At 62.7% G+C, this 54,976-nt stretch carries 56 protein-coding genes (2 of these 56 only partly in view); 30 read left to right on the forward strand and 26 right to left on the reverse strand.

Annotated features, from left to right (window positions below; translation table 11 throughout):
* Together J3A98_RS01515 and J3A98_RS01520 are read right to left on the reverse strand one after the other, a co-directional pair.
* Positions 1-342, reverse strand: the 5' portion of a protein-coding gene (locus J3A98_RS01515) for a hypothetical protein (protein ID WP_209963507.1). The gene continues 276 nt to the left of window position 1, outside the view; 342 of the gene's 618 nt are visible here — the first part of the coding sequence; its start codon is at positions 340-342; its stop codon lies off the left edge, out of view.
* Positions 343-401: 59 nt separating this feature from the next.
* Positions 402-830, reverse strand: a complete 429-nt coding sequence (locus tag J3A98_RS01520; protein WP_209963510.1) for a PAS domain-containing protein — start codon at positions 828-830, stop codon at positions 402-404.
* Between the two features lie 115 nt (positions 831-945).
* Between J3A98_RS01520 and J3A98_RS01525 the strand changes: the two genes are divergently transcribed.
* Positions 946-1,401, forward strand: a complete 456-nt coding sequence (locus J3A98_RS01525) for a flavodoxin (RefSeq protein ID WP_003251656.1) — start codon at positions 946-948, stop codon at positions 1,399-1,401.
* Positions 1,402-1,422: 21 nt separating this feature from the next.
* Here the strand turns inward: J3A98_RS01525 and J3A98_RS01530 are convergent, their stop codons facing one another.
* Entirely contained in the window at positions 1,423-2,304 is an 882-nt protein-coding gene (locus J3A98_RS01530; protein WP_209963514.1) for a LysR family transcriptional regulator, read from the reverse strand.
* 97 nt (positions 2,305-2,401) lie between these two features.
* On the opposite strand from J3A98_RS01530, the gene J3A98_RS01535 reads away from it, so the two are divergent.
* The 4 genes from J3A98_RS01535 to J3A98_RS01550 all read left to right on the forward strand — a co-directional run bounded on the left by J3A98_RS01535 (position 2,402) and on the right by J3A98_RS01550 (position 8,161).
* Complete coding sequence (locus J3A98_RS01535; RefSeq protein ID WP_176682534.1) at positions 2,402-2,788, forward strand: CidA/LrgA family protein; 387 nt, start codon at positions 2,402-2,404, stop codon at positions 2,786-2,788.
* Complete coding sequence (locus J3A98_RS01540; RefSeq protein ID WP_176682535.1) at positions 2,778-3,464, forward strand: LrgB family protein; 687 nt, start codon at positions 2,778-2,780, stop codon at positions 3,462-3,464. The genes J3A98_RS01535 and J3A98_RS01540 overlap by 11 nt, the downstream gene beginning before the upstream one ends.
* Positions 3,465-3,640: 176 nt before the next feature.
* Positions 3,641-4,546 (forward strand): alpha/beta hydrolase, encoded by a 906-nt coding sequence (locus J3A98_RS01545; protein WP_176682536.1) that lies wholly within the window; start codon positions 3,641-3,643, stop codon positions 4,544-4,546.
* A 390-nt stretch (positions 4,547-4,936) separates the two neighbouring features.
* Positions 4,937-8,161, forward strand: coding sequence for a DUF6543 domain-containing protein (locus J3A98_RS01550; protein ID WP_209963517.1), 3,225 nt, complete (start codon positions 4,937-4,939; stop codon positions 8,159-8,161).
* On the opposite strand, the gene J3A98_RS01555 is transcribed toward J3A98_RS01550, so the two are convergent.
* Entirely contained in the window at positions 8,092-8,925 is an 834-nt protein-coding gene (locus J3A98_RS01555; protein WP_209963520.1) for an IclR family transcriptional regulator, read from the reverse strand. The genes J3A98_RS01550 and J3A98_RS01555 overlap by 70 nt on opposite strands.
* 112 nt (positions 8,926-9,037) lie before the next feature.
* Here J3A98_RS01555 and hmgA point away from each other — a divergent pair, with 112 nt between their 5' ends.
* From hmgA to maiA, 3 genes are read left to right on the forward strand one after another with little or no spacing between them, the layout of a single operon-like run.
* Positions 9,038-10,339: a homogentisate 1,2-dioxygenase gene (gene hmgA / locus J3A98_RS01560; RefSeq protein ID WP_019436969.1), complete on the forward strand. Its 1,302-nt coding sequence runs from the start codon at positions 9,038-9,040 to the stop codon at positions 10,337-10,339.
* A gap of 3 nt (positions 10,340-10,342) precedes the next feature.
* Positions 10,343-11,635 (forward strand): fumarylacetoacetase, encoded by a 1,293-nt coding sequence (gene fahA, locus J3A98_RS01565; protein ID WP_209963523.1) that lies wholly within the window; start codon positions 10,343-10,345, stop codon positions 11,633-11,635.
* Positions 11,636-11,647: 12 nt separating this feature from the next.
* Positions 11,648-12,280, forward strand: coding sequence for a maleylacetoacetate isomerase (maiA, locus tag J3A98_RS01570; protein ID WP_209963526.1), 633 nt, complete (start codon positions 11,648-11,650; stop codon positions 12,278-12,280).
* Here the strand turns inward: maiA and J3A98_RS01575 are convergent.
* Positions 12,274-13,080, reverse strand: coding sequence for a tetratricopeptide repeat protein (locus J3A98_RS01575; protein WP_209963528.1), 807 nt, complete (start codon positions 13,078-13,080; stop codon positions 12,274-12,276). The two genes, maiA and J3A98_RS01575, sit on opposite strands and share 7 nt — an antisense overlap.
* Before the next feature lie 124 nt (positions 13,081-13,204).
* Here J3A98_RS01575 and J3A98_RS01580 point away from each other — a divergent pair, with 124 nt between their 5' ends.
* The gene (locus tag J3A98_RS01580; RefSeq protein WP_209963531.1) at positions 13,205-14,224 is read left to right on the forward strand and encodes a Glu/Leu/Phe/Val dehydrogenase dimerization domain-containing protein; all 1,020 of its coding nucleotides are present in this window, start codon (positions 13,205-13,207) and stop codon (positions 14,222-14,224) included.
* A gap of 57 nt (positions 14,225-14,281) precedes the next feature.
* Here the strand turns inward: J3A98_RS01580 and J3A98_RS01585 are convergent, their stop codons facing one another.
* From J3A98_RS01585 to J3A98_RS01595, 3 genes are all read right to left on the reverse strand, one after another.
* Positions 14,282-14,545, reverse strand: a complete 264-nt coding sequence (locus tag J3A98_RS01585) for a YebG family protein (RefSeq protein WP_176682544.1) — start codon at positions 14,543-14,545, stop codon at positions 14,282-14,284.
* Between the two features lie 467 nt (positions 14,546-15,012).
* A complete protein-coding gene (locus J3A98_RS01590; RefSeq protein ID WP_176682545.1) occupies positions 15,013-15,276 on the reverse strand; it encodes a DUF3077 domain-containing protein in 264 nt (87 codons plus the stop codon).
* Positions 15,277-15,438: 162 nt separating this feature from the next.
* Complete coding sequence (locus J3A98_RS01595) at positions 15,439-15,681, reverse strand: hypothetical protein (protein WP_020191460.1); 243 nt, start codon at positions 15,679-15,681, stop codon at positions 15,439-15,441.
* Positions 15,682-16,138: 457 nt separating this feature from the next.
* Here J3A98_RS01595 and J3A98_RS01600 point away from each other — a divergent pair, with 457 nt between their 5' ends.
* Positions 16,139-16,609 (forward strand): phosphate-starvation-inducible PsiE family protein, encoded by a 471-nt coding sequence (locus J3A98_RS01600; protein WP_003251685.1) that lies wholly within the window; start codon positions 16,139-16,141, stop codon positions 16,607-16,609.
* A 3-nt stretch (positions 16,610-16,612) separates the two neighbouring features.
* Here J3A98_RS01600 and J3A98_RS01605 read toward each other — a convergent pair whose 3' ends face one another.
* Complete coding sequence (locus tag J3A98_RS01605; protein ID WP_209963534.1) at positions 16,613-16,903, reverse strand: DUF3509 domain-containing protein; 291 nt, start codon at positions 16,901-16,903, stop codon at positions 16,613-16,615.
* A 143-nt stretch (positions 16,904-17,046) separates the two neighbouring features.
* On the opposite strand from J3A98_RS01605, the gene J3A98_RS01610 reads away from it, so the two are divergent.
* Positions 17,047-19,002 carry a TadG family pilus assembly protein gene (locus tag J3A98_RS01610; protein WP_339444061.1) on the forward strand — a complete coding sequence of 652 codons (1,956 nt, stop codon included), beginning with the start codon at positions 17,047-17,049 and terminating at the stop codon, positions 19,000-19,002.
* Here J3A98_RS01610 and J3A98_RS01615 read toward each other — a convergent pair.
* Together J3A98_RS01615 and J3A98_RS01620 are read right to left on the reverse strand one after the other, a co-directional pair.
* Positions 18,987-21,632, reverse strand: a complete 2,646-nt coding sequence (locus J3A98_RS01615; RefSeq protein WP_209963536.1) for a PAS domain-containing sensor histidine kinase — start codon at positions 21,630-21,632, stop codon at positions 18,987-18,989. The two genes, J3A98_RS01610 and J3A98_RS01615, sit on opposite strands and share 16 nt — an antisense overlap.
* Positions 21,629-22,072 carry a TadE/TadG family type IV pilus assembly protein gene (locus J3A98_RS01620; RefSeq protein WP_209963538.1) on the reverse strand — a complete coding sequence of 148 codons (444 nt, stop codon included), beginning with the start codon at positions 22,070-22,072 and terminating at the stop codon, positions 21,629-21,631. Before J3A98_RS01620 ends, J3A98_RS01615 begins: the two co-directional genes overlap by 4 nt.
* 75 nt (positions 22,073-22,147) lie before the next feature.
* On the opposite strand from J3A98_RS01620, the gene J3A98_RS01625 reads away from it, so the two are divergent.
* The gene (locus J3A98_RS01625) at positions 22,148-22,570 is read left to right on the forward strand and encodes a prepilin peptidase (protein ID WP_209963542.1); all 423 of its coding nucleotides are present in this window, start codon (positions 22,148-22,150) and stop codon (positions 22,568-22,570) included.
* A gap of 70 nt (positions 22,571-22,640) precedes the next feature.
* Here J3A98_RS01625 and J3A98_RS01630 read toward each other — a convergent pair whose 3' ends face one another.
* The 8 genes from J3A98_RS01630 to cpaB are packed head-to-tail and all read right to left on the reverse strand — an operon-like array spanning position 22,641 to position 30,050.
* On the reverse strand, positions 22,641-22,904 hold the full coding sequence (locus J3A98_RS01630; RefSeq protein ID WP_176682551.1) for a DUF3613 domain-containing protein: 264 nt from the start codon (positions 22,902-22,904) through the stop codon (positions 22,641-22,643).
* A gap of 15 nt (positions 22,905-22,919) precedes the next feature.
* Positions 22,920-23,621, reverse strand: coding sequence for a tetratricopeptide repeat protein (locus J3A98_RS01635; RefSeq protein ID WP_209963544.1), 702 nt, complete (start codon positions 23,619-23,621; stop codon positions 22,920-22,922).
* Between the two features lie 10 nt (positions 23,622-23,631).
* A complete protein-coding gene (locus J3A98_RS01640) occupies positions 23,632-24,519 on the reverse strand; it encodes a type II secretion system F family protein (protein WP_209963546.1) in 888 nt (295 codons plus the stop codon).
* A 2-nt stretch (positions 24,520-24,521) separates the two neighbouring features.
* A complete protein-coding gene (locus J3A98_RS01645; RefSeq protein ID WP_209963548.1) occupies positions 24,522-25,403 on the reverse strand; it encodes a type II secretion system F family protein in 882 nt (293 codons plus the stop codon).
* Entirely contained in the window at positions 25,400-26,656 is a 1,257-nt protein-coding gene (locus tag J3A98_RS01650) for a CpaF family protein (protein WP_176682555.1), read from the reverse strand. Before J3A98_RS01650 ends, J3A98_RS01645 begins: the two co-directional genes overlap by 4 nt.
* Positions 26,653-27,843, reverse strand: a complete 1,191-nt coding sequence (locus J3A98_RS01655) for a pilus assembly protein (protein WP_209963551.1) — start codon at positions 27,841-27,843, stop codon at positions 26,653-26,655. Before J3A98_RS01655 ends, J3A98_RS01650 begins: the two co-directional genes overlap by 4 nt.
* Positions 27,840-29,078, reverse strand: coding sequence for a type II and III secretion system protein family protein (locus J3A98_RS01660; protein WP_209963553.1), 1,239 nt, complete (start codon positions 29,076-29,078; stop codon positions 27,840-27,842). Before J3A98_RS01660 ends, J3A98_RS01655 begins: the two co-directional genes overlap by 4 nt.
* An 18-nt stretch (positions 29,079-29,096) precedes the next feature.
* On the reverse strand, positions 29,097-30,050 hold the full coding sequence (gene cpaB, locus J3A98_RS01665; protein WP_176682558.1) for a Flp pilus assembly protein CpaB: 954 nt from the start codon (positions 30,048-30,050) through the stop codon (positions 29,097-29,099).
* A 293-nt stretch (positions 30,051-30,343) separates the two neighbouring features.
* Here cpaB and J3A98_RS01670 point away from each other — a divergent pair, with 293 nt between their 5' ends.
* Together J3A98_RS01670 and J3A98_RS01675 are read left to right on the forward strand one after the other, a co-directional pair.
* Positions 30,344-30,514: a Flp family type IVb pilin gene (locus J3A98_RS01670; RefSeq protein ID WP_176682559.1), complete on the forward strand. Its 171-nt coding sequence runs from the start codon at positions 30,344-30,346 to the stop codon at positions 30,512-30,514.
* 22 nt (positions 30,515-30,536) lie between these two features.
* Positions 30,537-30,950: a response regulator gene (locus tag J3A98_RS01675; RefSeq protein ID WP_176682560.1), complete on the forward strand. Its 414-nt coding sequence runs from the start codon at positions 30,537-30,539 to the stop codon at positions 30,948-30,950.
* Positions 30,951-31,005: 55 nt separating this feature from the next.
* Here the strand turns inward: J3A98_RS01675 and J3A98_RS01680 are convergent, their stop codons facing one another.
* The gene (locus tag J3A98_RS01680; protein WP_176682561.1) at positions 31,006-31,353 is read right to left on the reverse strand and encodes an HPF/RaiA family ribosome-associated protein; all 348 of its coding nucleotides are present in this window, start codon (positions 31,351-31,353) and stop codon (positions 31,006-31,008) included.
* Positions 31,354-31,609: 256 nt separating this feature from the next.
* Between J3A98_RS01680 and J3A98_RS01685 the strand changes: the two genes are divergently transcribed.
* The 6 genes from J3A98_RS01685 to J3A98_RS01710 all read left to right on the forward strand — a co-directional run bounded on the left by J3A98_RS01685 (position 31,610) and on the right by J3A98_RS01710 (position 37,957).
* Entirely contained in the window at positions 31,610-31,915 is a 306-nt protein-coding gene (locus tag J3A98_RS01685) for a DUF3649 domain-containing protein (RefSeq protein ID WP_176682562.1), read from the forward strand.
* Positions 31,912-33,489, forward strand: coding sequence for a PepSY-associated TM helix domain-containing protein (locus J3A98_RS01690; protein ID WP_209963556.1), 1,578 nt, complete (start codon positions 31,912-31,914; stop codon positions 33,487-33,489). Before J3A98_RS01685 ends, J3A98_RS01690 begins: the two co-directional genes overlap by 4 nt.
* Complete coding sequence (locus tag J3A98_RS01695; protein WP_209963559.1) at positions 33,489-33,815, forward strand: DUF3325 domain-containing protein; 327 nt, start codon at positions 33,489-33,491, stop codon at positions 33,813-33,815. Before J3A98_RS01690 ends, J3A98_RS01695 begins: the two co-directional genes overlap by 1 nt.
* Before the next feature lie 5 nt (positions 33,816-33,820).
* The gene (locus J3A98_RS01700; protein ID WP_108191314.1) at positions 33,821-34,396 is read left to right on the forward strand and encodes a sigma-70 family RNA polymerase sigma factor; all 576 of its coding nucleotides are present in this window, start codon (positions 33,821-33,823) and stop codon (positions 34,394-34,396) included.
* A complete protein-coding gene (locus tag J3A98_RS01705; protein WP_176682566.1) occupies positions 34,393-35,373 on the forward strand; it encodes a FecR domain-containing protein in 981 nt (326 codons plus the stop codon). The genes J3A98_RS01700 and J3A98_RS01705 overlap by 4 nt, the downstream gene beginning before the upstream one ends.
* 193 nt (positions 35,374-35,566) lie before the next feature.
* Positions 35,567-37,957: a TonB-dependent receptor gene (locus J3A98_RS01710; RefSeq protein ID WP_209963562.1), complete on the forward strand. Its 2,391-nt coding sequence runs from the start codon at positions 35,567-35,569 to the stop codon at positions 37,955-37,957.
* A 30-nt stretch (positions 37,958-37,987) separates the two neighbouring features.
* Here the strand turns inward: J3A98_RS01710 and J3A98_RS01715 are convergent, their stop codons facing one another.
* Complete coding sequence (locus J3A98_RS01715) at positions 37,988-38,863, reverse strand: AraC family transcriptional regulator (RefSeq protein WP_209963565.1); 876 nt, start codon at positions 38,861-38,863, stop codon at positions 37,988-37,990.
* 185 nt (positions 38,864-39,048) lie between these two features.
* Between J3A98_RS01715 and J3A98_RS01720 the strand changes: the two genes are divergently transcribed.
* Together J3A98_RS01720 and J3A98_RS01725 are read left to right on the forward strand one after the other, a co-directional pair.
* On the forward strand, positions 39,049-39,951 hold the full coding sequence (locus tag J3A98_RS01720) for an EamA family transporter (RefSeq protein WP_176682569.1): 903 nt from the start codon (positions 39,049-39,051) through the stop codon (positions 39,949-39,951).
* A 337-nt stretch (positions 39,952-40,288) separates the two neighbouring features.
* Positions 40,289-41,347: an IS110-like element ISPpu11 family transposase gene (locus tag J3A98_RS01725; RefSeq protein ID WP_098316384.1), complete on the forward strand. Its 1,059-nt coding sequence runs from the start codon at positions 40,289-40,291 to the stop codon at positions 41,345-41,347.
* Between the two features lie 349 nt (positions 41,348-41,696).
* Here J3A98_RS01725 and J3A98_RS01730 read toward each other — a convergent pair whose 3' ends face one another.
* Together J3A98_RS01730 and J3A98_RS01735 are read right to left on the reverse strand one after the other, a co-directional pair.
* Positions 41,697-42,671, reverse strand: coding sequence for a D-glycerate dehydrogenase (locus J3A98_RS01730; protein ID WP_209963568.1), 975 nt, complete (start codon positions 42,669-42,671; stop codon positions 41,697-41,699).
* A gap of 173 nt (positions 42,672-42,844) precedes the next feature.
* Complete coding sequence (locus J3A98_RS01735; protein WP_209963571.1) at positions 42,845-43,792, reverse strand: LysR family transcriptional regulator; 948 nt, start codon at positions 43,790-43,792, stop codon at positions 42,845-42,847.
* A gap of 191 nt (positions 43,793-43,983) precedes the next feature.
* Here J3A98_RS01735 and J3A98_RS01740 point away from each other — a divergent pair, with 191 nt between their 5' ends.
* From J3A98_RS01740 to J3A98_RS01755, 4 genes are read left to right on the forward strand one after another with little or no spacing between them, the layout of a single operon-like run.
* Positions 43,984-45,513: an efflux transporter outer membrane subunit gene (locus tag J3A98_RS01740; protein ID WP_209963574.1), complete on the forward strand. Its 1,530-nt coding sequence runs from the start codon at positions 43,984-43,986 to the stop codon at positions 45,511-45,513.
* Positions 45,510-47,687, forward strand: coding sequence for an FUSC family protein (locus J3A98_RS01745; RefSeq protein ID WP_209963578.1), 2,178 nt, complete (start codon positions 45,510-45,512; stop codon positions 47,685-47,687). The genes J3A98_RS01740 and J3A98_RS01745 overlap by 4 nt, the downstream gene beginning before the upstream one ends.
* Entirely contained in the window at positions 47,677-47,877 is a 201-nt protein-coding gene (locus J3A98_RS01750; RefSeq protein WP_009685040.1) for a DUF1656 domain-containing protein, read from the forward strand. Before J3A98_RS01745 ends, J3A98_RS01750 begins: the two co-directional genes overlap by 11 nt.
* 10 nt (positions 47,878-47,887) lie before the next feature.
* Complete coding sequence (locus J3A98_RS01755; RefSeq protein WP_209963581.1) at positions 47,888-48,748, forward strand: HlyD family secretion protein; 861 nt, start codon at positions 47,888-47,890, stop codon at positions 48,746-48,748.
* A gap of 72 nt (positions 48,749-48,820) precedes the next feature.
* Here J3A98_RS01755 and J3A98_RS01760 read toward each other — a convergent pair whose 3' ends face one another.
* The 3 genes from J3A98_RS01760 to J3A98_RS01770 all read right to left on the reverse strand — a co-directional run bounded on the left by J3A98_RS01760 (position 48,821) and on the right by J3A98_RS01770 (position 50,150).
* Positions 48,821-49,288, reverse strand: a complete 468-nt coding sequence (locus J3A98_RS01760; protein WP_176682574.1) for a type II toxin-antitoxin system YhaV family toxin — start codon at positions 49,286-49,288, stop codon at positions 48,821-48,823.
* Positions 49,285-49,611 (reverse strand): type II toxin-antitoxin system PrlF family antitoxin, encoded by a 327-nt coding sequence (locus J3A98_RS01765; protein WP_014859917.1) that lies wholly within the window; start codon positions 49,609-49,611, stop codon positions 49,285-49,287. Before J3A98_RS01765 ends, J3A98_RS01760 begins: the two co-directional genes overlap by 4 nt.
* A 92-nt stretch (positions 49,612-49,703) precedes the next feature.
* Positions 49,704-50,150, reverse strand: coding sequence for a universal stress protein (locus J3A98_RS01770; RefSeq protein ID WP_209963584.1), 447 nt, complete (start codon positions 50,148-50,150; stop codon positions 49,704-49,706).
* Positions 50,151-50,422: 272 nt separating this feature from the next.
* Between J3A98_RS01770 and J3A98_RS01775 the strand changes: the two genes are divergently transcribed.
* The 4 genes from J3A98_RS01775 to J3A98_RS01790 form a co-directional block, all read left to right on the forward strand.
* On the forward strand, positions 50,423-51,328 hold the full coding sequence (locus J3A98_RS01775) for a LysR family transcriptional regulator (protein ID WP_016497993.1): 906 nt from the start codon (positions 50,423-50,425) through the stop codon (positions 51,326-51,328).
* 116 nt (positions 51,329-51,444) lie between these two features.
* On the forward strand, positions 51,445-52,986 hold the full coding sequence (locus tag J3A98_RS01780; RefSeq protein ID WP_176682576.1) for an MFS transporter: 1,542 nt from the start codon (positions 51,445-51,447) through the stop codon (positions 52,984-52,986).
* A gap of 28 nt (positions 52,987-53,014) precedes the next feature.
* Positions 53,015-54,076, forward strand: coding sequence for an HlyD family secretion protein (locus tag J3A98_RS01785; RefSeq protein WP_176682577.1), 1,062 nt, complete (start codon positions 53,015-53,017; stop codon positions 54,074-54,076).
* A protein-coding gene (locus J3A98_RS01790; RefSeq protein WP_209963588.1) for an efflux transporter outer membrane subunit crosses the window boundary here: on the forward strand, positions 54,073-54,976 show its 5' portion. Its footprint extends 551 nt past the window's final position; only the first 904 of its 1,455 coding nucleotides appear in the window; it begins with the start codon at positions 54,073-54,075; the stop codon falls past the right edge of the window. The genes J3A98_RS01785 and J3A98_RS01790 overlap by 4 nt, the downstream gene beginning before the upstream one ends.

Here is a 54,976-nt window from a genome sequence, read left to right on the forward strand (position 1 = left end):
TTCGTCATGGGCATCGAGCAGTGCGCTCGGCTGGTCCATCGACAGGCGCCATGGGCGCAGCATGGGGCCGTCTTCGTAGATTTCCGGTGAACCCAGTTGCAGGTGCAGGGCGTGGAACTCGTCCTCTACCAGCTGCAGCGGGAAACTGATTTGCTGGTTGTTGAACTGGGCCTGCAAGGTCACCTGCTCGTTAGCCACCAACCGGGTGAGCAAGCTTTGTATGCGGCGGTCGCCATTGACCAGCAGGCTCGACATGGTGTCAGCCAGGTTCAGTTGCGGCGAATGCTGCATGTTCTGTATGAAATCCAGCTCGTCCTGGGTCAGGAGCGCGTCTGCTTGCATGATCGAACTCGGTGGTGGCGATTTCTTCAACGGAATTGACCGTGCGTGGCGGACTTGGTTCAGGCGCGTTCGTCGGGTTTCAGATGAGCGCGCAGTTCTGCCAGCTCCCGTTCCAGTTCGACCTGGCGGCTGACGTCTTTCTGGATGCCGATGAAGTAAGTGCGCTGGTCGAAGCCGCTCTTCACCGGCGTGATCGACAGCTCGTTCCAGAAGGCGCTGCCATCCTTGCGATAGTTACGCAGCACTTCGCGGCATGGGCGGCCCTCGGCCATGGCCTTGCGGATGCGTGCGCGGCCAAGCTGGTCACGGTCGTCAGCCTGCAGGAACCGGCAATCCTGATAGAGAATCTCGTCACGGTTGTAGCCAGTGAGGCATTCGAAAGCGGCGTTCACGTAGATCAGGATGGTGTCGTCGCCTTCCTTTTCGGCAACCACGATGCCGTCATTGGACGCATCGACCATCGATTGCAGCAATTGCGCGTTGATCATGTCCGGGCCATAGGTGAAGGAAAACGGAAGATGGCGACTTTGGTAAGGGCGGCCTTTTGCCAGCGTTGAATGCTAGTATCCTACGTTTTCACTCAGTTTCGGAATCCTCTACTCGATGAAAGTCGCCATTATTTCCGGCTCGGTCTATGGCACCGCCGAAGAAGTCGCCCGTCACGCTGAATCGCTGCTCAAGGCGGCAGGTTTCGAGGCTTGGCATGCTGCGCGTGCCACCCTTCAGGATCTTCAGGGTTTTGCCCCTGACGCCTTGCTGGCCGTGACCTCGACCACCGGTATGGGTGAGCTGCCGGACAACCTCATGCCGCTGTACAGCACCCTTCGTGACACGCTGCCCGCGGCCTGGCGCGGCTTGCCTGGCGCGGTGATCGCGCTGGGCGACTCCAGTTATGGCGATACCTATTGCGGTGGTGGCGAGCAGATGCGTGAGCTGTTCGCCGAACTGGGCGTGCGCGAAGTGCAGCCAATGCTGCGCCTGGATGCGAGCGAGACGGTGACCCCGGAAGCGGATGCCGAGCCTTGGCTGGCTGAGTTGGCGAGCGCACTGAACGCCTGACCCGACACCTGTGCAGGCGTGTTAGCCGTGGGGCTCGCGCAACAAGGCCAACCACGCCTGCGCCGCCCGTGACAGGTAGGCGCCGCGTCGCCAGATAAACGCGATATCCCAACGCAAATCCTCCTGCGTATTCAACGGCACACGCACCACCCCGGGGCGTTCCAGCGCTTTTGCCACCACCCGGGGCAGCATCACCACGCCCTGGCCCGCTGCCACCAGCGCCGCCAAAAAGTCCGCCTGCCCGCTGCGCCCGCCTTCCTTGGGGGTGAAGCCCTGCTGCTGGCATGCCTTCAGCAGCCGGTCGTTGAGCACGAAACTGCGCTGGTACAGCAGGAACGGTGTATCGGCCAGTTGCCTCAGGCCCACGGCGTCCAGGCCCGCCAGGGCATGGCCAGCCGGCAGCAAGGCATCCAGCGGCTCGTTGCAGAAGGGCTGGTAGTCGAATGCCTCGTCGGTGGGCGTCAAGCAGCCGCCCAGTTCCAGTTCGCCACTTCTGACGGCCTGTTCGACGTTGCGGCTGCCGCCTTCAAGCAGCTGGATGGCGATGTTCGGATGACGCCGCCGGTACTCGGCGAACAAGCCGGCGAACAATGTGTCGCTGCCAAGCATCGGCAAGCCCAGGCGTAGTTCGCCACGCTCCATCTGGCTGAGATCGTCCAGCTCGTTGAGCAGCGCCTGGCGCATGCGCAGCAGGGCTTCGCCACGTTCCAGCACGATGCGCCCGGCAGCGGTCAGGTGCAGGTGCGACGCCTGGCGCTCCAGCAGCGGCTGGCCCACATCTTGCTCAAGCTGGGCCACCTGCTTGCTCACGGCCGACTGGCTGATGTGCAGGGTCTGTGCCGCCTGGGTAAAACCGCCGCGGTGCACAACTTCAATGAAGCTGCGCAGTTGTTTGAACTCCATGAGTCGAATTCCATTTTGGAATGGCGAGTAGTCTAACAATTCGCTTCTGGCCTAGGCAGCCAAATCTTAGAATGAGGGCCTGTCGAGGAACCCCGCCATGAAACCTGCATTATTGAAAAAAGCCCTGCGCCTGTTTGTCGAGCTGGCGGTTCTCTGTGCGCTGTTCCTGCTTGGTGGCCAGATTGCCAGTTGGCTGGGCTGGCCGATCCCCGGTGGTGTGATGGGCCTGGCACTGCTGTTGATACTGTTCGCTTCAGGTGTGCTCAAACCGGCCATGCTGCAACTGGGTGCTGGCTGGCTGATGGCTGAGATGCTGTTGTTCTTCATCCCGGCGCTGATGAGTTTGCTCGACTATGGCTCACTGATCCGTGATGAGGGCTGGCGCATCTTGCTGGTGATCGCCGTGAGCACGCTGATGGTGATGATAGTGACCGCCATGACCGTTGAGCTGGTGTGCCGCTGGAGGTTGCGCCATGAGCCTTGAACCCATGCCGCTGTTCTGGTTGGCCTTGACCTTGCTGGCTTACCTGGGCAGCCGCTGGTTGTACCGGCGTAGCAAACGCTACCTGCTGTCACCGTTGATCCTGGTGCCGTTGTTGCTGCTGGCTGTGGCCGTGCCACTGCATACAGCCTATGCCGAGTATGCGCGCAACACCCACTGGTTGATGAGCGTGCTCGGCCCGGTGACCGTAGCCTTCGCGGTGCCGATCTGGCAGCAGCGGGCCATGCTGGCGCGCCACTGGCCGGCCTTGATGGTGGGCATGGTCGCTGGCAGCAGTGCCTCGATCGCCAGCTCCTGGGGGCTGGCACACCTGTTGGCGCTGGACAGCGCAACCAGCCTGTCGCTGGTGCCGCGCTCGATCACCACGCCATTTGCCATGCCCATGGCCCATGACCTGGGTGGGGTGCCAGAGCTGACAGCGGTGTTCGTGATGTTCACCGGCGTGCTCGGTGCCATGTTCGGCGGTGTGCTGTTGCGTTGGTTGCCGCTGCGTACGCCGCTGGCACGAGGTGCGCTGTTCGGTGTTGGCGCGCATGGTGCCGGGGTCAGCCGGGCACAGGAAGTGGGCCGTGAGGAAGGCTCGGTGGCCGGCCTGGTGATGGTCCTGACCGGGCTACTCAACCTGTTCGCGGCCCCCTTGTTGGCCTTGCTCCTCTGACCGTTCGTGCCACTGACTCGCTCAGTCATCAAGCTGGCTGGCAACGCAAGTTCCAGCCAATGGGCTGCTGGCTAGACTTTGCCTCGACATAGAGAGCACATGTAAGTGCCGAGGTGACATGCAATGAACGCAGCCTTGCCCTATTCCGCCAACACCACTACACCGGGACACTTCTGATGCCTCTGGCCGAGATTCCATTGTGCGTCTGGCGTACCCGGGCACAGAGTTTCATCTTCCGGGGCCAGAGCATCCGCTACTGGACCGCAGGGCAAGGAGAGCCTCTGCTTCTGTTACACGGTTTCCCCACCGCCAGTTGGGACTGGCACTACCTGTGGGGCCCTCTGAGCCAACGTTTCCGGGTGATCGCTTGCGACATGCTCGGCTTTGGTGATTCGGACAAGCCCGTCGATCACACTTACAGCCTGATGGAGCAAGCAGACCTGCAGCAGGCATTGCTTGCCCACCTGCAGGTCACGGAGCCGGTGCACCTGTTGGCTCACGACTACGGTGGCAGCGTGGCGCAGGAACTGCTGGCGCGACACCATGAGCAGCGTGCCGACATTGGCAGCTGTGTGTTCCTCAACAGCGGGCTGTTCCCCGAAAGCTGCCGCATGCTACTGATCCAGAAGCTGCTGCTCAGCCGGTTTGGCTGGCTGGTCGGGCGCTCGTTCGGGCGTGACGACCTGGTGCGTAATGTGATGCAGGTCTACGGCCCCTGCACCCATCCCAGTGAAAGCGCGCTGGATGACTTCTGGAGCCTGATCGCTGCCAACCGGGGCACGCGCATCCTGCACAAGCTGGTGGGCTACATGCCGGAGCGCAGGTTGCACCGCGAACGCTGGGTAGGGGCGATGCAATGTAGAGGCGTGCCGCTGCGCTTGATCAATGGCATTGTCGACCCGCTTTCCGGCGCGCACATGCTTGAGCGCTACCGGCAACTGGTGCCGGAGCCAGACACCGTGCAGTTACTGGGCATTGGCCATTACCCGCATACGGAAGCGCCAGTGCAGGTACTGCGCCACTACCTGGCCTTTCGTGAGCGGCCGCTGAGCTATTACCCGCCGAAAGTGGCGTGGTCATGACGGGGCCTTTGCGCTAACGGGACAGAGCGCTGTCCGTGCGGCGCTCGGTCTCATCGACGCTGAAAATATCGACGGTCACCTGACAGCCAGCGTGCATTTTCAGTCGCCAAAAAAAAGGCCGCTGCAAGCCGCAGCGGCCAATCGAGACGTCAGATCAAGGAGCTTCAAAATCTACGTCGGTGAACCTCGCAGGCTTGAAAGGCGGGGGGGAGAGCCCTTCAAGCCGGCCAGTGAGTTAAGAATAAGCGCTTGATCCGTCTGGAAAAATAGCTTCTGTCGACATTCACCTTTACGTTTCAGGCAACAGTGCCAAGTGCTGGGTAAGCTTCCCTGCGCTATTGCCTTTCTCATCCGTTCACTCTGCTGCTCCCTTGTTTTGGAGCGCAGTTCATGTCTTTCGATTTCAATCTTGGCATCACCAATTTCGGTCAGGGGTGCCCGGATGCACGCTCTGTGAAAGAACAGGTGAAGGCCATGATGGCTCACGCCCAGGAGCTGCAACAGCTGATGGCTACGGTTGCGCAACTGGCCAGCCTGATCCCGGAGGCTCATCGACAACAGTTCACCGAGCAGAAGCGTTTGCCGTTGGCGGTTGTCGAGTCGCTTGTGCCGCAAAGGCAGGCGGTTCTTGACCAGTGGTGGGAGCAACAGTCCAGGTTAAGTTCGAAACCGCTTACCCTGGCGTCCCATTTGATCCAGCTGATGTTTGCCGAAACGCGCCTCAAGGCCCTTACGTTCAAGGCCTGGGAAGCCGGTATCGAGGCCCTCGAGCAGGGCGGGGACGTAAACAAGCATGAGGTGCACCTGGTTGCCGGCGATTTGCGTTTTCGTTTGCCGGGTGTCGTTGCCAGCAGTCATGACCTCGAACAGAACCCGGACGCACCTGCGGATTTCCTGATCTACAGCCTGGCCAGCGGTTGCTGGTTCGACACTGAGCGCGCGCGCGCAGCCCGTGAACTCGCCCCTGCCTTTGCTGAAGGCAGCCCGTTGCGTTGGCTGTTGTCTTCGCAAGAGCGGGCAGCGCTGTCTACAGAGGGTTTGACACTCGATTTCGTGCCGCTGCAGGTGCCACTTCACAGGTATTTCATCCGTGATCTGCAGGCTATCCAGCTTGAAGCCACCCGGCGCAGCCTGCGGATCAAGGTCGATGACGCCCGGCGTCTCACCCAGCTCGACAGTGCGGCCCGGCTTGAGCCTCTGGTGGCTGCGCTGCAGAAACGTGCGACGCGGCATGTGCGCGCGTACCGCACCAGCCTGCTGCCCGAATGGCGGCGGTTCATGCAGGGCGAGGGACTGCAAGCCTATCGACAACTGGAAGATGATCTGCAGGTGAAGGAGAAGCGTTGCACCGAGCGTCTGGCGCAATGGCGCGACCTGCGCAGCTTCGCCCAGAAACAGGTCAAGCAAGCCCTTGGGCTGAATATCGACCCCGAGCAGGTGCGGCTGCGAGTCAGTCACGTCGATGACCCTGAGCAGGCGATGAAACACACCCTGCTCGATTGGGCGTTGAGTGGTGGCTACAGCGGGTGCCAGCTCAAGGTCGAAGTCCTGGGTGAGCGGCACCGTTCATTGTTGGGGGGCACCTCTGTCCAGCGGGTGATCGAGAAACTGGATTTGCGCGTCAGCTACGTCAAACAGATCCGTACGCTCTATGACGACACGTTGACCATGGCCGCACTGTGTGAGGTTCTTGATGCGCGGCTGGCGCTGGCCAATCAGGCCGCTCGTCATCAAGGTTTTCACCCGGCGGCGTTCGATCTGTTGCACCACGCACGCCGGGGGGAAATGCAGGCCAATGGCATCAGCGCCGGTCTGGTTTGCCTCAATGGTGCGCCAACGCCCTTGAAGGACCTGCTGTGCCTGGTACAGGGCGATCAGTACCTGCTCTATGCCCCCGGCGCACCGGGAGGCGATTTTCATCTTTTCGACTCACTCGAAAAAATGGCGCTCGAAATCGGTAGCTGGACCTTGTTGCCGGTAGGCAGTGAGTACCTGCTGGGGCAATGCTCGCGGGCCCAGCATGATTCGCTCAAGCGCCATTTGCGCAAGGTCGGGATGCTGCCCACCGACTGGTCCATGCACAGCGTGACGCTCGCGCCGGTCAAGTCGCAGCAGTGGCCGGATGTGCTCAATGCCCTGGCCAAGCGCAAGATCACTGCCCTGATCGAGGATCAGCAGGCCACCACGCCAAGCTGGTTCATCAAAGCCAGTCGTACCGAGCAGCAGGCACTGGTTGATATCGACCAACTGCTCAAGCTGGCACAGACCAGGTATCAGTCGCTGATGAAGATGCCGAGCTTTCGCACCTTCGCTCATCGACAGGTGACGGAAAAGGTCAATTCATACCCGGGCAATCGCGGCGGCCCAATCAACCCGGATCAGGTATTGATAGCGCTGGAAGAGGATGCTTTTCGCACACTGACGCAGACCGTCATCAAAGGGTATCCCACGTATTACAATTTTTCCGGCTTTGCCCGCATCACCTCGGCTACGGGCCAGGATATCTCGCACCTGAGCCCGGCGCTGCTGGGGAGCTACATCCGCGCTGCCGACCTGGGCAACAAGTACATCGAAGAAGTGAAAGCGCAGTTACTCGACCGTTCCAGGCCTGAATATGAAAGGCTCAGGCAGTGTTATCGCACGCTCTTCGCTTTGAAGATCAGGCGTGCCGTGCTCAGCGAGAAACTTCAGGGCAGCTTGTCGGGTCGCCATGCGCAGTGGCTGGCGTCAGTGATCGACAGCTTTTCCGGGACCTCGATCGACGCGGCGTGCAACCTTTATCCGTTATGGATGGACGATTGCCCCGTCCAGGGTGCCTACCTGCTGAAACCTGCTCGGGACCGCGAACTTGAGCCTCTGGTCTATCTGCCAGAAATCGAGCAAGGGCCCACTCTGCGGACCCTCAGTGAGCTGGCAAGGACCTGGCGTGAGCACGACTTGGCAGGTTATTGCCAGGACCGCGTGCCGTTATCGAGCCAGTCGCGCATGAACGCATTGATCGAAGAGCAACTGCGCGCCGGAGATGGCATTGAGGTGGTGCTGGACGCCGTTGCCCGAGGCAGGGGCGTGCGGGCGCCGATAGGGGAGACCGGGCGTATCGGGGATCCTGTCCAGGACCTTGAAAAGCGGATCAGGCGGATGATCAACGAAGCCGCTGAAGACAGCGCAGGCGCTGCCGAGCGTATTTCGGCCGTGGTGGTGGAGTGGGGGATCGTACTGGCTGGCATCCTCACGGTGCCGTTTCCACCGGCGGCCATGGCCGTCGGGCTTTTCTGTGCGGCCAGGTCCTTCGTCACCGGGGCCACCGCGTGGAGCGATGGCGACCGTTCCGCCGCCTTGCTGTCGTTCGCGGCGGGGGTTGCAGGAACGGTGGCTTCCACGGGGGTCTTGGTGCGGCTGTTCGGTGCCGCACAGAAATACATCACCGTGCTTTCCCGGGCAGAGGTGTCTCAGCCCACGGCCTTCTCGCGTGTGATCGGGCGGCTATGCGATGACTACGGCGATTTGGTGAGCGAGGTGGCGCCCGCCCTTTATGACGGTTTCTCTCAGGAACTGCTCTGGCTGGTCGAGGAGGAAACGCTAGACGTCGAAGCGCAGTGTGGGTTGCCCGCGTAACCCATGCGCCAGCTCACGGTTCGTGCGGCCGTGAGCAGGCGCTGCGCCGCCGGCCCATGTTCATCGGCATGGAAGATCGACGTCGGCCCGACCACGGTCATCACCGCGGCGATCTGCCCCATGGCGTTGAATACCGGCGCCGACAGCGCATCCACTCCCGGCATCAGCAGGCCATGCACATGGTGCAGGCCCTTTTCGCGGATGCCGGCCAGCAGTGTGTGGTAGTCACTGGCGGTTTGTTGCAAAGCGGCCAGTTCCCTGTCGCGCAGCTCCTGGGTTTCTCGCTCGGGCAGATAGGCGGCGAATACCAGCCCGGTGGACGAACTGAGCAATGGCAGCACCGAACCGATCTGGGTCACCACGGTGACCGCGCGCACGGCAGGTTCGATGCTTACCACCGTGGCCCCCTGGTTACCCCACACGGCGATGAAGCAACTTTCGTTGAGTTCATCTCGCAACTGCGACAACGGCATTGCCGCCACCTTGAGCACATCGATGCTGCCCAACGCCGCCAGCCCCACCCGCAGTGCCTCACGCCCCAGCCCATAATGGTTGGTGGCGGCATCCTGCTCGGCAAAGCCACTGGCAATCAACGCCTGCAGGTAGCGATGCACTTTGCTTGCAGGCATCTGCACGTGCTCGGCCAGGCGTGATAGTGAAGTCGAGGGTGAGAGTTCTGCGAGGGCCTTGAGGATGTCGGTGCCGACTTCCGCCGAGCGGACCTTCTGCTTGCCGGTGTCGGTGGGGGAGTTGGCTTTGGCCATGGGAGGGGAGGTTCCGGATTTATCGTGTCGCCTTTATAGCTTGACGCCTTGAGCGGAGCAAATTACGTTATTCGTAATCTGATTACGATAAAAACAAAATCCGGAGGCATCGATGAACCGCGACACGTCGCCCGACCTTCACTACCTGAGCGGCTTCGGCAACGAATTCGCCAGCGAAGCATTGCCCGGGGCGCTGCCTGTCGGGCAGAACTCCCCGCAGAAGGCCCCGTACGGCCTGTATGCCGAGCTGCTGTCGGGCACGGCGTTCACCATGACCCGCAGCGAGCTGCGCCGTACCTGGCTATACCGCATTCGGCCTTCTGCCTTGCACCCACGCTTCGAGCGTCTGGCGCGCCAGCCGCTCGGTGGGCCACTGGGTGGCATCAACCCCAATCGCCTGCGCTGGAGCCCGCAGCCGATTCCTGCTGAACCGACCGATTTCATCGAAGGTTGGCTGCCCATGGTCGCCAACGCCGCAGCGGAAAAACCGGCTGGCGTGAGCATCTACATCTACCGCGCCAACCGGTCCATGGAACGGGTGTTCTTCAACGCTGACGGTGAGCTACTGCTGGTGCCGGAACAGGGCCGCTTGCGTATCGCCACCGAGCTGGGCGTGATGGAGGTCGAACCGTTGGAAATTGCGGTGATCCCACGTGGCATGAAGTTTCGCGTCGAACTGCTCGACGGCCAGGCCCGTGGCTATATCGCGGAAAACCACGGTGCGCCGCTGCGCCTGCCGGACCTGGGCCCGATCGGCAGCAACGGGCTGGCCAACCCCCGCGACTTCCTCACGCCTGTGGCCCACTACGAAGAAGCCGAAGGCCCGGTGCAACTGGTACAGAAGTTCCTGGGTGAGCACTGGGCCTGCGAGCTGCAGCACTCGCCACTGGACGTTGTGGCCTGGCATGGCAGCAACGTGCCGTACAAGTATGACCTGCGCCGCTTCAACACCATCGGCACCGTCAGCTTCGACCACCCGGACCCCTCGATCTTCACCGTGCTCACCTCGCCAACCAGCGTGCATGGCATGGCCAACATGGACTTCGTGATCTTCCCGCCACGCTGGATGGTGGCCGAGAACACCTTCCGTCCGCCATGGTTCCACCGCAACCTGATGAACGAGTTCATGGGCCTGATCAATGGCGCCTACGACGCCAAGGCCGAGGGCTTCCTGCCGGGTGGTGCCTCGTTGCACGGGGTGATGAGTGCCCATGGCCCCGACGCCGAAACCTGTGAGAAGGCCATTGCCGCTGACCTGGCACCGCACAAGATCGACAACACCATGGCCTTCATGTTCGAGACCAGCCAAGTGTTGCGCCCGAGCCTGCAAGCCCTTGAATGCCCGCAATTGCAGGCCGACTACGATAGTTGCTGGGCAACCTTGCCGAGCACCTTCAACCCGAACCGGAGATAACCCATGAACCACACTGCCAATGCCCGTAGTTGGGTCGAGCACGCCAACGGGCACAGCGACTTCCCGCTGCAGAACCTGCCATTGGGCATCTTCAGCCGGCCGGGTGAAGCCAGGCGCTGTGGCGTGGCCATCGGCGACGCGATCCTCGACCTGGAGGCGGTGCTGGCCGCCGGCCTGTTCGACGGGGCGGCCAAGGCCGCCGTTGAAGCCACCCGCGGTGGGGCTCTGAACGCATTCTTCGCTTTGGGCCGCAACGCCCGCGTAGCCCTGCGCGAGCGTTTGCAGGTGCTGCTGGGCGAGCACAGCGAACACCAGGCAGCCCTGAAGCCGGCGCTGCTCCCGGCCAGCGACTGCCAGCTGCACGTGCCAGCGCAGATCGGTGACTACACCGATTTCTACGTTGGTATCGAGCATGCGAAGAACGTGGGCAAACTGTTCCGCCCCGACAACCCACTGCTGCCCAACTACAAGTACGTGCCAATCGGTTATCACGGCCGCGCCTCCACCATCCGCCCGTCCGGCACCGACGTGCGCCGGCCCAAGGGCCAGACCCTGCCGGCCGGGCACACCGAGCCGAGCTTCGGCCCTTGCGCTCGTCTGGACTACGAACTGGAACTGGGTATCTGGATTGGCCAGGGCAATGACATGGGCCAGGCAATTCCGGTAGGCGATGCCGCCGAGCACATAGCCGGCCTGTGCCTGCTCAACGACTGGTCGGCGCGCGATATCCAGGCTTGGGAATACCAGCCACTGGGGCCGTTCCTGTCCAAAAGCTTCATCACCACCATTTCGCCCTGGGTTGTCACCGCCGAAGCATTGGAGCCGTTCCGCTGCGCCCAGCCGGCCCGCCCGGAAGGCGACCCGCAGCCACTGTCGTACCTGCTGGACAAGCGCGACCAGGCCAGCGGTGCATTCGATATCGAACTCGAAGTGCTGCTGCTGACCGAGCGCATGCGCGAACAGGGCATTGCCCCGCACCGTCTGACCTTGAGCAACACCCGCAGCATGTACTGGACCGTGGCGCAGCTGGTGGCGCACCACAGCGTCAACGGCTGCCAGCTGCAGCCGGGTGACTTGTTCGGTTCGGGCACGCTGTCGGGTGCCACGCCGGGATCGTTCGGTAGCCTGCTGGAGATCACCGAAGGCGGCAAACTGCCGATCGAGCTGGCCAGCGGCGAGGTGCGCAAATTCCTTGAAGACGGCGACGAAATCATCCTGCGTGCCCGCTGCACACGTGACGGCGTGGCCAGCATCGGTTTCGGCGAATGCCGCGGCACGGTCATCGCAGCCAACTGAGGAGGCAGGGGTATGGAGCTGTACACCTATTACCGTTCCACCTCGTCCTACCGGGTGCGCATTGCCCTGGCGCTGAAGGGGCTGGCTTACCAGTCCCTGCCGGTCAACCTGCTGCAGGGTGAGCAGCGCGGTGAGGGCTATGTAGCCGTCAACCCGCAGGGCCGCGTACCGGCCTTGCGCACTGATGGTGGTGAGGTGCTGGTGCAGTCGCCGGCGATCATCGAGTACCTGGAAGAGGTTTATCCACAGCCTGCGTTGCTGCCGGCCACAGCCGAGGCACGGGCCAAGGTACGGGGGGTGGCGGCCATCATTGGCTGCGACATTCACCCGCTACACAACGTCAGCGTGCTCAACCGGCTGCGCCAGGCCGGTCAGGACGAAGGGCAGGTCAACCAGTGGATCGGCCACTGGATCACCCAGGGGCTTGCGGCAGTGGAACAACTGATTGGCGATCACGGTTTCTGCTTTGGCGACACACCAGGGCTGGCGGATGTGTACCTGATCCCGCAGTTGTACGCGGCCGAACGTTTCAACATCGACCTCCACAGCTTCCCACGCATCCTGCGGGTTGCCGCATTGGCGGCCGCGCACCCGGCGTTCACCAAGGCCCACCCCGCCCAGCAACCGGACAGCCCGGCTCAGTGAAGTGAACGGTTCGCCGCCGGAAGCTTGCCGATTTGCTCGGACAGCTTCAGGCGCTGGACCGGGTCTTCCGTCAGTAGCAACGCATGCTCCAGGTCGAAGCGCTCGGCCTGCGGGCAATCCAGATGATGGTAGAGCGAGGCGCGGGTCATATAGTCGCTCACCTGTACCGGGCCCAACTGCATGATCCGCTCTGCATCGATCAACGCCGCCAGGTGGTTGTCATTACTGATGTGCAGTTGGCGCAGGTTGCGTGACAGGCGTTGCAGCATCTGCATCGGGCTGGCGCTGCGCAGGTGCTCTGCTGTCAGCGCCTGGTGCGGGCCGAACTGGCGCGCCAGCAACTCGCGGCAGTCGCTGGGGTACAGGCGCCGGCCGCCGCAGGGATCGAGCAGGTGGTCGGCACCCGGCACGCGCAGCAGGAAATGGCCAGGGAAGCCCACACCCTCCAGCGGTATGGACAGGCGCCTGGCCAGTTCCAAAGCGAGGATGGCCAGGGTCAGTGGTTGGCCGCGGCGGCGCTGCAATACCTTGTCCATCATCGCTGCATGCGGGCGCAAGGGGTGGTATTCATCCTGCTGAAAGCCCAGCGCATTAAGCTGGCGCAGCAGTGGCTGGGCCAGTTCGCACAGCGGCAGCATCGGCAGGTTGGCGCTTATCTCGCGCTGCAGGTCGTGCAGCGCAGCAAGGCTGGCCGCGGGCTCGACACCAGGGTCGTGCTCGGCGGCAATCCACAATGCGGCTTCCAGCAGGTCGACAGGCTCGCGTTCCAGGCAGGCCAGGCAGGCTTGACGTGGCTTCATGGGGCATCTCCACACACATTTGAGTATTAGCCGTGGCGCGTGGTTTCGTCCAGTGGTCCGGCGGCGGCGTCAACGCCGAGGCCGTGCCTATACTGGAAGGAGCACCTCGTAGGGGAGCCGGTCGATGTTCGCGCTGATGCAAAGCACCCGTACCCAGTCACTGCACCTGTTCAATGACCCGTCTACGGGCCTGAAAGCCGTTGTGGCAATCCACAGTGAGCAGTTGGGCCCTGCCATGGGTGGGTGTCGTTACCTGCCTTACGCCGATGACGAAAGCGCCATGACCGATGCTATTCGCCTGGCCCAGGGCATGAGCTACAAGGCAGCACTGGCCGGCTTGCCGATGGGGGGTGGCAAAGCGGTGATCATGCGCAACCCGCATGTGGAAAACCGCGCCGCGCTGTTCGAGGCCTTTGGCCGCTTCATCGATACCTTGCATGGGCGCTTCATCATTGCCGTGGACAGTGGCACCTCGACGTTGGACATGGACTGCATTGCCCACAGCACACCCCATGTAACCAGCACCACTGCCTCGGGCGATCCATCGCCCCATGCGGCGATGGGGGTGTTCGCGGGCATACGTGCCACTACCTCGTTCCGGCTGGGCAGCGATGACCTGAGAGGCTTGCGGGTAGCGGTGCAGGGGTTGGGCAATGTCGGTTATGCACTGGCGGAGCAATTGCATGCGGTGGGGGCAGAGCTGCTGGTCAGCGACCTGGACCCGGGGCGGGTGCGGCTGGCGATGGAGCAGTTCGATGCCAAACCGGTGACCAACGATGCGTTGATCAGTACCCCTTGCGATATCTTTGCACCCTGCGGCGTGGGCCCGGTACTGAACGGGCAGAGCGTGATGCAACTGCGTTGTGCGGCAGTGGCGGGGGCGGCCAACAACCAGCTGACTACCTTGCAGGTGGCAGACCAGCTGGAGTCGCGCGGCATATTGTATGCACCTGACTACGTGATCAATGCCGGTGGGCTGATCTATGTGGCACTCACCCACCGTGGCGAAGATCAGGGCACCATTACTGCGCACCTGGCGCGTATCCCTTCACGGTTGACCGAAGTGTTTGGCCATGCGCAGGCGGAGAAGCGTTCGCCGGCAAGGGTGGCGCAGATGTTGGCGGAACGGTTGTTGTATGGCTGAAGGTGATGATGGCGTTGTGGGCCACTTCGCGGGTAAACCCGCTCCCACACCTCCAGATCACTCGGCAGCAGCATCCTCAAGCAACTCGGACAACGCATCCGGCTGGCTTTTGAACGCCCGGGCGAACACATCGCGGTTCTTCGCCATGTAGATACCGGCTTCCTCGACCTGCTGCTCGGTCAGCGACGGCACCGCCTTGTGCAGCACCTCGGCCAGGCGCTCGGCCAGTTCGAGCATTTTGTCGTGACGGTCTGCTTCGGCCTTATCCATGAACAAGCGCTCCGGGTCGCGGCTGCTGCGGTACACCACTTCGACGGCCATTCATCACCTCTATGCCTTTTTGCTGGTTGTGTTGCGGTTTACTGTATCTATATACAGTAATGGCAATGCTGGTTGGTTCGCAAGCAGAAATTGTAGCGTGGCATAGACCGAGCGAATGCGGTGGCGGTTGCGACGGTGAATGGTTGGGGGATATTGGCCGGCAGGTCCGGCCTATTCGCGGGTGAACCCGCTCCTACGGGGGCGTTAACGGCTGGATTTTGCGTCAGGCACGTGATCGCAAGGAGAGCAGTCTGGCTCAAGACATGCGCTGTAGATGTAGATGCTCTGTTGGCGGTCAAGCTTTTCTGTGGGGTCTACGGCCGATTGTGTCAGGGCGGCAAGGCGCCTGCCTTGGTTTTTGCGGTGTTGCGTAGATCGAGCGCCGCCCGCGCGGCGCTCGATCTCACAGGCGCTGAAACTGCTGCGGCAAACACATAGAGGCCTTCATCCAACCTGAAGCGAAATCCTCACGGCTTCATACCCAACTCAGCATCATCCATCAGCGCCTTGGCCATGGCACTCAGATAATGGGCGGCCCAGATCATCATGGGTTTCTCCTCCATCAGGCCAGTAATGGTCAATTCACGCACATAGCCCATCAATTCCGACGACTGCTCGCGGGCGTCCCTGCAGGGGATGCCGGGCTCGATGCGGAACAGTGGATGGGTGCTGTTTTCGCCTTGATAGAAAGTGGTCTTGCCGACGGTGAATTGGGTGTCTTCTGTTGTCATTGTTCAATCCCCTGAAGTTTCTCTAGTGCCTGGCCGACCCTTTCGCGGGCATGCCCGCTCCCACAGGCTCCCACAGGTACTGTGCAAGTCTTGAGGCTGTGGTGATCCTGTGGGAGCGGGCGAGCCCGCGAAGAGGCCGGCCTCCCGGCGCATTAACCAGCCTTAGTGCGAAGTCCTGGGCTCAGCGGGCATCTGCACCTGAACCAGTGCCGACTCAAGCAGAGCCCGCAGCGCCTCCAGCTCATGCATCGAGGTCATCATCAGGATCGAAACCGGTGACTTGGGCTGAAGCAGCAACGCCTGATGCACCACGGTAGCTGCGCACAACGCGTAGTCGGTGGCCTGGATCAGGGTGTCTTCGAGGGAATGGGGGGTGTGGGGTGGATCGGGAACTATTTTCAGCATGCTCTGGTATCCATTTTTGGGGCCGCTCCCCACTTGCTGTCAAACAGGTAGGTGGCAGCTGTGCACAGGTTGACAGACCGGCGGATACCAGAACCGGCGCACGCGAACGTGCCCCATGCACAGCCACCATAAAGGGAAAAGCTATGCAAAGTATCTCATCGCGGCCTGTCAAAGCCGATCGCTGATATGCAGCGACCCGCCGAGACTAGATCGCTGCCAAAACGGCCGCAATGGAAAACAGGCGGCCAGAGTATCTTTGGGAAATGCCCTACAAGGAAGGGGTTAAATCTGATTTTTCCCCAAGCACGGCCGTGCATTTCTGCAATGCGCCATGCCTCAAGGTGCCTTGCGGCAATCGGTCGCCTTCCAAGACAGGGGCTTGGCCCTTTAACTGCATGGCACAAGCGTCACATCAGCGACGCATCATCCTTAAAGACGTATCGGGGAATGGAACATCGTGAACATCAAATGGGCAGAAAAACTGCGCAAGGGCCTGCACGGCTCGGCCGACTCGCTGGGCAACCTTTGCGTCGAGGCGTTCCATTACCTGGCGCTGTTCGGCATTGGCGCGATCACCGCCTACGCGGCGGTGGTGACGTTCCTGGACATGCTGGGCAAGGGCGGGATCAGTGTCGATGACATCCTGCTGTTGTTCATCTACCTGGAGCTGGGGGCGATGGTGGGGATCTACTTCAAGACCAACCACATGCCGATCCGCTTCCTGCTGTACGTGGCAATCACCGCGCTCACTCGCCTGCTGATCGGCGATGTTTCGCACCACAAGGCACCGGACGAAGGGCTGCTGTACCTGTGCGGCGGCATCCTGCTGCTGGCGTTCTCGATCCTGGTGGTGCGCTACGCCTCGTACCGCTACCCCTCGACCAAGGTGCTGGACGCCAACGGCAAGGCAGTGGAGGAGGGCAAGTAGCCCTCAGTTGGCAACGGAATGGCGCGGCTCGTGACGGACGTCACGGGTCAGCGCGGCCAGCACTTGCATGGGGTTCTGGTCGAGTTCGATCGCAAGGCCCAGGCGGATGCTGTCGATCACCCGTTGCAGGCGCACCGGGTCGTTGCGTTGGGCCTGGGTGATGAGGCGCTTGGCGACCACGCCGGCGTCGTCGGACAGGGTTAGCATGATGCTGCCGTCAAGGTTGGTAATGCTCAGGTTGACCCGGTATTCGGGGGCGAATGCAGCACTGATTCGGTCGAAAGGGTTGTTCATGGCTGGGTGCCTGTAAAAAGGTATCTGCTGAAGTTGACCGGCCACCATCAGGTTGGTTCCTGGCAGGCAATTGGCCATTATCGCAACTACACTCCTGGAATCGCAGCCGCGACGCATGGCCAATGGCCGGCAAAGGAGTGCCCGTGGTTCCCTCATCTGCAGCCCGCCAGCGTGGCGCAATCGGCCTCATGGCGGTGGTTACCTTGGGCCTTGCCTTGTTGTTCATGCTGGTGGTGATCGACAGCGGCCGGCTTTTTCTTGAGCAGCGCAAGCTGCAGCGCATTGCCGACATGTCGGCGCTGGAGGCGGCAGGCCAGTTTGCCGTGTGTACCGGCAGCGGCCCCCAAGCCACCGTGATTGCCCGGACTGCCGCCACACGCAACGGCCATGCGGCCAGCAACCCGCTCACGGCCAGTTGCGGGTACCTGCAGACCGGCGCCAACAGCTTGCGTACCTTCACCAGTGACAACGATCGCAATGAAGCCATCCGGGTGGATGTGAGCAACACGGTGCCCACCAGTGTTGCTGCGGGGGTCTACACGTTGGCGCAGGGCAGTGGATTGCCGTTGACCACAACCTTGCAGGCACATGCGGTGGCATCGTCGCCCCTGCCGCCGCAGGCTATGTTGAGTATTCGTACCACGCTGGCGACCGTCGACTCGCGGCAGTCGGTTCTGCTAAATGCACTGCTCGGCGCACTGGGCGGTGCGGTTCAGCTTGATGTGGCCGGCTGGCAAGGCATCGCCAGTACTCAGCTGAATCTGCTCAGCTACCTTGACCAACTGGCCGTCGAACTTGACCTCAAGGCAGGCGACTATCAGCAACTGCTCACTGCCGACGCCACTGCTACGCAGTTGCTGCAAGCAGCGGTAAAGGTACTGCAGCAGAGCGGTGCGGCGGCAGATGTGGTAACCAATCTGGGCAAGGTGGCACTGGGCGCCAGCAACAGTACGCTGCTGCAACTTGGGGACTTGCTCGATATTCAGAACGGCACGGCGCAGGCCGGGCTGGATGCCAGTATTCAGTTGCTGCAACTGGTGCAGGGGGTAATCCAGCTGGCGGTCAGCGAAAGTGCAGCAACGGTGGACTTGCCAATCAACGTGCTGGGGCTGGTCAATGGTCGGGTGCGGCTGAAGGTGATCGAACCCCAGCAGATTTCTGCGGTGGGAGACCCGCGTACAGATGAGTTGCGGGTGCATACCGCTCAGGTGCGGGCGATGATCTCGTTGGACTTGCCTTTGCTCAACTCGGTGCTTGGGTTGCTCAATGCAGTGTTGGACCTCGTCGGGCCGATAACCAGTGTGCTTAACAATCTGCTCAGCCTGAACCTCGCCAGTACATTGCAATCGGTGCTATGCCTGGTCGGCGTGCCATGTACTGTCACCGATATAATCCTGGTCCCGGATAAGTTGTCGCTGGACATCGGTCTTGAGGTGGCAGAAGCGACGACGAGGCTCAACCCGTTATCGCCAGAAACCTTCAGTTGCTCACCCAAGCGTTTGACGACACAGACTCAGAGTTCAGCCGCCAAGGTGGCGGTTGGGCGTTTTGAGTCGGTGGATGCGTTCTTCACTGGTGGCACTACTGTGGTCAAACCGCTGCCGCTGGTAGATATCGGTACCAAGCGTTGTAGCCAGATCTTGGGTATCGGCACTTGCCTGGCTCGTATACCTTTTGCCGCAGGCGGTCTAGGCCTGCGCGTCAACAGCAAGCTGCTGGGCAGCGGAGCGGTCGAACGCCCGCTGGTGTTCCAGGCCCCCAACAGCACGCCACCGAACATCGGCCTTCCCTCGGCTTACCAGAGCATGCAACCCGCCAACAACAACGTTGTCGGCAGCCTCACCGACACGCTGCTGGGAATACAGCTGGAAGCCTACAAGCCCACCGCCAACAGTGGCCTCGGCGAAGTACTGGTAATCGTCGGCAACGTCCTTGGCGGCGTCAAAGGCATCGTCGAACCCCTGATCAAAAATCTGCTCAGCCCGTTGCTCGACCCCTTGGTCAATGTGTTACTCAAGGTCCTCGGCATAGACCTGGTCAATGCCGAGGTCGGGGCCAACCTCAGTTGCTCCGGCGGCCGTGCTCAGTTGGCGCTGTAGACGGGCAACCAAACCTGGAAGCACGCACCTTCGTTGCTGTTGTGTGCTTCCAGCCTGCCGCCCATGGCCTCGACGATACTGTGGCTTACCGACAAGCCTAAGCCGGTGCCCGCTCCGGCGGCCTTGGTGGTAAAGAATGGTTCGAAGATGCGTTCGAGCAGGCGTGGCTCGATGCCGCCGCCGTTGTCTTCCACCACCAGGCACAGGTGCCCTTCCTCGACGCGCTGGCTCACGCTGATCCGCGGCCTGGCAACCCGCCGTTCGAGCAGCGCGTCACGGGCATTGACCAGCAGGTTGATCAGGACCTGTTCGAGCTGGTCCTCATGGCCCAGTACTTCCGGACACAGTTCTGGCTCTTCGATATGCAAGGCTACACCTTTGCTGCCCAACCCCTCAGCCAGCAACCCCAGCGCACCTTGCACCGCCACCCAGGCGGCGAACACTTGCTGTTCGACCTCGGACCGGCGCCCATAGGTGCGCAGATGCTCGACCAAGCGCGCAATACGATCGACCTGGGCATCGATCCGCTGCAGTTTGCCCGCCACATACTCGGCATCGACCACGCCACTTTCCAGGCGCTTGAGGGTATTGACCAGCGCAAGGCGCATGGTAGTCAACGGCTGGTTGATTTCATGCACGAAGCCCGTAGCCAATTCGCCCAGCGTGGCCATCTTGGCCCCTTGTAGCAGTTGTTGCTGGCTGTGGCGTACTGCTGTGTTGTCGCGTCCCACCGCCTGCACTTCCTGCAACTGCCCGTGCTCATCGAACAGGCCACGCTCGGCCCACACCCACCAGGATGTTCGGCGCCCGGGCAATTGCAGGCAGATTTCAGCACTGGCCAACGGCTGGGTCGGCGTCAACATCGAGAGGCGTTGGAGGAAGGCCGCACGCTGGCTGTCGGACAGCCACTGACCGAGGTTCATGCCCGTCAATTGTTGCGGCGTGCATTCCAGCTGTTCGGCAAGCGGGTGGTTGCCAAACAGCAGCTCAAGGTCTGGGCGATAGCGACAGATCATGGCCGGCGAGTCTTCTACCAGCACCCGGTAGCGCTCTTCGCTTTGGCGCACCCGCTCGGCCGTTTCGGTCAGTTCGCTGACGTCCAGCCACAGCCCCACAGCCTCCACAGGCTGGCCCAGGTCGTCACGCAGCAGGCGGGCCTCGTCCAGTATCCAGTGGTAGGCGCCAAGGTGATCGCGCAGGCGGTAGCGGCTGCGCACCTGGCCATCGCGCAGCAGGGTGCGGGTGCGTTCGAGCCACGTCGGGTGGTCGTCGGGATGCACTGCCTGAGCAGGGTGGCGCGCCAGGTCACTGTCTCTGGGCCAGCCCAGCAATGGCATCAGGCTGGCGCTGAAAAATTCACTGTGCAGTGCACCTTCGGCATAGCGCTGGATGTAAATCACCGCGGGCGAGCTGGCGATCAGGTTTTCGAGCCGGGCGCGCGCGGCTCCGGCCTGCAGTTCCTGGTCCTTCAACGCGCTGATATCGAGCACAAACCCCTGAACCTGATGGCCTTGCAACTGGCCTGCCCACTGTAGCCAGCGCGGGCTTGCCAGGCTGTTGGCTGGCAGCAGGCGCAGGTTCAGGTTCAAAGCAATGCCTGCGCGCAGTTGTTCCAACGCCATGCGTGCGGCTTCACGATCGGCCGGGTGCACCCGGCCCAACCATTGCTCGGCGGTGGCCTCAGTCGGTATGCCCAGGCGCAAGGCCAGCGCCGGGTCGAACTGCAGCGGCCCTTGCAGAGGCCATGACCACCAGCCTGCCCCCAGTTGCTGTTGCAGTTCATCCAGGTGGCGTGAACGTTCCCGCAACTGGTGCTGGCGCAGGCGACTGAGCAGGGGTTCGATCAGCGCTTGCAGCAGGGCTGCGACCGTTTCGCTCGCCGGTGGCCGTTGCGCGCCTGCGCACAGCAACCAGGCCTGCACGGTATGGCCGTGCAGGTAGGGCACGGCCAGCAATGGCAAGCCGGCACATGATGGCTGCAACAGCGAGTTTCCAGCAGCCACTTCTCGACCCCGTGGCGGTAGCGTTTGCAGCCAGGGTCGCAAGCGCTCGTCATCGGCCCAGGGCCAGTCGTTGTCGCTGCAAGTGTAGGTGTACCAGCCGCAATCGCCCGCCAGCATCAGGCGCAGGGAGCCGGCATGCCAGTGCTCGGCCAGGTGCTTCAGTTGTTCGGAGGCCGTCAGTATCAGGCGTTCTTCGTCGCAGTCACGCAGGGCGCGGCCAAGCGCCACTGCCAGCGCCTGTTGCGTCAGGCGGTGGTCTTGTTGCTCGAGTTCCCCCAGCAGATCACCGATATCGAACAATTGCAGCAGCCAGCCGTCTGCCTGCCGCTGGAGCCAGCCGCGGGTGTGCAGGGGACGGCCGTGCACGGTCGTGAAGTCAAGGTCCAGCGGTTGCCCCTGCCAGTCGGCAGGGGGGCCTTCAAGTACCAGCCAGCTGTGCCGTTGCAGGTAGTCATGCACACGGGGGGCACTGTGCGAACTCGCAGGCAGCACCGTGCGCAGGGGACCGGCCAGGCGCAACACATGCCCAAGGTCATCCAGCCAGAGTTGCAGCCCCACCGCTTGCGGGGTGGGCGCTACCTGCGCGGTGGCCTGGTCGCCCAGCCAGCGATCGAACAAGCCGCTCATAGCTGCAAGCTCGCTTCGGCCCTTAGGCGATCGGGCAGGCGCGGCACCTCACCGATCAGCGGCAGTACCAGCATAGGCAGCACGTTGTTCAGTTTCGTTTTGGGGTAGTTGATGGTCACGGTCAGCAATTTGTCGGCGCCCAGGGTCACCTGGGTATCACTGGCGGGCTGGAAGTCGAACGCGGCGGGTATCCACTGCAACTGTTGGCTGATGACCTGGTGGGCCAGGGTCTGCACATCGGCGCTGTAGCTGGCGCTGTCCGGGTCCAGGGCCACGCAGCGGCGCACGGCTTCGGCACTGGCCTGGTTGAATGACTGCAGCATCAGCATGGGCAGGGTGTAGCTGACCAGGCCGTAGAACACCGCGAAAAAGATCATGAATACGGCCGCGAACTCAATGGCCGCTGCGCCTTTTTGCCGTTTTGCCGGGCCTGCTTTCATGATTGCGTCTACCCTGACCATGAATCCTGAGTAACAGCATAGAACCGATCGTCGAACAGGGATGGCCATTTGCCTATGCATAGCCTTGCAGTGCTTGTCTGGCTGGTGTTGTGCGCTGGGCAGGATGCCTGGGAGCGGCAGATTTCCAATGTCCTGACGCTGGGGGCTGCTGCCTGTGCGCTGGCCTGGTTGCTGGCCACCGGGCACAGTTGGCTAGGTGCTCAGGGCAGCGATGCAGCGCTTGCTTTCGTCATCGTCCTGCTACTGACGCTGCCCGGCTACATGCTCGGCCAGTTCGGGGCTGGCGACGTCAAGCTGCTCGGCGCGCTTGCCCTGGGCACCAGCCTGGACCACGTACTCGGCACGTTCATTGGCGCTGGTGTGGCAATGGTTGTATGGCAAATGGTACGGCGCAGGTCACGCCAGCCAGGGGAGAAAAGGCCGTTTGCGCCTTGCTTGCTGGCAGGCTTTGCCGTTTCGCTGGCCTGGGTTGGCTAAACATCTTCAAGGTATGCAAAGAATCTGTAGGCGATTGCCCAGCCCACAGAGCCCCCGCTAAGTCAGCGAGTCAGTTGTTTCGCTCTGCCATCTTTGTCCAGCGGTAGAAGTCGGGGATTTCGTACTTGTAGGTATCCAGCCAGCGCTGCATGGACTGGTCACGCTCCCGCGCGGTTTGCACCTGCAGGTGCCTGGATGCCTGCTCACCGCTGGACTGCAAGCGCAGCAGCCGTTCGGTCGCCGTCTCGTCCAGAGGGGGATGGTGCGGGTTTTCCTCGGCCAGTAACGTCGCGCTGCCAACGCAGCAGGCCAGTACCATCACATACCTGATCATGATCACCTCCGCGTATCAATTGACCATCATGTCCTGGGCCCTGGTCGACGCGATCGGGCCTCGGCCGCCGGCCTTGATCTTGCTGGCCCGCGCCTGGGCTTCGGCAAACTGCCCAGCTTTGAGCTGCAGCCGGTATACCAGGTCGGTGGCCTGTTGCCAGTTGTCCTGCACCAGCGCCAAGGTCACCAGGTTGACAGCAGGCAGCGTGTTGTCGTCCTTCAGTTCAATGGCCGTCAGCAACTCGAAGCGAGCTTGCTCATAGCGCCCCATGTTCATCAAAACCACGCCTAGGTCGTTGCGCACCCGTTCGTCGGTAGGCGCAAGCCGTACTGCGCGTTGCAGGTGCTGCAGGGCCTGGACGTCGTCGCCCCGGGCTGAGGTCAATTGGCCCAGGCCATGTTCGCCTTCGGCGGCCAGGCAACCGCCAAGCAGGCTGCGGTACAAGGGCTCGGCTTCGCCGAGGCCAAGCAGCCGTGACACTTTGGCCTTGCGCAGGCGAACCTGTTCGAAGGTGTCCGGCAGTTGCTGCAAGTGGGCAAGGCTGGCGTGCGGGCGCCCGTCGTTGAGCATTTCGTCTGCCAGGTTCAGTGACAGTTGCTGGTCGGCGTCTGGCTTGCTGCAACTGGCGGTAGCGAACAACTGGCGCAGGCCTTCCGGCTGCTGCCCGGCGCATCCGGTCAACAACACCAGGCTTGCGCACAACAGGATTGTCTTCATCAATCAGTCCTCATGGGCTTAACGCCCGCGCCAATGCAGAGAAACCCGGGCCGGCAAGGACAATGAGCAAGGCCGGGAACAGGAACACCATCATCACTGCCGACATCTTTGCCGACATCATCGACACCCGTTCTTGCAGGCGGGTCAGGCGACGGTCGTCGAGCAGCGCCTTCAGTGCCTGCAACGACTTCATCGCGCCACTGCCCTGTGTCAGCAACTGGCGCAGGATCACGCAGGTATCGGTGAACTCATCCACAGCCAGCAGATGGGCGACCTTTTCCAGCTCCGGGCCCAGCGCCATGCCTGAGTCCACCCGCTGCAGCACTTGGCGCAACTCTGCGCTGGTGTGCGGGATCAGCGTCCGGCCTTCCTGGCTCAGCACGCGCAGTGCCTGTTCAACGGCCAGGCCGGTCTCGAATAAAATCCGCAGCAAGGGGATCAGCAGGCTGACTTCTTCTGCAATGCGCTGCTGGCGACGTGCCGCAGCCACGGCCAGCAGTCGCTTGGGCAGCAGGTAACCTACGCCCAGCGCGCACGATGGCCAGACCAACCAGCCGGCTGCGGCGCTGCCCTTGAACACCTGTTGCAGCAGCAGCGTCATTGCCACGGCCAGCAGCGGCAGGCCCAGCTGAACAGCGGCAAACAGAGCACGCTGGCGGCTGCGGCGCCAGCCGATACGTTCGAGCAGGGCCTGGCTTTCGCCGTCGAATCTCTGTAGGCGCTGCCCCCACGGGCTGCTGCCCAGCCAGTGCAACCAGTCCCCCAGGCGCTCGTCGCGGGTCAGCCGCCCTTGCAGCCGTCGGGCCACCAGTACTCGTGCGCGCCATTGGCGAACAGCCTGCAGGCCAAACAGGCAGGCAGCGATGAACAGGCACAAAGTGCAGATCAGCAAGGCCATGGTCACAGGCTCCTCATCATTCGCCACAGCACCAGGCAGCCGAGCACCTGCAGGGCAAAGGCCAGCAACAGCATCATCTGGCCGCTGCTGTCCCGCCACATGGTCAGCAGGTAATGCGGGTTGGCCATCAGGAAGTAACCGACCATCGCCAGCGGCAACGAGCCTAGAATGATTGCGGTGATGCGGGTTTCGCCGGTCATCGCCTTGAGCTGACGCGCCCCTTGTTCCCGCTCGCGGATCAGTTTGATCAGGTTTTCCATCAGCTCGCTGGCATTGCCGCCGTAGCGCTGGTTGATGCGCAAGCCGAGGGCGAACAGCCGCAGTTCGTCCTGTTTGTGCAGTTCGGCCAGCTCGCTCACAGCATCCTCCAGCGTCACGCCCAACTGTACGTTGCGCCGCACACGCGCCATGGCTGAGCGCAGGGGATCGCGGCTACTGTCGATACCGCCCAGCACCGCATCATTTAGCGTGCGGCCAGCCTTGAGGCTGCGCACGCTATAGTCCAGCAGGCCAGGCAACTGGTCGACGATTTGCCGCATCTGACGGCGGCTTTGCCAGCTCAGGATCAAGTACGCAAGGGTTGGCAGGCCGACCAGCAGCATCAAGGCGGCCACCCAGCCGGCGGCGATCAGCGCCAGCACCACCACGGCCAGCCACGCCAGTAACCAGCGCTGTGGCTTGATGTCGACAGCCCCCAAGCCGGCGCGCTGCAGCAGGGCGTCGAGCCATTCGCGCCGGCCGGTGCCATTGCGCACGATGCTGAACGCCCGCCCCAGGCGTTGCAGGATGCGCTCTTCGTGCCGCTTGTACAGGCCACGGCGCAACAGTAGCAGGGCGACGCCCATCAACAGCGGGGACAGCGCCAGCAGCAGGGGGCCGGTCACAGCACGCCCTCTGCGCGCAGCTTGCTGCCCGCCGGGTTAGGTGCTTCGCGCAGAAAGGTATCGCCGCCGCGCCGATCGAGGCGGAACAGGGTGTTGGTCACGTACACCTCATCGCGCACGCCGATCACTTCCAGCACCTCGCTGACGCAACGTCGACCATCGGGCAGGCGGGTCAGCTGGATCACCACATCCAGCGCCGCGCAGACCATTTGCCGCAAGGTCTTTTCGGCAATCTGCCGACCGCTCAGGCCGACCAGGGTTTCCAGGCGCAGCAGCGCATCCTGCGCGGAGTTGGCGTGCACCGTGCTCATCGAACCATCGTGGCCGGTGTTCATCGCCGTGAGCACGTCGAGCACTTCGCTGCCGCGGATCTCGCCCAGAATGATGCGGTCGGGGCGCATGCGCAGGGCGTTGCGGATCAGTTCGCTGGCCTTGATTTCGCCATGCCCTTCGGCATTCGGCGGGCGAGTTTCCAGGCGCACCACATGGGGGTGGTGCAGTTGCAGTTCGGCGACGTCTTCGATGGTCACCAGGCGTTCGCGGGGCGCGATCATCTGGCTGAGGATGTTCAGCAGGGTGGTCTTGCCGGTGCCGGTACCGCCACTGACCAGGATGTTGCAACGTTTGCCCACGGCGCGCTCGAAGAAGTCGAAGATGGCCTGGTCGATGGCGCGGGTGGCCAGCAGGTCGGCACTCTTGAGCATGTCCTGGCGGAACTTGCGGATCGACAGGCACGGGCCGTCCAATGCCACAGGTGGGATGATCGCATTCACCCGGCTGCCGTCGGGCATGCGCGCGTCGACCATTGGCGAGGATTCGTCCAGGCGTCGGCCGAGCGGTGCGAGGATGCGCTGCATCACCCGTTCCACATGGTGAGCGTCGATAAAGCGCAGGTCGGTCTGTTGCAGCAGGCCCGCCCGCTCCACGAACACCCGGTGGGGGCCGTTGACCAGGATTTCCGTGACGGTGGGGTCACGCAGCAACACTTCCAGCGGGCCGAAACCGGTCAGCTCATCCACCAGCTCCTCGGCCAGGCGCTCCATTTCGTAGCGCGACATGGCCAGGTGCAGGCGCGCGACGTAATCGCCCACCTGCTCCAGCACGAACTGGGTCAGCGCTGGCCGCGCGCCTTCCAGCAGGTTGCGGCCGCTGTCCTCGATGGCGTCGATGGCAAAGCGGTGCAGGGCACGCTTTAGCGCGTAGGGGTCGCCCGAGGCGTGTTGCTGGCCACCAAAGGGTTGGTCATTGCTCATTTGTTGCCCCAAAGCCGACGCAGCCAGGTGAAGCCTGGTGGTGCGAGGTTTTCCGAGCGCCGTGCCAGGCGCTCACCCAGGCTGCGCAGGGCTTGAGTGAGGCTTTCACGCGGGGCCAGTTCGAACAGGCTCAGGCCCTGGTTTTTCACGTTCAGGCGTACTTCGGGGCTACAAGGGATGGCCTTGAGCAAGGGCAGCCCGTAACGTTTGGCCAGGGTGTCGGCGTCGGGGGCAACGTTGCCCAGGTAGCGGTCGACCAGCAAGCTGGCGTGTTCCAGCTTCATGCCGTTGTCACGCCACAGGTCGAGCACTTCAAGGTTGCGCCGGCAGTCGAGGATATTCTGGTCGGTGTAGACAATCAGTTTGTCGCAATGGCTCACCAACGTGCGCAGGGCTTCGCTGTCGGCATGCCCGGTCAGGTTCACGACAATGTGCTGGAAGTGCTGGCGCAAAGCGCTCAGCAGCATGTACAGCTCGGCGGCGCTGGTTTGTTGCAGCGGTTCATCGGCCTCGGCGTAGGTCAGCAGGCGCAAGCCCTTCTTGTCACGCGTGAATGCGCTGTCGATCAGTGTGGTGTCGAGGCGGCGCAAGTGGCGCAGGGCGTCGCCGAAGAAGAACGAAGCCTCCAGGCCGAGTAGCGCCAGGCTGTCGCCACGCGGCAGGCCCAGGTCCAGCAGCAGGGTTTGCTGGCCGCTTTCCTGCACCACGCGGGCCAGGTGGGTGGTGAGCAATGCCCCGTCCGCATTGGCTTGTATGCCGAACAGCACCGTAAGCCCGCCAAGGCTGGGGTTGCTGGCCACCGTCGGCATGCGCTTGCCCAGGCGCCGCACCAGCCCGGCCACCTCGCTGGCGCGTGAGCCATAGGCGACAAAGTCGCGGGCGCCTGCGCGCATGGCATGCAGCACCAGTTGGTTGTCCATGCCATCGCCGAGGGCGACGATTGCCAACATCGGCCTGGCCTCCAGCACCCCCTCGATCAAGGCGCACTGGCTGACCAGCTGTTCGCGGTCCAGGCCGATGAACATCAGGTTGCTGTAGGTGGCATTGACCAGTGCCAGCAACTCGTCGAGGCTGCCGGCACTGGTCCCGATTACCTGGCCTTGCGGCGCCAGTGCGCCCTGTAGCCAGTGGAGGTCCTCTTCGTTGCGGGTGATGGCGAGGAAGGTGGGGTTCAGGCTCTCGTTCATTGGGATAATCCGCCCTTGCCATCGAAGTTGCCGTTTTCGAGGAAAAACAGGCGCCCCCAGCTGGGGTCGTAGTTGCGCAGGTTTTCGCCCGGCAGTTCTGGCAGCCGTGCGTTGGCCGCCAGGGGCTGGACCAGGTGTGGAGTGACGATCATCAGCAGTTCGGTTTCTTCGCGGCGCATGGCCGAGTTGCGGAAGAACGCACCCAGTATCGGCAGGCTGCCCAGGCCGGGTAGCCGGTCTACTGCGGAACGCGTGTTGTTGCTGACCAGGCCGCTGATGATGAAACTTTCGCCATCGGCCAGGGCAATGCTGGTGTCGGTGCGCCTTACCGTCAAACCCGGCACCTGTGTGCCGGCGATGGTTACCACGTTGTTGTAGTCCAGTTCGCTGACCTCTGGCGCCACCTTGAGTGTGATCCTGCCTGGGCTAATGATGGTTGGTGTCAGCGCCAGACGTACGCCGAACTCTTTGTATTCGATCGATACGTTGTCGCTGCCTGCGCTGGGCACCGGGATCGGAATTTCACCGCCTGCCAGGAAGCTTGCTGTCTGGCCGCTGAGCACGGTCAGGCTCGGGCGCGCCAGGGTATAAGCGAAGCCGCTGTTTTCCAGAGCGTTGATCATGGCCAGGAAGCGGCTGCTGCCGCCGCCCCAGACGATGTTGAAGACGGTGTCGTCGAGGGGGATAGATGGGGTTGCGATCGGGACCGAACCGGGGGTGACGGAAGTGCCGGGTACGGTACCCGGCGAGCCGATCAGGCTGTTGTTCGACCCCTTGAAGAACAGCCGTGCACCGGCCTCCTTGTATTTGGTGCGGCGTACTTCCACGAAACGGATGTCGGCCTGCACCTGGCTGATCAGTTGCGCATCCTGCGACGGCAAAAAGCTGTCTTGCGCCATGTCGGCACTGGCCCGGCCTTTGACGAACACCATGGCCCGGTGCGGTGACGGGGCGCATGCTGTCCACAGCATCAGGGTGGTATTGCCCTGGCCCACCGCGGTAATCACCACGCCGCGCTCTCCGCTGGCCTGCACATCAGCCACCTTGGGTTCGCCTACGGCAACCCGGCTGATCGCCAGTGGCAGGCGCAGTTCCTGCTGCAGGCCCTGGTCTATCTCGATGACCGAGGGCAGTTGATTGAACGCCTCGCAGCCTTTGCCGGATGCCTGGGCCTGGGGCAACAGCACGGCCAGCAGCCCGGTACAACATGCTTGTCTCAAAAAGGAACTACGCATCGCTGCATCCTTGCCAGGTCAGGGGTTTTTATTCGTATCGTCAGCCTGTGCGCCACGGATGATGTGCATGGCGGGTTTGGGTTTACTGGTCGCCAGGCTGGCAGCGTTGGCCACCGGCGACTGGGATAGCTGGCTGAAACGGTAGAGTTCGCGGTTGGCGGCGTCGACCTGCGGTTTGGCATCGGGTTCGTTCCAGTACCGCGCCAGGCGTTGTTCATCGGCACTGCGCACGGCCAGGCGCAACGTACCGGCCTGGGCAGCCAGCATCAAACGGCTGACCAAGGCCTCGGGCACTGCCAGCGCCACGGTGCGCGTCCCCATGCCATGGCTCAGGCTGGCTTGTTCGCGCCGGGCCTTTTGCTCTTCGGCGGTCTGCGCCGGGCGGCCGTCGTTGGCCAGGCCCGTCTGCTCGCCGACACTGAGCACACGCAAGGCCGGCAGCACCACCTGGGCGGAGGATTGCGGGTTGTTCGGCTCTTCACGCAGGAACAGCAATACGTCTACGTAGTCGCCCGGGCGCAGTTGGCCGGCGGCGCCGACCACTTCGTCCACTCCGACTGCCACGGCCCGCTCGCTGGTGCGGATCATCCGCGCCAGCGGCCCGCCGGGTTGGAAGCTGAACTCATCCAGCCAGGTGCCTGCTGCAAGCGGCCTGGCGCTGGTGCGCCCGATTACCTGCGCGGTTTGCTGGTAGGCCCCTGCGGGGGCAACCTGCAGGCGTTCGATCAGCACATCGTCTTGAGTGACCGGCGTATTGGCTGGCAAAGCCTTGCGCAGTACGACAACGGCAGTACGCGGTGGCTCCGGTGGGGTGGTGGGCGGTGGGGCGATGGCTGCAATCGGTTGTTGGGCCGTAGGGGTAGCCGGTGCGGGCGCAGTCGCAGGGCGGCTCAGCACCACACCCCAGTAGCCTGCCAACAGTGCTGCCAGCAGGAAGAACGCAGCCAGGCATAGGGTCAAGCGACTGCTCATCTCGGCCTCCCTGCACGCATCGACTGATGTCAAAAAGTCATCATTTCGCTATAGAACGGTAGCGCAGTCATCGCCATTTGCCATGCGTGAGAGGTTTTTTTTGGGGGGCGTGTGATTAAGTCGAGGCAATACAGACAGTTAGCAATTTTGCGGGTGTTAATCCTCTTGAGATAATACTTTGTAATTAATCCTTTAATACATTTGCAGTCCGCCTCAGCTTGGCAATTCTTTGATGGCAAATGGGTGTCACTTTGATATCGCAATCGCCGGCATGTGCCGCAAGGAGCTGAGACATGAAACTGTTCATTCTGCACTGCATGAACTTCCTGCATCGCAAGGACGGTGCGTCCGGTATCGAATATGCGGTCATCGCGACGATGGTCGCAGTGGTGCTTGCCGCCTTCGTCGGGGACATCTCCACGGCCGTCAACACCACCTTCACCACGATCAAAGATGCCCTTTGACCGGTGAGCAGGAGCCAACGCCATGTCGAACTCGAACGCTTTCCCGCGCCAGCAGATCCTCTTGGTGGATGACGAGCAGGACGCTTTGCTGGAGCTGACCGAACTTCTCGAGAACGAAGGCTTCGCTTGCTTGACCGCGACATCGGCAAAAGCTGCCTTGCAACAACTTACCCGTCATCCGGACGTTGCTCTGGTCATCACCGACCTGCGTATGCCGGAGGAAAGTGGTATCGGTTTGATCAGGCGCATGCGCGACCATACGGCCCGCCAGCACCTGCCAGTGATTGTCGTGTCCGGGCAGGCTGAGCTGGATGACGTCAGCGAATTACTGCACTTGCAGGTGGTGGATTTTTTCCGCAAGCCGCTTTATCACGCGCGCTTGCTGAATACACTGGAGAACCTGTTCCCCGTACCCAAGCTGAGGATAGTGAATTGAGGGAGGCCTTGAATGAAAACGCCCGGCACTTGGCCGGGCGTTTTCATTGGTGCGATCAGGCGTCCGGGTCACTCAGTTCCAAGACGCCGCGCTTGCTGCGCAGCTTGCCGTAGAAGTGTTCCAGCGCGTGATTGAGCTTGGTGGCGGCACCGTCGACTGCCTGGTCCAGCGAAGTGGCGGTGTGGGTCACGGAAATCGGTTGGTGGCCTTTCGGGCGAGCCTCCATCTGGCAGCGTTTGTCATGCGGTCCGGGCTTGACGCCGTTCTCGTCGCGCAGGTGAACCTCAATGCGGGTGAGGTCTTCTTCGTAACGTTCCAGCGAGTTCTGCAGTGTGCTGCGGACCCACTGGTCGAGCCGGGCGTTACCGTCGAAATCGTTGCTGCTGTTGACCTGGATTTGCATGATTCAATCCTTATTCAGCTTGCTCGCATGGAGACGCGCTCAGGTCCTTGAGACCCTTGGAATTTCTGCGCCTCTTGACTCTAAGGTCAGGCAAGCGCGAGACGAATTCAAGCCCTTTTGGAAAATAAATTTCTTGTTGCAGATTGGCGGGCTGCGACGTGCCGTTATCGTGGCCAAACGGGGAGAGGATTCTGGGCTTTGCTTATGAGAATTGAAATCATTATTATTGCAGCCTTTAAAACGCCCGGACCCCGCCATGACGCGCAAAACCGCCGGCCTTCCCCTCAGCTATCGCCTGGCCGTGACCTCCCGTAGCCTTGCCGCGTTGCTGGGTGGCTATCTGCTGGCGTCCCTCGCGAGCGTCTGTATTGCCTTGCTGGCCCCACTGCCAAAGGTCGATGCCACGCTCACCGGCCTGCTGCTGTCATTCGTCTTCTACCTGCTGGCGTTTATCTGGTGTTTTGCCTGCCGCAGCGCCTGTCGCGCCTGGTTGGGCGTATTGGCGCCAAGCCTGCTGCTGGGCCTGATCAGCGGCGTTGCCTACTGGATGAAGAACGCATGAAAGAAGGCTTCCGCCAGGCCATGGCCTGGCTGCACACCTGGACTGGCCTGATCTTCGGCTGGCTGTTGTTCGCCATCTTCCTGACCGGCACGCTGTCGTACTTCAAGGAAGAAATCACTCATTGGTCGCAGCCTGAAGTGCGCAGCCATGCCCTGGACCCGATCAATAGCCTGGCTGTCGCTCAACGTTACCTGCAGGACAATGCAGGGCATTCGCGTACCTGGTTCATTCGCCTGCCGAACGAACGGGAGGCCGCCTTGAGTGTGGGCTACCGCGACCCCAGCGGCGGCCCACGTGGCTTTGTCAGAAAAACCCTCGATACCCAGACCGGCCAGCCGGTGGCAGCACGTGACAGCCGCGGTGGTGAGTTCTTCTACCGCTTTCACTTCCAGCTTCAGATGCCTTACCCGGTTGGCCGTTGGCTCTCGACGTTCTGCGCTTTCATCATGCTGCTGGGGTTGGTCACCGGCATCATTACCCACAAGAAGATCTTCAAGGAGTTTTTCACCTTCCGCCCTGGCAAGGGGCAGCGTTCCTGGCTGGACGGGCACAACGCCATCGGCGTGCTGGTGCTGCCGTTCCACCTGATGATCAGCTACAGCAGCCTGGTGCTGTTCATGTACATGGTGATGCCGGCGGGCATCATGGCCAGCTACGGCAATGACACCGACAAGTACTTCAACGACCTGTTTGGCCGCAACGATGCGCCCAAGGCGGCCCAGGTGGCCACGCCGCTGGTAGCGCTGCCGAGCCTGTACGCCAAGGTGCAGGAGCTGCAGCCGGGGGCGCGTGTCGGCAACATCCAGGTGCAGAACCCGGGCGACAGCAATGCCCGCGTCACCTTCACCCAATCGGCAGCCGACCACGTGGCCTATCGGCGTAGTGCCAACTGGACATTCGATGGGGCCAGTGGTGCGCTGTTGAGCCAGGGCAAGCCAGAGAGCGGAGTAATGATGACCGCCTTCAGTTTCGCCGGGCTGCACATGGGTAACTTCGCCGGGCCTTGGCTGCGCTGGCTGTATTTCTTCTTTGGCGTGGCCGGTACTGCAGTGATTGGTACCGGGTTGGTGATGTGGCTGGGCAAGCGCCAGCTCAAGCACGCCAGGAACGGGCATATGCCAGGTGAGCTGCGTTTGGTCGAGGTGCTCAATATTGCCAGCATGAGTGGCTTGTTGCTGGCGGTGGCGGGCTTCTTCTGGGTCAACCGCCTGGTGCCCTTGGCTGTCGAAGGCCGGGCTGACTGGGAAGTGAATGCTTTCTTCATCGTCTGGGGCTTGTCGCTGGTGCACGCCGTGCTGCGTAGCGGGCGCAAGGCCTGGGGCGAGCAACTGGCGCTGGGTGCGCTGGCCTTCGCCCTGTTGCCGTTGCTCAATGGCCTGACGACTGACCGGGGCTTGAACCATTCGGTACTGGAGGGTGACTGGGCCATGGCCGGCTTCGATCTGACAGCCCTGGGGACCGGCCTGTTTCTGGCCTGGCTGGCCCGCAAGATGCTGGCCAGCCCCACGCCCGTAGCCAAGCGCGCCGCACGTGCGACAAAAAAGCCGAGCATTGAAACGGTGGGGGCGAGCTGATGCTGGGTAACGCACTGATCGCCTTTGCAGGCTTCGTTGCCCTGTGCCTGGCGATGGAAAAGCACTTCAGCGACTTGCTCGGGCGCAAGCCGCGCCCGCGCCACTTGCACCTGTTGCGTGTCGCAGGTTGGCTGCTGCTGATACTGTCGCTGGTGCTCAGCGTGCACCAGCGTGGCTGGGCCCTCGGCCTGGTGGAGTGGACCGCGGTGATGATGGCCGGGGTAACACTGTTGGTGTTCGGCCTGCCGTACCAGCCTCGTCTGCTGCTGGGCCTGGCCGCCGTCAGCGTGGTGCTGGGCCCGATGCTCGCCGTGTTTGCCGTGTGACCCCCGTGAGTGAGCCAGGGGATATCATCGAGCCTCACGCTGACAGCGCAGGCGCACGTGCACGTTTCGTTCAGGTGTTCCAGGCCCAGCGTGCGCGTATGGAGGCGCTGGTAAGCCGTCGGGTCGGCTGCCGCGCCACCGCTTCGGACCTGGTCCAGGAGTTGTTCCTGCGTTTCTGGCGTCGCCCCGAGGTCAAGGTCGAGGCGCTGGACACTTACCTGTTGCGTTGTGCGGGCAACCTGGCCATAGACCACCTGCGCAGCGAAAGTAGCCGCGAACGCGTGGCCGAAGCCGCTGTGCCGGTGAACGAGGCGAGCCTGGCCCAGGCCCCTGAGCAGGCCGTGGAGGTCGACCATGACTTGCAGCGTATCGAGGCCACCTTGCGTGCCTTGCCCGAGCGCACCCGGCAGATCTTCCTGCTCAACCGCATTCACGGCTGCAAGTACAGCGAGATCGCCAAAGCCATGCAGCTGTCACAGAGCGCCGTGGAAAAGCATATGATGCGCGCCCTTGAAGCGTGCAAGGCGAGTGTTGCCGAGCCCGCGTCCACCCCACGCCGGCCAGGGAGCGCCCGTCGATGAGCCGTTTACCGCCGATCACCGAGGCGCAGTTTCAGGCTGCCCTGCAATGGTTCAACCGGATCAACGGGCAACCCGGGCAAGCCGAAGGGGCGGCATTCAAGCGCTGGTTGCTGGCCGACCCCGCGCACCGCGCAGCCTACGAACAGGCCCAGGTGCTGTGGCAGAAAAGCGCCGCCCCGGCGGCGCGGCTGGCGGACGAAGAGCAGGACGCCCTGCAGCGCTACCTCGATGCCATGGCCAGACCACCGGCGCGTGGCGGCTGGCGGCGGGTGGCAGGGTTGGCGTTGGCAGCCTGCCTGGTGCTGGCCGTGGGCGTCGCTGGTGGTTGGCACCCGGGGTACTGGTTGCAGGACCTGCAGGCGGACTACAGCAGTGCCGGGCAGATTCGCCAGGTGACCTTGGCCGACCAGTCGCAGGTGACGCTTGATGCCGGTAGCGCCATTGCGGTCGATTTCGCCCAGGGTGAGCGCCGTGTGCGGTTGCTGCATGGCGCGGCGTTCTTCGAGGTTACCCATACCGGTGAGCCGTTCCTGGTGGAAGCTGCCGGCGGCGAAGTGCGGGTGCTCGGCACCCAGTTCGAGGTGCGTGAGCAAGGCGAGGGTGCCCAGGTGACGGTACGCAGCGGGCGTGTGGGCGTCAGCCCCGCGCAGGGCACTTTGGCGCGAGAACTGACTGCCAACCAGCAGGCTACCTACAGCGCGGGCAGGGTAAGCGACACCCTGGCGGTGGACAGTGACAACCGCCTGGCCTGGCGCCAAGGTTGGCTGAACTATTATCAGGTTCCGTTGGCGCAGGTGATCGAAGACCTTGGGCGTTATTACCCAGGGCGCATCCTGTTGCTCGATGGTGACCTGGGGCAGCGCAAGGTCAGCGGCAGCTTCCCGGTGGCCGAGCCGCTGCTGGCGCTGGATTCGCTGGGCAAGGTGATGGGTTTTTCACGGCAGACCGTGTTGGGGCGTTTGACCCTGATTCGGTAGTTGCCTGTGCCGGCCTCTTCGCGGGTGAACCCGCTCCTACAGCGTCCCCCCCTGTAGGAGCGGGTTCACCCGCGAAGAGGCCGGCACAGCAAAAATATTTCCAGGCACAGGTGAGGTAACAGCACGTGGCATCCGTGTAATGAGTGAAAGTGCGATTGATTCGCAGTAATCACCCTTCCACAGGTCAGCGTCCATGAAGTTCTCCCCGCGTTGCGTCCCTCTCTGGTTCGGCCTTGTTGCGCTCCCGGCCTTCGCTGTCGCCCCCCTGGTGAGCGCGGCCGAGCAACTGCAGGCCTATACCTTCGCCCAGCCGGCCCAACCCTTGGCCCAGGCCCTGAATGCCTTCAGCCGCACCACCGGCCAGAGCGTGGTCTACACCCTCGAACTGCCGGGCGTGCAAGCGCCAGCGCTGAATGGTCGGTTCAGCGCCGAGCAGGCGCTGCAACAACTGCTGGGCAACGTTGGGCTGGCCTGGCGCCGCGTCGACGCACGTACCCTGACCCTCGAACCTGTAGACACTTCCGCCGCCCTCAACCTACAGGCCACCACCGTGACCTCGCAGCTGGACGACTACAGTTACCAGCCCCCGGCCAGCGCTTCGATCATGCGCGGGCAGGGGCCGAACCAGGACATCCCCCAGGCAATCAACGTGGTACCGGCACAGGTCATCCGCGACCAGGCCCCGCGCAACCTCGATGACGCCCTGACCAACGTCAGCGGCATTACCCAGGGCAACAACTTCGGCGGCACGTCCGATACGGTGATGAAGCGTGGCTTCGGCGACAACCGCGACGGCTCGATCATGCGCGATGGCATGCCCGTGGTGCAGGGTCGCAACCTCAACGCCAGCACCGAACGGGTCGAAGTGCTCAAGGGGCCTGCCTCGTTGCTGTACGGTATCCAGGACCCGGGTGGGGTCATCAACGTGGTCAGCAAGCGTCCGCAGTTGCAGCAGTACAACGCCCTGACTGTGCGCGGCTCGACCTATGGCAGCGGCAAGAACGGCAGCGGTGGCGGGCTCGACAGCACGGGCGCACTGGGTGACAGCAACTTCGCCTACCGCCTGATCGTCGACCACGAAGACGAGGACTACTGGCGCAATTATGGCGTGCACCGCGAATCGCTGGTGGCGCCGTCGCTGGCCTGGCTGGGCGAAGACACCCAGGTGGTGCTGGCCTACGAGCACCGTGAGTTTCTCTACCCCTTCGACCGTGGCACCGCGTTCGGCAACAACGGCCACCCGCTGAACATCCCCGCCACGCGCCGCCTGGATGAGCCGTTCAACGACATGGAAGGGCGTTCCGACCTGTATCGCCTGGAAGTCGATCATCAGCTGACTGATGACTGGAAGCTGCACGTTGGCTACAGCTTCAATCGTGAGACCTACGATGCCAGCCAGGTTCGCGTGACCGGCGTCAACGAAACCCAAGGCACGCTGACACGCAGCATCGACGGCACTCACAATGCCATGAGTCGTGACCAGTTCGTGACCCTGAGCCTCAATGGCAATGTCGAGCTGGCGGGGATGCAGCATGACCTGCTGTTTGGCATCGACCATGAAGACCGCAAGATCTTTCGCGGTGACCTGATCCGCCAGACACCGCAGTCCACGTTCAGTTATCTGGACCCGGTCTACGGACAGGAAGTGGAGGGTTCCAACGTACGCGCCAGCGACAGCGACCAGACCGACAAGCTGCGCACCGATGCGCTGTTCGTGCAGGACGCGCTGCACCTCGATGAGCACTGGATCCTTGTAGCTGGTGCGCGTTTTCAGCAGTACGACCAGTACGCTGGCCGCGGTCGCCCGTTCAAGGCCAATACCGACATCAGTGGCCAGGCCTGGGTCCCCCACGCCGGTATCGTCTACAAAGTGGACGACCAGCTCTCGTTCTATGGCAGCTACAGCGAGTCGTTCAAGCCCAACTCGACCATCGCGCCGCTGACCGGCAATGTTGTGCTCGACGCCTCGGTGGCACCTGAGGAGGGCAAGTCGTGGGAGCTGGGCGCCAAGCTCGACATGCCGGGCCGCATCACGGGCACCCTGGCGTTGTTCGATATCACCAAACGCAATGTACTGGTCTCGAACATTGACGCCATCACACGCGAGACGGTCTACAGCAATGCGGGTGAGGTCAGTTCACGCGGTGTGGAGCTCGATGTGACCGGCCAGCTCAGCGAGCGCTGGAGCCTGATCGGCAGTTATGCACTGACCGATGCCAAGGTAACCAAGGACCCTGATCTTCAGGGCAACCGCCTGCAGAACGTGGCCCGGCACAGCGGCTCGCTGTCGGCGGTGTATGACTTTGGCAGCCTGTTCGGGGGGGACCGGCTGCGCTTCGGTGCCGGCGCCCGTTATGTAGGCGAACGTTCGGGTAACTCGACCAACACCTTCGACCTGCCGAGCTATACCGTTGCCGATGCGTTTGCCACTTATGAAACCAAACTCGAGGAACACAACGTGCGCCTGCAGCTGAACGTGAAGAACCTGTTCGACAAGGTTTATTACAGCTCGGCGGTGAACCAGTACTTTGTGGCGGTAGGCGATGCGCGGCAGGTAAGTTTGTCGAGCACCTTGGAGTTCTAGGTTATCGGGGGCTGCAGAGCGGCCCCGGTTTCAGATGACAAAGGCGCTGCGGTATTCGCCAGGTGTGGCACCCAGGGCCTGTCGAAATCGGTTGCTGAAATGGCTGGCACTGGCAAACCCGCACAACAAGGCAATATCCCCCAGCGGTAACACGCCCAGGCGCAACAGCTGGCACGCCCGGTGCAGCCGCCGGGCCAGCAGATACTGGTGCGGCGGGAGCCCGAAACTGGCGCGGAACATGCGCGCAAAGTGGTATTCGGACAGGTTGCAGCGCAGCGCCAGCTCGCCCAGGGTGATGGGCTGGTCCAGGTGTGCCTCGATGTAGTCGACCATTTGCCGGCGCAGGTTTGGCGCCAGCCCGCCTTTCAGGCGCAGGCCTTGGCGCAACCCGACCTGGCTGAGCAGCGCATGGTCAACGATCTCGTGCGCGAGGCTGCTGGCCAGCAGGCGCTCACTAGGCTCGTCCCAGTCCAACTGGATCAATTGACGAAAGCGTGCAGCCTGCTGCGGGTCGTCCAGAAAGGTTGCTTCCTGCAGTTGCAGCTCGCGCGGTTCCCGGTCGAGCAGACGCACACAGCCCAAGGCGAACTGCGCCTCGCTGACATACAGGTGCGCCAGGCGGATCGCGCCATTGACGACCCAGTTCGATTCCTGCCCGGCCGGCATCACGCACAGCTTGTCGGGTGCACCTTTGTCGGCCGGGCGCTGGCGGCGGAAAGTGCCGGTGCCGTCGGCGATGTAGCACGACAGGGTGTGATGGCTGGGTGCCTGGTAGTCGCGGGCATCGTCACGGTTGCTCCACAACGCCGCCGCCAGGCCGTCGCCCAGGTGCGCGCTCAGCTCCAGCCTTGCGTGGGGCGAGGCATGCATGGCGTTGAACACTTGCAACTGGTTGAGTGGCGTCATTGGCGGGTCCTCTTGCCAGCCATCCTACTGTGCACTGGATCGAGTGACATCTACCGGCGCAAGAAAAGCGCAAGTTTATGCAAGCTGACAGAGGCCGATCGAAAGAACACTGGTCATCCCTGTGGGGGCGGGTTTACCCGCCAAGCGCCGGGCACCGATTTCCAAAGGCCCAAGGAACTGCCGCCATGAACCTGTCACTCTATCTGCTCACCGTCCTGATCTGGGGCACCACCTGGATCGCCCTGAAACTCCAGCTAGGCGTGGTCGCGATCCCGGTGTCGATCGTCTACCGCTTCGCCCTGGCCGGCCTGATCCTGTTTGCTTTCCTGTTGATTACCCGCCAGTTGCAACCCATGAACCGCCGTGGCCACCAGATCTGCCTGGCCCAGGGCCTGTGCCTGTTCTGCGTCAACTTCATCTGCTTCCTCAGCGCCAGCCAGTGGATCGCCAGCGGCCTGATCGCGGTGGTGTTCTCAACTGCCACACTGTGGAACGCGCTTAACGCCCGAATTTTCTTCGGCCAGAAGATCGCCACCAATGTGCTTGGCGGTGGTGCCTTGGGCCTGCTTGGCCTGGGCCTGCTGTTCTGGCCGGAGCTCTCGCATCACGCAGCCAGCCGCGAAACCCTGTACGGCCTTGGCTTGGCCCTGTTGGGCACGCTGTGCTTCTCGGCCGGCAACATGCTGTCGAGCATGCAGCAGAAGGCCGGCCTCAAGCCGATGACGACCAATGCCTGGGGCATGGTCTATGGGGCGGTGATGCTGGCGGTGTTCTGTGTGGTCAGCGGCGTACCGTTCAGCATGGAGTGGAATGCGCGCTACATCGGTTCGCTGCTGTACCTGGTGGTGCCGGGGTCGGTGATTGCCTTCACTGCCTACCTGACCTTGGTCGGGCGCATGGGGCCGGAGCGGGCAGCTTACTGCACGGTGCTGTTCCCGTTGGTGGCGTTGAATGTGTCGGCGGTGGCCGAGGGTTATCAGTGGACGGCGCCGGCCTTGCTCGGTTTGGTGGCAGTGATGGCGGGGAATGTGCTGGTGTTTCGCAAGCCCCGGGCCAGGGGGGCTGAGGGTGTTGTGGTCGCCAAATAGATGATGGTTGCCTGGGCCGGCCCTTTCGCGGGTAAACCCGCTCCTACAGGGCAGTGCACACCCGTTGTAGGAGGGGGTTTACCCGCGAAGAGTCCAGCACAGGCACTCCAAATTGTAGGAGCGGGTTTACCCGCGAAGGGGCCAGCACAGGCACTCCAAATTGTAGGAGCGGGTTTACCCGCGAAGAGGCCAGCACAGGCACTCCAAATTGTAATCGATGGACTCGCCCCCGCCGAGGCATCACAGTGCCACGGTGGTGTTCGAAGAAGCCAACGGCAGCGAGGGCGAGACCATGAAAAAGCATAGTTCGAAACACGATTCCCTGTCTTCCACTGATGTGGAGCTTTGCACAACCATCTGCGTAGACCTGGCCAAACAGGTCTTCCAATTAGCAGGCGAGGACGCTACTGGGCGGGTGATCTACGAAGATCGCATCAAATCCCGCCAAGCGTTCCATGATTTCCTGCTCAGGCTGCCAACTACCGTGGCCGTCTTGATGGAGTGCGGTCCAGGTGCACAAGCCTGGGCCAGACTGCTGCAGGCCAAAGGTAATCCGGTTCGCATCCTGCCGGCGCAACGTGTCGCCGAACATCGCAGCGGTGCAAAGAACGATCGTAACGACTGCTATGCCATTTTGCGTGCCGGTCGCGATACGAGCATCGCTTCGATACCGATCAAGAGCACCACAGCACTGGCTATTCAAGCGCTGCACCGTATCCGGCGCGGTAACATCAAGCGACATACCGCGCTGGGTAATCAGATCCGTGGTTTGCTACTTGAGCATGGCGTATCCATGCCCCAGGGCGATGCCGCGATCAATAAGCATGTGCCTCAGGCGCTTGAGGATGCTTCCTTGCCTCTGCCCGACCTGTTGCGCGAGTTGCTCGATGAGTTGCTGATGGACTGGTTGTCTCTAGGTGAACGCATAGCGGCGCTGAGCCGCCGGCTCGAAGCGACTGCCCAAGAGGATAAAGTCGCTCAGCGACTGATCACCATTCGCGGCGTCGGCCCTATCATTGCCACGGCGATCGTGGCGAAACAGACCGACCCCAGCCGCTTCGCCAGTGGCCGAATGTATTCCGCCTTCTTCGGTATCGTGCCCGATCAGCACAGCAGCGGAAACAAAATCAGATTGGGCAAGATGAGCAAGCGCGGTGACGGCTACATACGCAGCCTGATGATCCAGGGCGCGCATGCCGTCTTGAGCCAGCTAAGGCCTGATTCCGATCAGCCAGATGATCGCCGCCTCTTGCGCTGGCTATCCCGCCTTGGGCGCAAGGAGGCGGCGATCAGGCTGGCTAATCGAAATCTGCGGATTATCTGGGCCCTGTTACAGAGCGATCAGGTTTACCAACGCAAACCGAACGAAAAACCGGAGGCGGCTATGAGCCTCTGACCAACCGGGTAATGCCACCGGGGCGCTAGGCGCTCCAACCCCTGCTAGTGAACATTGACCCTAGGTAAGACCGTCGCAGACCGATGCCTCCGCTCCTACAGGCCTGATAGTGGCCTCAATGTAAACGGCACACTGCGAGCTCACCACGATGTTGGCCAGAAGCAAAAAGCTTCCTCGAATAGGCCTGATACATAGATGCAACCGGGTTCCTATGTTCAAAAAGCAGCTAGACAGTGTGGGCGAGTCCATACATAGGAGCGGGTTTACCCGCGAAGAGGCCAGCACAGGCACTCCAAATTGTAGGAGCGGGTTTACCCGCGAAGAGTCCAGCACAGGCACTCCAAAACGGTCAGCCCTTCCACACCTGCGGGTTCACCAGGTCCCGCGGCCGCTCGCCCAGCAGCGCCGCACGCAGGTTGTCGATCGCCCGGTTGGCCATGGCCTCGCGGGTTTCGGCTGTGGCCGAGCCAATGTGCGGCAAGGTCAGCGCATTGGGCAGCTTGAACAGCGGCGAATCGCTCAGCGGTTCTTTCTCGTACACGTCCAGGCCTGCGCCGCGGATGGTGCCGTTCTGCAGCGCCTCGATCAACGCCGCTTCATCCACCACCGGCCCACGGGCAATGTTGATCAGGAACGCACTCGGCTTCATCAGCTTCAGCTCGCGGCTGCTGATCAGCTTGCGGGTGGCATCGGACAATGGCACCACGATCACCACGAAGTCGGCCTCGGCCAGCAACTGGTCCAGGCTGCGGAACTGCGCGCCCAGTTCCTGCTCCAGCGCGGTCTTGCGGCTGTTGCCGCTGTACAGGATTGGCATGTTGAAGCCGAAGCGGCCACGGCGCGCCACTGCTGCACCAATGTTGCCCATGCCGACGATACCCAGGGTCTTGCCATGCACATCGCTGCCGAAGTGGGCCGGGCCCACGGTGGCCTGCCAGTTGCCGGCTTTGGTCCAGGCATCCAGTTCGGCGGTGCGGCGGGCGCAGCCCATGATCAGTGAGAAGCCCAGGTCGGCGGTGCTTTCGGTCAGCACGTCAGGGGTGTTGGTCAGTGCGATGCCGCGCTCGTTGAAGTAGTCGAGGTCGTAGTTGTCATAGCCGACCGACACGCTGGACACCACCTCCAGCCTGGCCGCACCCTCAAGCTGGACGCGGCCGAGCTTGCGGCCAACGCCGATCAGGCCATGGGCTTCTGGCAGGGCTTCGTTGAACTGGGCGCTGATGTCGCCGAGCTTGGGGTTGGGCAGGATCACGTTGAAGTCTTGCTGCAGGCGTTCGGCCATGGCCGGGGTGATTCGGCTGAAGGCCAGGACGGTCTTTTTCATCGGGCAACTTCTCTGCAAGGCGGGGTGGGGCTGTGCTGGCCTTTTCGCGGGCAAGCCCGCTCCTACAGAGGCGCGGTGCCTTGTAGGAACGGGCTTGCCCGCGAAGGGGCCGGAACAGGCGAAATCAATGGTTAGCAACCTACCATTGTCCGCCCCCGCAATGCAGCAGCTTTTTAGTTGGCGATCAGCACCTGATGGGTTTTCAGGTCTGCCTCATGTGCGGCAAGAATCTCTGGCAGCGAGTTGCGCAGGTACTCGACCCAGGTCTTGATCTTGGCATCCAGATACTGCCGCGATGGATAGATGGCATACAGGTTCAGCTCCTGCAGGCGATATTCGGGCAGCACCCGTGCCAGGCTACCGTCCCGCAGGCCCTCGATAGCCGAATAAATCGGCAGCACACCTACGCCCATGCCACTGCGGATAGCTGTCTTCATGGCGTCGACGGTATTCACCATGAACGGCGAACTGGTGATGTTGACCATCTCTTGGCCTTCCGGGCCATCGAACAGCCACTTTTCCAGCGGTATCACCGGGCTGACCATGCGCAGGCAGGCGTGCTTGAGCAGGTCGGCAGGCTTGTAAGCCATGCCATGCTGGGCAATGTAGGTGGGCGAGGCACAGACAATGCTGTAGGTGATGCCCAGGCGCTGCGAAACGAACCCCGAATCGGGCAGTTCGGTGGCCAGTACGATGGACACGTCATAACCCTCGTCGAGCAGATCGGGCACGCGGTTGGCCATGGTCAGGTCGAAGGTCACGTCCGGGTGTGTTTCGCGGTAGTGGGCGATGGCATCGACCACGAAGTGCTGGCCGACGCCGGTCATCGAATGCACCTTCAACTGCCCGGACGGGCGCGCATGGGCGTCGCTGGCTTCGGCCTCGGCTTCTTCGACGTAGGTAAGAATCTGTTCGCAACGCATCAGGTAGCGCTTGCCGGCTTCGGTCAGCGCAATGCGGCGGGTGGTTCGGTTGAGCAGCCTTGTTTGCAGATGGGCTTCCAGGTTGGAGACCGCCCGCGACACGTTCGCGGTGGTCGTATCCAGTTGCGCCGCCGCGGCAGTAAAGCTGCCTAATTGGGCTACGCAACTGAAAGCACGCATGTTTTGCAGGGTGTCCATGGGTCACTCTCGAGGTAGAGGACAAAATTGTGTCACGAAGTAACCTAGAAAAGAGAAAAAGTTGCCTTCGACCAAAGGCGGATTATCGCTGTTTTGGTAACAAAGATTCGCAGGAATCTGCGCTTATCGCCAGTGCTGCCGCCCCCTAGAATTGCTCGGCCTCTTCACTTCTTCCTCGGGAAATCGCAGCTGTGCCGCGTCGCATCATCAGAACGCTCAAGGCGTTCAGTGCCTGTGCCCTTGCCCTCGCCTTGAGTGGTTGTATCGGAACCTGGGGCATCGCCCCGCAAAGCAAGACGCTGCAAGCCAATACCTTGACCACCGACGCGGCCATTCGCGAAGCCGCGACCGACGCTCACTGGCCCAACCAGCAGTGGTGGCGCGCCTATGGCGACCCGCAGCTGGACCGCTGGGTTGCCCTGGCCGTGGCCGGTAGCCCGAGCCTGGCCATGGCCGCAGCGCGAGTGCGCGAAGCCAAGGCCATGGCCGGTGTGGTCGAGTCGGCGGAAAAGCTCCAGGCCAACGGCCAGGCTACGCTCAAGCGCCACAACTGGCCGGAAGACCAGTTCTATGGCCCTGGCGCGCTGTCCGGTGCCAACACCTGGGACAACAACGCTGCCATCGGCTTTAGCTACGCCCTCGACTTGTGGGGCCGTGAACGCAATGCCAGCGAGCAGGCCGTGGACCAGGCGCACATGAGCGTGGCCGAAGCCCGCCAGGCGCAGCTGGAGTTGCAGAACAATGTGGTGCGTGCCTACATCCAGCTGAGCCTGCATTTTGCCCAGCGCGATATCGTCAAGGCCGAACTGGAACAGCAGGAGCAGATCCTGGCCCTGGCCAAGCGTCGCCTGGATGCTGGTATCGGCACCCATTTCGAAGTCAGCCAGGCCGAAGCGCCGCTGCCGGAAACCCACCGCCAGCTCGACAGCCTCGACGAAGAAATTGCCCTGACCCGCAACCAACTGGCGGCGCTGGCCGGCAAGGGCCCGGGGGACGGCGCGCAGTTGCAGCGCCCGGCCCTGGTCTTGGCCGCGCCATTGAAACTGCCCTCGAACCTGCCCGCCGAACTGGTCGGCCAGCGCCCTGACGTGGTCGCCAGCCGCTGGCAAGTGGCCGCGCAGGCGCGCGGCATCGACGTTGCCCACGCCGGCTTCTTCCCCAATGTCGACCTGGTCGGCAGCCTGGGCTTCATGGCGACCGGTGGTGGCCCGCTGGAGTTCCTCACCGGGCGCAAGTTCAACTACAACGTCGGCCCGGCCATCAGCTTGCCGATCTTTGACGGCGGGCGCCTGCGCTCAGAACTGGGCGTGGCCTCGGCGGGGTATGACGTGGCTGTAGCCCGCTACAACCAGACGGTGGTTGGCGCACTGAAGAACATCTCCGACCAGTTGATCCGCCGCGAGTCGATGAAAGAACAGTCGCACTTCGCCGCCGAATCGGTCGCCGCTGCGCAGAAAACCTATGACATTGCCATGGTCGCGTTCCAGCGTGGCCTCACCGACTACCTGAACGTGCTCAACGCGCAGACCTTGCTGTTCCGCCAGCAGCAGGTGCAGCAGCAGGTGCAGGCCGCCCGCCTGATTGCCCATGCCGAGCTGGTCACCGCCCTGGGTGGTGGCCTGCAGGCTGGTCAGGATGTGCCGAAAGAGGAACGCCAGGCAGCACCGAAGACCCCGGCCACCCTGGCCATTTTCGACAAGAAGCCGGATAACGCCGAATGAGCACTTCCAGTTTGCCCGTGCGCTGGCTGCAAAGCCTGGAATGGCGCCGGGGCTTCTTTGCCTGGGCGCGCACCGACGGCGTGACCTGGGTGTACATCTTCAAGGTGCTGGCCGCTGCGTTCATCACCTTGTGGCTGGCCATGCGCCTGGAGCTGCCGCAACCGCGTACAGCGATGATCACTGTTTTCATCGTCATGCAGCCGCAAAGCGGGCATGTGTTCGCGAAAAGCTTCTACCGGGTGCTCGGTACTTTGGCGGGTTCGGCGATGATGGTGGCGCTGATCGCCATCTTTCCGCAGAACACCGAGCTGTTTCTGCCCAGCCTGGCCCTGTGGGTGGGCCTGTGCTCGGCCGGTGCCATGCGCTACCGCACCTTCCGCGCCTATGGTTTCGTGCTGGCCGGCTACACCGCAGCGATGATCGGCCTGCCGGTGCTGCAACACCCCGACCAGGCGTTCATGGCAGCGGTATGGCGGGCGCTGGAAATTGCCCTGGGTATTCTGGTGTCGACCTTCGTCAGTGCCGCGATCCTGCCGCAGTCGGCCAGTGCCGCGATGCGCAACGCCCTGTACCAGCGCTTTGGCGTGTTTGCCGGGGTGGTGGTCGAGGCCCTGCATGGCGATAGCCAAAAGGACCGCTTCGAGAGCAGCAACGTGCGCTTCGTGGCAGAGGCAGTGGGTCTTGAGAGCCTGCGCAACGTCACCGCTTTCGAAGACCCGCACATGCGCCGTCGCAGTGGTCGGCTGGTGCGCATGAACAGCGAGTTCATGGCCGTCACCACGCGTTTCAATGCCTTGCACCGCTTGCTGGAGCGCCTGCGCACCCGTGGCCCGCTGCAGATCGTCAGTGCCATCGAACCTGGCCTGAACACCCTGATGGAGTTGCTGCAGCCCTATGTGGGCCGGGCGTTGACTGACGCCGATGCGCTGCGCCTGACCCTGGAGCTGGCCGCCTACAAGGAAGGCCTGCAGGCCCAGGTGCGAGGGCTGCGGGCTGAGTACCTGGCAACGGACCCCAGCGAGTCCGACCTGCTCGATTTTCATACCGCGTTCGAGCTGCTGTACCGCTTCGTCGACGAAATGTTGAGCTACGCCGAAACCCATGCCTCACTGGCCGCGCACAAGCACGAGCGCGAGCAGTGGGACGAGCCCTACGTGGCGCAGACCAGCTGGCTGGTATCGCTGGCGGCGGGTGTGCGGGCCTCGGCAGTGCTGTTGCTGCTGGGCAGTTACTGGCTGCTCAGCGATTGGCCCAGCGGCGCCATGATGACCCTGATCGCCACGGTCACCGTATGCCTTTCGGCGGCGTCACCCAACCCCAAGCGCATGTCGTTCCAGATGGCGTGCGGCACGGCCATCGGCGCTTTTGTCGGCTTCTTCGAAACCTTCTTCGTGTTCCCCTGGATCGACGGTTTTCCGCTGCTGTGCATGGTGCTGGCGCCTGTGTTCATGCTGGGCGCGTTTCTTTCGTCGCGCCCTGCCTACGCCGGTTATGGCATCGGCCTGCTGGTGTTCTTCGCGATTGGCTCGGTGCCGAACAACCTCACCGTTTATGACCCGTACACCTTCATCAACGACTACATCGGTATGGTGATCGGCATGTTCGTCTGTGCCGCCGCCGGGGCGATCATCCTGCCGCCCAACAGCCGCTGGCTGTGGAGCCGCCTGGAGCAGGCGTTGCGCGAGCAGGTGCTGTTCGCCATCAGCGGCCGCCTGCGCGGCCTGGGCTCGGCCTTCGAAAGCCGCACCCGCGACCTGCTGCACCAGGCCTATGGCCTGGCGGCCGGCAAGCCGCAGGTGCAGAGCCAACTGATGGGCTGGATGTTCACCGTGCTGGAGATCGGCCACGCCGTCATTGAGCTGCGTAAGGAGCAAGCCCGCGCGCCGGTGCACCCGGCCTATGCCGAGTCGCAGCCGTGGCGCCAGGCAATCCGTGTCATGGGCCGCGCTCTGGCCCGGCTGTTCCTGCAGCCTAGCGCCAGCAACCATGAACGCGCACTGGTGGCAGTGGACCACGCCATCGCCCGCGTGCAGGCCACCGACGAGCCGTTCGCCCGGCACTTCGATACCTCTGTGCTGCGCCGCGTGCAAAGCTACCTGCACTTCATCCGTTCTTCCCTGCTGGACCCACAGTCGCCACTGGCACCGGCGAAAGGACTGCACCATGCCTCGTGAAATCGCCTTCCATGGTGTGTACATGCCCACCATGACCTTGATGTTCCTGTTTGCCCTGGGCCTGGCCTGGGGCCTGGACCGGTTCATTGCCAGCCATGATGGCTACCGCTTCTTCTGGCACCCGGCGCTGCTGCGCCTGAGCCTGTTCGTCTGCTTGTTCGGCGCCATGGCGCTGACTGTCTACTGGTGAGAATCCTTCGATGAAAAAGTTCTTCAGCCTGATCGCCACCCTGCTGGTGCTGGTCGCTGCCGTGGCCATCGGTCGCCAGTTGTGGCTGCACTACATGACCACGCCCTGGACCCGTGATGGCCGTGTGCGGGCCGACATCATCAACGTCGCTGCCGACGTGCCCGGCTACGTGGTGGCTGTACCGGTCAAGGACAACCAGCGGGTGAAGAAGGGCGACCTGCTGATCCAGATCGACCCCGAGCACTACCAACTGGCGGTCGACCAGGCAAAGGCGCTGGTCGCTTCGCGCAAGGCCACCTGGGAAATGCGCAAGGTCAATGCCAAGCGCCGTGCCGACATGGACAACCTGGTGATCTCCAAGGAGAACCGTGAAGACGCCAGCAACATCGCCAACTCCGCCCAGGCTGACTACCAGCAGGCCCTGGCCGAACTGGCTGCGGCTGAGCTGAACCTAAAGCGCACCCACATCGTGGCCACGGTGGACGGCTACGTGACCAACCTGAATATCCACAAGGGCGACTATGCGCGCACGGGTGAGGCGGTGATGGCGGTGGTCGACGAAAATTCGTTCTGGGTCTACGGGTTCTTCGAGGAAACCAAGCTGCCCCACGTGAAGGTGGGTGACCAGGCCGAGTTGCAGATGATGAGCGGCGAGCGCATCAAAGGGCATGTGGAGAGCATCGCCCGCGGTATCTACGACCGCGACAACCCGCAAAGCCGCGAGCTGATCGCCGACGTGAACCCCACCTTCAACTGGGTGCGCCTGGCGCAGCGGGTGCCGGTACGTATTCACATCGATGAAGTGCCGGAAGGGTTTTTGCTGGCGGCGGGGACGACGTGTACGGTGGTAGTCAAGCCTGGCGAAGGTTGACCTTCGCGACCATCCCGGCCTCCCGCATCATCTATGGGAGCCCTGCTGATGCATGCGTATTAGCCAGTCGGCTCAATCTGCGGCAGCCTCTTGCAGCAACTGGTCCCAATCGTCCGGTGGGTGGCCGCTATGCAACATCTTTTGAAAGACCTTGTAAGCATCGTCGCTACTTTCATAGGCCCGCTTGCTCGACTCGTCATTGACCCAGGCCAGCACGATGATCCTGCTGGGGGTGTGGTAGCGGAAGAACAACCGGTACTGCTGGAAGAACTTTGCTCTGAACCAGTGCTTGTGGTCACCGCCAAGTGTTGCCCCTTGCCGGTATTCGGGTTTGGTCGGGTCTTGAGGGATTACATCGAACGCCAACCGCCGGATGGCGGCCAGCCTTTTAAAGGTATTTCTTTTCGTATAACCCGTTGGGTCTTTGTCCCGTTGAGCCTCGACTTGAGCGCTTAGCGCGTCCAGTTTGGCCAGGAACAGCGGGTGGGCAATTACAGTCCATCCATGAATAACCAGAGGCTTCCTGCTCGCATCACTCATTCATCGTCCGCCGACAGAGGTTGATCCAGGTCGACCTCCGCGTCGCCGACAAGCTTGTCGAGGCGCGCGATGAGGCCAGCATCGACAACCTGCAGCCGTTGAGGGTTGGTAGCGATATCGTGTGCCAGGAAATCCAGAAATTTGCCCAGTACCGGATCGTCCTCGGTTGCCTCTGCGCGGGTGAGTATCACCCCACCGTCGGGGCGAATCGAGTAATGGATCTTGTCACGTTTTTTCAAGCCCAAGGCGCGCCGCACCGTTTCGGGAACAGTGGTTTGATAGCGATCGGTCAGCGTGGACTCGACGTCGAAGGTGGCAGCCATGAGTAATGTCCTGTGGGTGACAGCGATACGGCCCAAGGTAATGCGATTGCATTGCCTCGTCAATGCAGGTGCATTACCACGGTGATGAGCGGTCAGGCAGAGCCCACCAACACTGGCATGTCTACCCGGTCAATCACCTTCGCGCTGATTGACGGGTCCAGCAACCGCCCCAACCGCGACAGGTGGCGGTGGCCCATGATGATCAGTTCGCAGTTCAATTCCTGCGCTTTGGCCACAATCGCTTCAACCGGCTGGCCGGCCGCCATGCAGCCCAGGCTGGTGAAGCCGGCTTGCTGCAGCTCGCGCACGGCCTCGGCTACGGCGTGGTCGGCATGCTGCTGTTCCTCGCAGGCGGCGGGGTATTCTTCCAGTTCCTCGGCGGTGTAGGGCGCAGGTTGCTCATGCACGGCGAAGGTGGAGTCGATGGCCAGCAGCACGTGCAGTTCGTGTTCGCCGGGGCGGCAGTAGCGGCGGGCGAGGGTGAGCAGGGTGCTGGAGGCGGGGGAGGCGTCGATGGCGATCAGGACGGGGCTGGGCATTGGAATCCTTGGCAGAGGCTGGCTTGTGGGTCTGCAGGATCGGCCCTTTCGCGGGCATGCCCGCTCCCACAGGTGTGTCGCACAACATTCGGGAATTGTGGGGGGCCTGTGGGAGCGGGCGCGCCCGCGAAAAGGCCAGACCTGCCAATGCTTCATTTAAGGCCGAATACGCCCAGTGAATAAATGCCCCACCACGCAAGAGCGCATTGCGTCTGATGCAATCCACCAACCTGCTACCATCGCGTTTCCCGCAGCTGTAACGGAAAACGGCCATGCAACTCCCGGACATGAACCTGCTCGTCGCCCTCGATGCCTTGCTCGACGAGGGCAGCGTGGTGGGCGCAGCGCAGCGCATGAACCTGAGCCCGGCGGCCATGAGCCGGACATTGGGGCGTATCCGCGATGCCTTGGGTGACCCGATCCTGGTGCGCGCCGGCCGTGGCCTGGTGCCTACGCCCCGTGCGTTGGCCCTGCGCGAGCAGGTGCATGGCCTGGTGGAGCAGGCCGGGCAGGTGTTCCGCAGCCGTGACGATGTCGACCTGGTCAACCTGGACCGTGCCTTCAACATCCGCACCAATGATTTGTTCATTGCCCTTTACGGCGCCCAGCTGCTGCGCATGATGCTGGCCCAGGCGCCGCGTACGGTGTTGCGGTTTGTCCCGGAGGGCAGTGGTGACGATGATGCAGTGCTGCGCAACGGGCATATCGACCTGATCATCAGCTCGGCCATTGAACTGGGCCCGGAAATCAAGGTGCAGAGCCTGTTCAATACTTACTTTGTAGGCCTGGCGCGTGTGGGCCACCCTATCTTCGATGCCCCGATCACCCCTGAGCGTTTTGCCGCCTACCCGCAGATCAGCGTGTCTCGACGCGGCCGTGCCAACGGGCCGATCGATGTGGCGTTGGCCAACCACAAGGTGGAGCGGCGCGTGGCCCTGATCACCACCAGCTTCCACTCGGCGATGTTCTCGCTGCCGGATTCGGACCTGATCCTGCCGATACCCGCCAATATCCTCAACAGTGTGCAGCGGTTGAAGTTGCCATTGCGCTCGTTCGAGATCCCGGTGCCGTTGGAGAAGGTCAATGTGATGCAGGCGTGGCACCCGCGCTTCGACAACGACCCCGCGCACCGTTGGTTGCGCCAGACGTTGAAAGCGTGTGGCCGCATCGATCCGTGATTCAGGCATGGATTGCGTCTGACGCAATATAAAACTACCGACAAGTCAGTTTTCGTCAGCATTCGACCTTCTTAAACTTGCCCCAGCCCTGAAATTGTTGCTGGAGATGTATTCTCATGACTTCCCTGACGGCGCCCTCTGCGGCGCTGGCCGCCGCCCCCGCGCCGGCCGCGCCTGCGCAGACGGCGTTTGGCCTGCAGGTGGTGGTCGGGCTGTTCGGTGTGTTGCTGGCTGTGCTGTGCGCCGGCCTCAACGAGTCGGTAACCAAGATTTCCCTGGCCGATATCCGCGGCGCCATGGGCATCGGTGCCGACGAAGGGGCCTGGTTGCTGGCGGTATACAGCGCCGCTTCGGTCTCAGCCATGGCCTTTGCGCCGTGGCTGGCCACGACCTTCTCGCTGCGGCGCTTCACCATGAGCGCAATTGGTCTGTTCGCCGTGCTTGGCCTGCTGCAACCGTTCGCCCCCAATCTGCACAGTTTGATGTTGCTGCGCGTACTGCAGGGCTTTGCCGCTGGCGCCTTGCCGCCGATGCTGATGAGCGTGGCCCTGCGCTTTCTGCCGCCAGGTATCAAGGTCTATGGCCTGGCCTGCTACGCCCTGACCGCCACCTTTGGCCCCAACCTCGGCACGCCGCTGGCGGGGCTGTGGACCGAATACGTCGGTTGGCAATGGGCGTTCTGGCAGATCATCCTGCCCTCGCTGCTGGCCATTTTCTGCGTAGGCTGGGGGCTGCCGCAGGACCCGCTGCGCCTGGAGCGTTTCAAACAGTTCGACTGGCGAGGCGTACTGCTGGGGCTGCCTGCAATCAGTTGTACCGTACTTGGCCTGTCGCTGGGCGACCGCTGGGGTTGGTTCGACTCGCCGTTGATCTGCTGGCTGCTGGGCGGTGGCCTGCTGTTGCTGGTGTTGTTCATGTACAACGAGTGGTCCGAGCCGTTGCCGTTCTTCCAGTTGCGCTTGTTGCAGCGGCGCAACCTGAGTTTCGCCCTGGTGACCCTGGCCGGTGTACTGGTCGTGCTCTCGGGTGTGGGCAGCATCCCGTCGGCCTACCTTGCGCAGATCCAGGGCTATCGCCCAGCGCAGACCAGCCCGTTGATGATGCTGGTGGCCATGCCGCAACTGATCGCCCTGCCGCTGACAGCGGCACTGTGCAACATCCGCGCAGTGGACTGCCGCTGGGTGCTGGGCATTGGCCTGGCGATGCTTGCGGCGTCCTGTGTTGGCAGCAGCCTGCTGACCAGCGAGTGGATCCGTGGCGACTTCTACCCGTTCTACCTGCTGCAGGTGTTCGGCCAGCCGATGGCCGTGCTGCCGTTGCTGATGCTGTCAACCAATGGCATGACCCCGCAGGAAGGCCCGTTCGCCTCCAGCTGGTTCAACACCGTCAAGGGCCTGGCCGCCGTCATCGCCGGTGGCCTGCTGGATGTGCTTGGCACCCTGCGCCGGCATTTCCATTCCAATCACCTGGTGGACAGCCTGGGCAACGCCCCGCTGGTCGACGGCAACGCCGCCGGCCTGGCCAAGCGCATTCACGACCAGGCGCAGGTATTGACCTCGGCTGACCTCTATCTGGTGCTGGCCTGTATCGCCGTGGCCCTGATCTGCCTGATTCCTTTCGTGCCTACCCGGGTCTATCCGCCGCGTGCGGTGGCTTGAACCCTGGACGATGTCGAGAACTATTGAAATGACCAACAACCGCAAAACCCTTCTCATCGGCTCGGTGCTGGCCGTGGCCGTCCTGGCCGGCATCGTCGGCCCTTGGATCTTAGGCAGCGACCACCGCCAGAGTACCAATGACGCCTATGTGACCGCTGACTACACCGTGGTCGCGCCCAAAGTCGCCGGCTTCATCAAGCAAGTGCTGGTGGAAGACAATCAGCAGGTCACGGCTGGCCAGTTGCTGGCGACCATCGATGCGCGTGACTACCAGGCCGCGCTGGATGCTGCGCAGGCGCAGTTGCTGGTAGCCCAGGCACAGAGCGCCGATGCCCGCGCCACGCTTGAACGCCAGGATGCGCTGATTGCCCAGGCCGAAGCGGCAGTGAAGGCGGCCCAGGCTGAGGTGGCGTTCGCCGACCATGAAGTCAACCGCTACAGCCGCCTTGCCGAGCAGGGCGCAGGTACCGTGCAGAACGCCCAGCAGGCGCGCAGCGCGGTCGATCAAGCCCGTGCTCGCCTGGCCAACGCTCAAGCGGCGCGGGTGGCGGCGCGCAAGCAGGTGGACATCCTCACGGCTCAAGTGGCCAGCGCCGATGGCCAGCTCAAGCGCGCCGAAGCAGGCCTGGAAAAGGCCCGGCTCGATCTGTCTTACACCCGCATCACAGCGCCGGTGGACGGGATGGTCGGCGAACGCGCCCTGCGCGTGGGGGCCTACGTCAACCCGGGTGCCCGCCTGCTGTCGGTGGTGCCGTTGCAGCAGGCTTATGTGGTCGGCAACTTCCAGGAAACCCAGCTGACCCACGTACAGCCGGGCCAGCCGGTGCGCATCAGCGTCGACACCTTCTCCGGCGAAACCCTGCAAGGCCATGTGCAAAGCATTGCCCCGGCTACCGGCGTAACCTTCGCCGCGGTCAAGCCAGACAACGCCACCGGCAACTTCACCAAGGTGGTGCAACGCATTCCGGTAAAGATCGTTTTCGATGATGGCCAGCCACTGCTCACCCGCCTGCGTGTGGGCATGTCGGTAGAAGCCACCATCGACACCCGTGGCGACAAGCTGGACGGCAAAGAGGTAAGTGCGCGATGAAAACGGGATTGCGCTTGAGCCCGTTGCTGCTGGCCGTGCTGCTGGCCGGCTGCACCCAGGGCCCGGATTTCATGCGTCCAGATAGCCAGGCCCCGCAGCAGTGGGCGCCGCTGCAAGGCGAGGCGGCAGCCAGCCAGCCGCAGGCCGAACCGCTGGAACTGCGCTGGTGGGAAACCTTCCACGATGCAAAGCTTAGTGCCTTGATCCAACGCGTTGCCGAGCGCAACCTCAACTTGCAGATGGCCAGCGCGCGGCTGCTGCAAAGCCGTGCCCTGCGCAGCACCTTGGCTGCCGATGAAGTACCGTCGGTGGACGTGAACGCCGGTTACAGCCGCGCGCGCAACAGCGCCGATGGCTTGAGCGATCCGTCCGGCAAGGCCGGGAAAGAAGCCTTCAACCTCTGGCAGGGTGACCTGGTGGCCGGTTGGGAGTTGGACCTGTGGGGCCGTGTGCGGCGTCAGGTCGAGGCTGCCGATGCCACGGTCGAAGTGGCCGAGAATGACCGCCGCAGCGTGCTGCTGGCGCTGCTTTCGGAAACCGCCGGCAATTACATCCAGCTGCGTGCCGTGCAGCACACCCTCGATGTGACGCAGGATAACCTCAGGGTCGCCCGGCACAGCCTGAAGCTGTCCCAGGACCGCCAGGCCGAAGGTGTTGCCACGCGCCTGGATGTGGCCCAGGCCAGCGCCCAGGTCGCGTCTATCGAGTCGCGCCTGCCGAGCCTGGAAGCGCGGCGTGATGACCTGATCAATGCCCTCAGCCTGCTCGCTGCCGAGCGGCCGCGCAGCCTCCAGGCCGAATTGCTGCAAGGCGGCGAGTTGCCCGTGCCGCAGCAGAAGTTTGCTATCGGCTTGCCGTCCGAACTGGCCGAGCGCCGCCCGGACATCCGCCAGGCCGAGG

This window comes from Pseudomonas sp. BP6 (assembly GCF_017875935.1).
GTDB lineage: Bacteria > Pseudomonadota > Gammaproteobacteria > Pseudomonadales > Pseudomonadaceae > Aquipseudomonas > Aquipseudomonas putida_Y.

Excerpts from the sequence above, each read along its gene's own strand:
- J3A98_RS01520 (WP_209963510.1), bottom strand. The coding sequence starts at position 830 with ATGATCAACGCGCAATTGCTGCAATCGATGGTCGATGCGTCCAATGAC.
- J3A98_RS01525 (WP_003251656.1), top strand. The coding sequence starts at position 946 with ATGAAAGTCGCCATTATTTCCGGCTCGGTCTATGGCACCGCCGAAGAA.
- J3A98_RS01530 (WP_209963514.1), bottom strand. The coding sequence starts at position 2,304 with ATGGAGTTCAAACAACTGCGCAGCTTCATTGAAGTTGTGCACCGCGGC.
- J3A98_RS01535 (WP_176682534.1), top strand. The coding sequence starts at position 2,402 with ATGAAACCTGCATTATTGAAAAAAGCCCTGCGCCTGTTTGTCGAGCTG.
- J3A98_RS01540 (WP_176682535.1), top strand. The coding sequence starts at position 2,778 with ATGAGCCTTGAACCCATGCCGCTGTTCTGGTTGGCCTTGACCTTGCTG.
- J3A98_RS01545 (WP_176682536.1), top strand. The coding sequence starts at position 3,641 with ATGCCTCTGGCCGAGATTCCATTGTGCGTCTGGCGTACCCGGGCACAG.
- J3A98_RS01550 (WP_209963517.1), top strand. The coding sequence starts at position 4,937 with ATGTCTTTCGATTTCAATCTTGGCATCACCAATTTCGGTCAGGGGTGC.
- J3A98_RS01555 (WP_209963520.1), bottom strand. The coding sequence starts at position 8,925 with ATGGCCAAAGCCAACTCCCCCACCGACACCGGCAAGCAGAAGGTCCGC.
- hmgA (WP_019436969.1), top strand. The coding sequence starts at position 9,038 with ATGAACCGCGACACGTCGCCCGACCTTCACTACCTGAGCGGCTTCGGC.
- fahA (WP_209963523.1), top strand. The coding sequence starts at position 10,343 with ATGAACCACACTGCCAATGCCCGTAGTTGGGTCGAGCACGCCAACGGG.
- maiA (WP_209963526.1), top strand. The coding sequence starts at position 11,648 with ATGGAGCTGTACACCTATTACCGTTCCACCTCGTCCTACCGGGTGCGC.
- J3A98_RS01575 (WP_209963528.1), bottom strand. The coding sequence starts at position 13,080 with ATGAAGCCACGTCAAGCCTGCCTGGCCTGCCTGGAACGCGAGCCTGTC.
- J3A98_RS01580 (WP_209963531.1), top strand. The coding sequence starts at position 13,205 with ATGTTCGCGCTGATGCAAAGCACCCGTACCCAGTCACTGCACCTGTTC.
- J3A98_RS01585 (WP_176682544.1), bottom strand. The coding sequence starts at position 14,545 with ATGGCCGTCGAAGTGGTGTACCGCAGCAGCCGCGACCCGGAGCGCTTG.
- J3A98_RS01590 (WP_176682545.1), bottom strand. The coding sequence starts at position 15,276 with ATGACAACAGAAGACACCCAATTCACCGTCGGCAAGACCACTTTCTAT.
- J3A98_RS01595 (WP_020191460.1), bottom strand. The coding sequence starts at position 15,681 with ATGCTGAAAATAGTTCCCGATCCACCCCACACCCCCCATTCCCTCGAA.
- J3A98_RS01605 (WP_209963534.1), bottom strand. The coding sequence starts at position 16,903 with ATGAACAACCCTTTCGACCGAATCAGTGCTGCATTCGCCCCCGAATAC.
- J3A98_RS01615 (WP_209963536.1), bottom strand. The coding sequence starts at position 21,632 with ATGAGCGGCTTGTTCGATCGCTGGCTGGGCGACCAGGCCACCGCGCAG.
- J3A98_RS01620 (WP_209963538.1), bottom strand. The coding sequence starts at position 22,072 with ATGAAAGCAGGCCCGGCAAAACGGCAAAAAGGCGCAGCGGCCATTGAG.
- J3A98_RS01625 (WP_209963542.1), top strand. The coding sequence starts at position 22,148 with ATGCATAGCCTTGCAGTGCTTGTCTGGCTGGTGTTGTGCGCTGGGCAG.
- J3A98_RS01630 (WP_176682551.1), bottom strand. The coding sequence starts at position 22,904 with ATGATCAGGTATGTGATGGTACTGGCCTGCTGCGTTGGCAGCGCGACG.
- J3A98_RS01635 (WP_209963544.1), bottom strand. The coding sequence starts at position 23,621 with ATGAAGACAATCCTGTTGTGCGCAAGCCTGGTGTTGTTGACCGGATGC.
- J3A98_RS01640 (WP_209963546.1), bottom strand. The coding sequence starts at position 24,519 with ATGGCCTTGCTGATCTGCACTTTGTGCCTGTTCATCGCTGCCTGCCTG.
- J3A98_RS01650 (WP_176682555.1), bottom strand. The coding sequence starts at position 26,656 with ATGAGCAATGACCAACCCTTTGGTGGCCAGCAACACGCCTCGGGCGAC.
- J3A98_RS01655 (WP_209963551.1), bottom strand. The coding sequence starts at position 27,843 with ATGAACGAGAGCCTGAACCCCACCTTCCTCGCCATCACCCGCAACGAA.
- J3A98_RS01660 (WP_209963553.1), bottom strand. The coding sequence starts at position 29,078 with ATGCGTAGTTCCTTTTTGAGACAAGCATGTTGTACCGGGCTGCTGGCC.
- cpaB (WP_176682558.1), bottom strand. The coding sequence starts at position 30,050 with ATGAGCAGTCGCTTGACCCTATGCCTGGCTGCGTTCTTCCTGCTGGCA.
- J3A98_RS01670 (WP_176682559.1), top strand. The coding sequence starts at position 30,344 with ATGAAACTGTTCATTCTGCACTGCATGAACTTCCTGCATCGCAAGGAC.
- J3A98_RS01675 (WP_176682560.1), top strand. The coding sequence starts at position 30,537 with ATGTCGAACTCGAACGCTTTCCCGCGCCAGCAGATCCTCTTGGTGGAT.
- J3A98_RS01680 (WP_176682561.1), bottom strand. The coding sequence starts at position 31,353 with ATGCAAATCCAGGTCAACAGCAGCAACGATTTCGACGGTAACGCCCGG.
- J3A98_RS01685 (WP_176682562.1), top strand. The coding sequence starts at position 31,610 with ATGACGCGCAAAACCGCCGGCCTTCCCCTCAGCTATCGCCTGGCCGTG.
- J3A98_RS01690 (WP_209963556.1), top strand. The coding sequence starts at position 31,912 with ATGAAAGAAGGCTTCCGCCAGGCCATGGCCTGGCTGCACACCTGGACT.
- J3A98_RS01695 (WP_209963559.1), top strand. The coding sequence starts at position 33,489 with ATGCTGGGTAACGCACTGATCGCCTTTGCAGGCTTCGTTGCCCTGTGC.
- J3A98_RS01705 (WP_176682566.1), top strand. The coding sequence starts at position 34,393 with ATGAGCCGTTTACCGCCGATCACCGAGGCGCAGTTTCAGGCTGCCCTG.
- J3A98_RS01710 (WP_209963562.1), top strand. The coding sequence starts at position 35,567 with ATGAAGTTCTCCCCGCGTTGCGTCCCTCTCTGGTTCGGCCTTGTTGCG.
- J3A98_RS01715 (WP_209963565.1), bottom strand. The coding sequence starts at position 38,863 with ATGACGCCACTCAACCAGTTGCAAGTGTTCAACGCCATGCATGCCTCG.
- J3A98_RS01720 (WP_176682569.1), top strand. The coding sequence starts at position 39,049 with ATGAACCTGTCACTCTATCTGCTCACCGTCCTGATCTGGGGCACCACC.
- J3A98_RS01730 (WP_209963568.1), bottom strand. The coding sequence starts at position 42,671 with ATGAAAAAGACCGTCCTGGCCTTCAGCCGAATCACCCCGGCCATGGCC.
- J3A98_RS01735 (WP_209963571.1), bottom strand. The coding sequence starts at position 43,792 with ATGGACACCCTGCAAAACATGCGTGCTTTCAGTTGCGTAGCCCAATTA.
- J3A98_RS01745 (WP_209963578.1), top strand. The coding sequence starts at position 45,510 with ATGAGCACTTCCAGTTTGCCCGTGCGCTGGCTGCAAAGCCTGGAATGG.
- J3A98_RS01750 (WP_009685040.1), top strand. The coding sequence starts at position 47,677 with ATGCCTCGTGAAATCGCCTTCCATGGTGTGTACATGCCCACCATGACC.
- J3A98_RS01755 (WP_209963581.1), top strand. The coding sequence starts at position 47,888 with ATGAAAAAGTTCTTCAGCCTGATCGCCACCCTGCTGGTGCTGGTCGCT.
- J3A98_RS01760 (WP_176682574.1), bottom strand. The coding sequence starts at position 49,288 with ATGAGTGATGCGAGCAGGAAGCCTCTGGTTATTCATGGATGGACTGTA.
- J3A98_RS01765 (WP_014859917.1), bottom strand. The coding sequence starts at position 49,611 with ATGGCTGCCACCTTCGACGTCGAGTCCACGCTGACCGATCGCTATCAA.
- J3A98_RS01770 (WP_209963584.1), bottom strand. The coding sequence starts at position 50,150 with ATGCCCAGCCCCGTCCTGATCGCCATCGACGCCTCCCCCGCCTCCAGC.
- J3A98_RS01775 (WP_016497993.1), top strand. The coding sequence starts at position 50,423 with ATGCAACTCCCGGACATGAACCTGCTCGTCGCCCTCGATGCCTTGCTC.
- J3A98_RS01780 (WP_176682576.1), top strand. The coding sequence starts at position 51,445 with ATGACTTCCCTGACGGCGCCCTCTGCGGCGCTGGCCGCCGCCCCCGCG.
- J3A98_RS01785 (WP_176682577.1), top strand. The coding sequence starts at position 53,015 with ATGACCAACAACCGCAAAACCCTTCTCATCGGCTCGGTGCTGGCCGTG.